Consider the following 56,756-nt stretch of genomic DNA (forward strand, 5'->3'; position numbering starts at 1 on the left):
ACCGAACTGTCCGTCCAGCCGCGCCAGGTCGCGGCCGCGGTGCAACTTCTCGACGAAGGCTCGACCGTTCCGTTCATTGCCCGGTATCGGAAGGAAGCGACCGGCAACCTGGACGACACGCAACTGCGCCAGCTCGAAGAGCGCCTCCTGTATCTGCGCGAACTCGAGGATCGCCGCGCGGCGATCCTGTCGAGCATCGAGGAACAGGGCAAGCTGACCGACGAACTGCGTGCGGCAATCGATGCGGCCGACAGCAAACAGGTGCTCGAAGACCTTTATCTGCCGTACAAGCCGAAGCGCCGCACGCGCGCCCAGATCGCGCGGGAAGCGGGTCTCGAGCCGCTCGCGCAGGCGCTGCTCGCCAATCCGATGCTCGATCCGCAAACCGAAGCGGCCGCGTACGTCGATGCCGACAAGGGCGTCGCCGACGTGAAGGCCGCGCTCGATGGCGCGCGCGACATCCTGTCGGAACAGTTCGGCGAGACGGCCGAGTTGCTCGGCAAGCTGCGCGACTATCTGCATGATCGCGGCGTCGTGTCGTCGGCGGTCGTCGAGGGCAAGGAAAACGAAGAAGGCGAGAAATTCCGCGACTATTACGACTACGCGGAGACGCTGAAGACCGTGCCGTCGCACCGCGCGCTCGCGCTGTTCCGCGGCCGCAACGCCGGCGTGCTGACGATCCGGCTGGGCCTCGGCGAGGAACTCGACGCGCAGGTGCCACATCCCGGCGAAGCGATGATCGCGCGCCATTTCGGCATCGCGAACCAGAATCGCCCGGCCGACAAATGGCTGAGCGACGTGTGCCGCTGGTGCTGGCGCGTGAAGGTTCAGCCGCACATCGAGAACGAGCTGCTGACGCAGCTGCGCGAAACGGCCGAAACCGAAGCGATCCGCGTCTTCGCGCGCAACCTGAAGGATCTGCTGCTCGCGGCGCCTGCCGGCCCGAAGGCCGTGATCGGTCTCGACCCCGGCCTGCGCACCGGCGTGAAGGTCGCCGTCGTCGACCGCACCGGCAAGCTGCTCGCGACGGACACGATCTATCCGCATGAACCGCGTCGCGACTGGGACGGCTCGATCGCGAAGCTCGCGCGCCTCGCCGCGCAGACGCAGGCCGAACTGATCAGCATCGGCAACGGCACCGCGTCGCGCGAAACCGACAAGCTCGCGAGCGAACTGATCGCGAAGCACCCCGAACTGCGGTTGCAGAAGATCGTCGTGTCGGAAGCCGGCGCGTCGGTCTACTCGGCGTCCGAACTCGCGGCCAAGGAATTCCCGGAACTCGACGTATCGCTGCGCGGCGCCGTGTCGATCGCGCGCCGGCTGCAGGATCCGCTCGCCGAGCTCGTGAAGATCGAGCCGAAGGCGATCGGCGTCGGCCAGTACCAGCACGACGTGAATCAGCGCGAGCTCGCGCGCTCGCTCGACGCGGTCGTCGAAGACTGCGTGAACGCGGTCGGCGTCGACGCCAACACCGCATCGGCGCCGCTGCTCGCGCGCGTGTCGGGGCTGAACGCGACGCTCGCACGCAACATCGTCGACTACCGCGACGCGAACGGCCCGTTCCCGTCGCGCGAGCACCTGCGCAAGGTGCCGCGCCTCGGCGACAAGACGTTCGAGCAGGCCGCCGGCTTCCTGCGGATCAACGGCGGCGAGAATCCGCTCGACCGCTCGTCGGTGCACCCGGAGGCGTATCCGGTCGTCGAACGGATCCTCGCGAAGATCAACAAGCGCATCGACGACGTGCTCGGCAATCGCGACGCGCTGTCGGGCCTGTCGCCCGCCGAATTCGTCGACGAACGTTTCGGCCTGCCGACGGTGCGCGACATCCTGTCCGAGCTCGAGAAGCCCGGCCGCGATCCGCGCCCCGAGTTCAAGACCGCGACGTTCCGCGAAGGCGTCGAGAAGGTGTCGGACCTCGTGCCGGGCATGACGCTCGAAGGCGTCGTGACGAACGTTGCCGCATTCGGCGCGTTCGTCGACATCGGCGTCCATCAGGACGGGCTCGTCCACGTATCCGCGATGTCGACGAAGTTCATCAAGGATCCGCACGAAGTCGTGAAGGCCGGCCAGGTCGTGAAGGTCAAGGTGCTCGACGTCGACGTGAAGCGCCAGCGCATCTCGCTGACGATGCGGCTCGACGACGAAGCGGCGCCCGGCCTGTCGTCGCGCGGCGCGCAGGAACGCGGCACCGCCGCGCGCGGCGGCGCCCGCCCGCCCCGCGCGCGCGAACCGGAACCGGCTGGCGCGATGGCCGCCGCGTTCGCGAAGCTCAAGCAACGCTGAGCGTGCGGACCGTGCCGCAATGAGAAAAGCCCGCCGTCAGGCGGGCTTTTTGTTGGCGCAGCGTCTCGGCGAGCGAGCCGTCAAGCGGCATGCGCGATCGCGCACGCCTCGTGGCGCTCAGATCTCGATCTTCGTGCCGAGCTCGACGACGCGGTTCGCCGGAATCGCGAAGAAGTCGGTCGGCTTCGCGGCGTTCTGGTGCATCCACGCGAACACGCGCTCGCGCCAGATCGACATGCCGGGCAGCTGCGTCGGCACGACCGTCTCGCGTGCGAGGAAGAACGATGTGTCCATCAGCTCGAACGTCATGTCGTGCGTGCGGCCGAACTCTTCGAGCACGGCCTTCACGTCCGGCGTCTCGTTGAACCCGTACTCGGCCTTCACGATGTACAGGCCGCCGCCGGCGTCGCGCGCGCTCAGCCGCTTGTCGTCGCGCACGTACGGGATGTCGCGCGTGACGAACGTCATGAACAGCGTGCGCTCGTGCAACACCTTGTTGTGCTTCAGGTTATGCAGCAGGCTCACGGGCACGAGCTTGTCGTTGCCCGTCAGATAGATCGCGGTGCCCGACACGCGGTGCGGCGGATGTGCGAGCAGCCCCTGCAGGAACGGCTCGAGCGGAATGCCGTCGGCGGCCGTGCGTTCCTTCACGATGTGGCGGCCCTTGTACCAGGTCATCAGCAGGAAGAACAGCAGCGCGCCGATGCCGAGCGGCAGCCAGCCGCCCTGCGCGACCTTCAGCAGGTTCGCGCCGAAAAAGCCGAGATCGATCGTCAGGAAGACGGCGATGATCGCGCCGACCAGCAGCCGGTTCCAGTTCCACACCTTCACCATCACGACGCATGCGAGCACGGTCGTGATCACCATCGTCGCGGTCACCGCGATCCCGTACGCGGCCGCGAGGTTGTCGGAGCTCTTGAAGCCGATCACGATGCAGAGAATCACGAACAGCAGCAGCCAGTTCACGAGCGGCACGTAGATCTGGCCGATCGCGAGTTCGGACGTGTGGAGCACCTTCATGCGCGGCACATAGCCGAGCTGGATCGCCTGCGACGTCAACGAATAGGCGCCGGAGATCACCGCCTGCGACGCGATCACGGTCGCGACGGTCGACAGCACGACGAGCGGCAGCAGCGCCCAGTCGGGCGCGAGCAGGAAGAACGGGTTTTCGATCGCGCGCGGATTCTGGATCAGCAACGCGCCCTGCCCGAAGTAGTTCAGCACCAGCGACGGCATCACGAGCCCGTATGCGGCGAGGCGGATCGGCTTCGCGCCGAAGTGGCCCATGTCCGCATAGAGCGCTTCCGCACCGGTCAGCACCAGCACGACGGAACCGAGCACGACATAGGCCTGCAGCAAATGCTCGGACATGAACGACGCTGCGTAGTACGGATTGATCGCCGCGACGATGCCGGGCGCACGCACGATGTGGTACACGCCGAGCGCCGCGATCGCGATGAACCACAGCACCATGATCGGGCCGAACAGCTTGCCGACCGTTGCCGTGCCGTGACGCTGGATCCAGAACAGCGCGATCAGAATCACGATCGTGATCGGCAGCACCAGATGCGACAGATGCGGCGTCGCGATCTCGAGACCTTCGACCGCCGACATCACCGAAATCGCCGGCGTGATGACCGCGTCGCCGTAGAACATGCACGCGCCGAAGATGCCGAGCGCCATCAGCGCGCCCGCGACACGCGTCTTCGGGTCGAGCGGCCGCAGCGACAGCGCCATCAGCGCGAGCACGCCGCCCTCGCCGTTGTTGTCGGCACGCATCACGAACAGCAGATATTTGACGCCGACCACGAGGATGATCGCCCAGAACAGCAGCGAGATCACGCCGAGGATCGAGCTTTCCGTGAGCGGAATCCCGTGCGCGGGGCTGAACGCCTCCTTCAGCGAATACAACGGGCTCGTGCCGATGTCGCCGAACACCACGCCGATGGCCGCTATCGCCAGCGCCCGCAGCGAGTGTTGGTGCATCGGGTGCGGCGCGTGAGCGGCGTCGGCCGCGTGGGTCGTATCGTTCATATGAAGCGTAATAATCGGGTCCGGATTCGGACAAAACGAGCGCTATTCTACCCGCGCGTCCCGCAAACACCGCGCCGCCGTGTTGCCCCGAAGCCACGTAACCGATCGCGCACATGCATTGCGGCGCGAGCTGTGGCAGGGCTGCCATCATAGCCGGGGTCGCACCGTCTGCCTATCGGGGTGCACGGCGGGGGCGCACGGCGCGACTGCACGGCGGGCGCCCGGCCCGCAAACGAAAACGGCGCCGCAAGCGGCGCCGTACGAGGCTTTCGTCGATAGACCGGCGCGCTTACGCGCCCGCGCCGTCGCGCTGCGCGCGACCGCGCTTGATCCACGCTTCGAGGTTGTGCGGACGCACGGTGTCCCACTCCTCGAACGGCTGATGGATCCACGGGTTCGTCGGCAGGAACTGCGTGTGGTAGTCGGGCTTGACCTTCGAGCAACCCTTGTACCAGAGCACCGCCGAGCGCACCGCCGTGACGGCCGGATAACGCTCCTTCAGGTGCTCCTGCACGCGCGCGAGCGTGACGCCCGAGTCGACCAGATCGTCGACGAGCAGCACGTTGCCCGCGAGGTTGCCGCGCGTCATCGTGATGTACTGCGCGATGTCGAGCTCGCCCTGCTCGCGGCCGGCCGCTTCGCGGTACGAACTCGTCGCGAGAATCGCGAGCGGCACGTCGTAGATGCGCGAAAGCTGATCGCCGACACGCAGGCCGCCGCGCGCGAGGCACAGGATCTGGTCGAACTTCCAGCCCGACTCGTGCACCTGCAGCGCGAGCAGTTCGATGAGCCGGTGATATTCGTCCCAGCCCACCCAGAGGTTCTTGTCGTCGTTACGCGGATCCGTCATCAGGTCGGCCGCCTTGATCGTGTTTTGCTGCGTCATCTGGAAATTACACCTTGAACGGATGGCGGAGCAGGATCGTTTCGTCGCGGTCCGGGCCGGTCGACACCATGTCGATCGGCACGCCGGCCACTTCCTGGACGCGCGTCAGGTAAGCCTGCGCGTTCGTCGGCAGCGCGTCCCACGTCTTGATGCCGACCGTGCTTTCCTTCCAGCCTTCGAACGTTTCGTACACCGGTTCGCAGCGTGCGACATCGGCGGCGCCGCGCGGCAGGATGTCGGCGTCCTTGCCGTCGATCTTGTAGCCGACGCACAGTCGGACTTCATCGAGACCGTCGAGCACGTCGAGCTTCGTCATGCAGAGGCCCGACACGCCGTTGATCTGGATCGAGCGGCGCAGCGCGGCCGCGTCGAGCCAGCCGGTGCGGCGCGGACGGCCGGTGACCGAGCCGAATTCCTTGCCGACGTTCGCGAGCGTGACGCCGACCTGATCCTGGCGCTTCGGATTGTCGGCATCGTACAGCTCGCTCGGGAACGGACCCGAGCCGACGCGCGTGCAGTATGCCTTCGTGATGCCGAGGATGTAGTTCAGCTTCTGCGGACCGACGCCCGCGCCCGCCGCGGCCGCACCGGCAACGCAGTTGCTCGACGTGACGAACGGATAGGTGCCGTGATCGATGTCGAGCAGCGTGCCCTGCGCGCCCTCGAACAGCAGGTTCTGGCCCGCGTTGTTCGCGTCGTACAGACGGCGCGACACGTCAGCCACCATCGGCTTCAGGCGGTCGGCATAGCCGAGCATCGTGTCGAGCGTCGCCTGGAAATCGACGGCTGCGCCGCCGAGGTACTGCGTCAGCACGAAGTTGTGGAAATCGAGGTTTTCGCGCAGGCGATCGGCGAAGGTCTTCGCGTCGAACAGGTCCTGCACGCGCAGCGCGCGGCGGCCGACCTTGTCTTCGTACGCGGGGCCGATGCCGCGGCCCGTCGTGCCGATCTTGCCCGCGCCCTTGCGCGCTTCGCGCGCCTGGTCGATCGCGATGTGATACGGCAGGATCAGCGTCGTGGCTTCGGAAATGAACAGACGGTCGCGCACGTTCACGCCGGCTTCTTCGAGCTCGCCGATTTCCTTGAACAGTGCTTCCGGGGACAGAACGACGCCGTTGCCGATGTAGCACGCGACGCCTTCGCGCATGATGCCCGACGGGATGAGGCGCAAGATCGTCTTCTTGCCGCCGATGATGAGGGTGTGGCCGGCGTTGTGACCGCCCTGGAAACGCACGACGCCCTGAGCGTGGTCCGTCAGCCAGTCGACGATCTTGCCCTTGCCTTCATCACCCCATTGAGTCCCCACGACGACGACGTTGCGCCCGGGAGTCACGTTCACTGCGCTGGCAGACATGTTGATTCGTTAGCTGGTTAAAAACGTATTTTACCTATGTTCGCGAGCGATTCCGAATTTTTCCGTTTCGCGTCAACGATATGCAGCCGACTGCCGCTCGCGAACGCCTTGTTAGCGGGGCTCGACCACCCACGCACCGTTGCGCTCGACGAGCGAACGGTCGCAGGCGAACTCGTCGAGCACGTGATCGTGGCCCGGCAGCGCCTGGATCACGACCTCGCCGGCGTCGCGCAGCGCGGCCACGGCCGCGCGCAGCGCATCGTCCTGCGCCCACGGCGCCAGAATCGCGGTGCCGCGCGCCTCGACCGGCGAAATCCGCGCGAGCTCGCGCAGGTCGAGCGAGAAGCCGGTCGCCGGACGCGCGCGGCCGTATGCCTGGCCGACGTGGTCGTAACGGCCGCCGCGCGCGATCGCATTCGGCACGCCGTCGATATACGCGGTAAACATCGCGCCGCTGTGGTACGCGTAACCGCGCAGATCGGCCAGGTCGATCGCGACTTCCGCACCCTTCGCCTGCGCCGCGAGCTGCGCGAGATCGTCGAGCGCGCGCGCGATCTCGGGCAGCGCCGGCAGGCGCTGGCGCGCTTCGTCGAGCACGCTCGCGTCGCCGTACAGGTGCGGCAGCGCGCGCAGCGCCGCGCGCGTGTCGGCGCCGAGATCGTCGGTCAGTTCGTTCAGCAACGGCACGTCCTTGCCCGATAGCGCGTCGTAGAGCGCTTCGCCGCGCGCGGCCGCCTGCGTATCGCGCGCGAGCAGCGCCGCGAGCACGCCCGCATGGCACAGATCGAGGCGGACCCGCGACAGGCCGGCAAGATGCAGCGCATCGAGCATCAACTGCTGGATCTCGAGATCGGCTTCCAGTCCCGCATGACCGTAGATTTCCGCGCCGATCTGGATCTGCTCGCGCGTCGCGTGCAGGCCGCGCGGGCGCGTATGCATGACGTGCCCCGCATAGCAGAGGCGCGTGACGCCCTGGCGGTTCAGCAGATGCGCGTCGATGCGCGCCACCTGCGGCGTGATGTCGGCGCGCAGGCCGAGCGTGCGGCCCGAAAGCTGGTCGACCAGCTTGAAGGTGCGCAGGCGCAGATCGGCGCCGCCGCTCGTCAGCAGCGACTCGAGATATTCGAGCAGCGGCGGCATCACCATCTCGTAGCCGTACGAACGGAAGCGATCGAGCAGCCTGCGGCGCAGCTCCTCGATCTTGCGCGCTTCCGACGGCAGTACGTCGGCGATATTCTCGGGAAGTAACCAGGTCGACATCGGTACGGTCCTACGACAGGAAACGGCGCGCGGCACGCGCGCCGACGGATGAATCGGTAATCGGAATCGGACGGGAACGAACGGCGGGTGCGCCGTCCGGGATCAGGTGGCGAGCAGCAGCAGCACGAGCCCGAGCGCCATCACGATCAGCCCGCCGATCCGGATATGATGCGGCGGCCGCTCCGCTATTCTACGAAACGTGTCGCGCCAGGCGACGGGAAACACGAAGGGGAACGCCCCTTCGATGATCAGCATCAGCGCGACGGCAAGCAACAACGAGGCAGCGAGATCCATGCGGGCGACGGTGCCGCACGACGCGGCACCCCAGATTCAGTGTTTGCGGGGAGCAGGCGCCGCCGGTGCGGCACCGCCCGTCGGGCTGCGCATGAAACGGAAGAACGCGCTGTCGGGATCGACGACGATGACGTCGTTGCGCTTGAACGTCTTCCGGTACGCCTGCAGGCTCGCGTAGAACTCGTAGAACTGCGGATCGCGGCCGAACGCGTCCGCGGCGATCGTCGCCGCCTTCGCATCGCCCTCGCCCTTGATCGTCTGCGCGGACTTGTACGCGTTCGCGAGCACCGCCTGCTGCTCGCGTTCGGCGTCCGCCTTGATCTGCTCGACCTCGGCTGCGCCGTCGGCACGCACCTGCGCGGCCTGGTCGTGCAGCGCGCCGATCATGCGCTGATAGACCGCATCGGTCTGCGCGGCCGGCAAGTCGACGCGCGTGAGCTGCACGTCGACCAGCTCGATGCCGAGCGCTGCCGCGCTGGCCTGTACCGCGTCGCGCGCAGCGTCGGCGATCGCGCGCTGCGCGCCGAGCGCGTCGTCGAGCGCATGCTTGCCGAATGCGTCGCCAAGCGCGCCCTTCAGCGCGCCGGCCAGCCGCTCGCCGGCCGCGGCCGGATCGCCGCCGGTTGCCGTGAAGTACTTCATCGGATCGCCGATCCGGTACTTCGCCGCATACGAAACCAGCAGATCGTGCTTGTCTTCGGTTGCCAGCTGCAGCGGATCGGGCGATTCCAGCGACTGCAGCCGCGTATCGACCAGCGTGGCCGTCTGCAGCGGCGGCGGCAGCTTGAAATGAACGCCGGGGCCGGCGAGCTCGGGCTCCGCGCCGCCGCGGCCGGACAGCACGGCGATATGGCGCGGATCGACGGTCAGCACGGTCGACGATGCGGCAAAAGCCAGGATCACGATTGCGACGACGAGCGCAACGATTCGATTCATGTTCTGCGCTCCCCGTTACTTCAGATCGTCTTCGCGCGACCGGCTGCGGAACGCTTCGCGCGATCGCAGCGCATCGCTGCCCGGTGCCGCTGCGGCCGCCGGCGTCGATGCCGCGGTCGCGGCGGCGGCGGCGGCGCCCGACGCGGCCGCCGGTGCCGAGGCCGCATCGGCCGCCGCCGCGCCGGCCGACGCCGCGGCGTTTTGCCGCTGCTGCTCGACGAGCTTGTCGAGCGGCAGATAGACGACGTTATTGCCGTTGTTGCCGACGAAAACCTTCGTCGCGTTCGAATAGATTTCCTGCATCGTGTCGACGTACATCCGTTCGCGAACGACCGCGGGCGCCTTCGAATACGCGGCGTAGACCTGCGTGAAACGCTCCGCGTCGCCTTGCGCTTCGGTGACGACGCGCTCCGCATAGGCCTTCGCATCGTCGATCAGCTTCGCGGCATCGCCCTGCGCCTTCGGCAGCAGCTCGCTCGCGTAGGCCTGCGCGGCGCGCTTCGCGGCCTCGCGCTCGTCGCGCGCCTTCGCGACGTCCGCATAGGCGGACTGCGTCTGCTCGGGCGCGGCGACGCGCTGCATGGTGACGGCCGTCACTTCGAGGCCCGTCCGATAACGGTCGAGATCGCGCTGAATCGCGGCCGACAGTTGCTCGCGCATCGCATCGCGATCCTGGCTCAGCAGGTCGGCCGCGCTGCGCGTGCCGACGATCGCGCGCACCGCCGCCTGCGCGGCCTGCGACACGCTGCGCTCGGGATCGACGCTGCGGAACAGATAGTCGGTGGCGGAGCGAACGCGGTACTGGACGATGAAGCGCACGTCGACGATGTCCGCATCGCGCGTGAGCATCGCGGCTTCCTTGACGTTGGCGAGCCGCACGACGTTGTTGCGGCCGATCTCGATCGAGCGCACCTGCGTCGTGTCGACGATCTCGTGCGACGCGAACGGATACGGCGCACGCCAGTGCACGCCCTGGCCGACCGTGCCGGCCAGCTTGCCGAGCTGCAGCACGACGCCGGTCTGACCTTCCTGGACGACGAACAGGCCGCTGCCGGCATAGACGGCGATCAGCACGCCGATCACGATGCCGACGCCGACGCGCGCCGCGCGCCCGTTATCGGGACGGAAACCGTTGCCGCCCTTGCCGCCGAACAGCCCGCTCAGGCGGCGGTTGAAATTGCGCCACATCTCGTCGAGATCGGGCGGACCGTCGCCGTCGCCGCCGGGCGGACGCTTCGATTCGTTCGCGCGCGGGCGGGAGCCGCCGTTGCCATTGCCTTCGCCGCGCCCCCAGCGGGGATCGTTGATCGACAGCAAGGCGCGCATCCGCCGCCAGGTACTCCGCTCGTTGTATTCGTTCACCAGAGTTTGTTCACCAGATTAGACGCCGGCGAACCGGCCGGGACCGGTTAGCGCCCGTGTTCGGAAATCGTGTGGTCTTCGTGCGGTTCAGCGGGCGCGCCGTCGAGCGCGTCGTTGGGCAACGTCGCGCCGGACAGGTGTTCCGCGGAGGCGATCTCGGCGATGGCGGCGCGCAACGTGTCGAGACCCTGACCGGTGCGCGCGCTCAAAAAGACGCGCGAAATATTACCATACTCGTCCCGCTCGACCGCGTCGCCGCGGGCCGCCAGCTCGGGCACGGCGTCGATCTTGTTGAACACCAGCACCTGCCGGATCGTGTCCGCGCCGATCTCGTGCAGCACGCCGTTGACCTGCTCGATCTGCTCGAGCCGCACCGCGCTCGACGCGTCGACCACGTGCAGCAGCAGATCGGCGTGGATCGTTTCTTCCAGCGTCGCGCGGAACGCGGCGACGAGCTGGTGAGGCAGCTCGCGGATGAAGCCGACCGTGTCGGACACGACGATCTGACCCACTTCGTCGCCGAGGTAGACGCGCCGCGACGTCGTGTCGAGCGTCGCGAACAGCTGATCGGCCGCGTAGGCCTGCGCTTTCGTCAGCGCATTGAACAGCGTCGACTTGCCGGCGTTCGTATAGCCGACGAGCGACACCGACATCGTGCCGCTGCGCGCGCGCTGGCGCCGCTGCGTGCTGTGCTGCCGGCGCAGCTTGTCGAGCCGCGACTTCAGCATCTTGATGCGCTCGCCGATCAGCCGGCGGTCGGTTTCGAGCTGCGTCTCGCCGGGGCCGCGCAGGCCAATACCGCCCTTTTGACGCTCGAGGTGGGTCCACGCGCGGATCAGCCGCGTCGACAGATATTGCAGCTGCGCGAGCTCGACCTGCAGCTTGCCTTCGTGGCTGCGCGCGCGTTGCGCGAAGATGTCGAGGATCAGGCTCGTGCGATCGACGACGCGCCGGTTGAGCGCGCGCTCGAGGTTGCGCTGCTGAGCCGGCGCGAGTGCGTGATTGAAGATGACGATGTCGACGTCGTGCGCTTCGCACGCGAGCCGCAATTCGTCTGCTTTGCCGCTGCCGATGAACATCGCGGCATCGGGACTGGACCGGCGGCCCGTGAGAGTGACGGCGGGATGCGCCCCGGCGCTGGAGGCGAGAAGACTGAGTTCTTCGAGACTGGCTTCGAAATCGGTCTTGCCGAAATCGATGCCGACGAGCGCTGCGTTGATCAAATTGTCAGGTGTCAAGATAAGGCGGCTGGCATCGGTCGCTCGCGGCGACCGGATGCCGGCCGCTGCAATGGGTTAGGACGAGGCTTCCGCGTCCGGGTGGAAGTTCACCGGGCGCGCCGGCACGACCGTCGAGATGGCGTGCTTGTAGACCATCTGGGTCACCGTATTACGGAGCAACACGACGTACTGGTCGAACGATTCGATGTTCCCTTGGAGCTTGATGCCGTTCACGAGATAGATCGAAACGGGCACGTGCTCCTTGCGCAGTGCGTTCAAAAACGGGTCTTGTAACAATTGCCCTTTGTTGCTCATGGCGTACTCCATCTTTTTTTTGCAGGTTGATCTGGATTGGCGACGAAGAAAAAGAGATCCGGCGCCAATCGCTACACTATAGCTGATTTTGCCTGCCGCGCCCGGCGTCGGCCATGCGGCCGATCCGTTGCCGGAAGCGGGTATCAGGCGTGCTTCAGCCCTTGTCCGCGTACGGGTTGGTCGACGAACGGAACTCTATGCGCAATGGAGTGCCGGTCAGGGAGAAAGTTTCGCGGAAACGGTTCTCCAGGTAACGCTTGTACGTTTCCGTCACGGCGTCGAGCGCGTTGCCGTGGATCACGATGATCGGCGGATTCTGGCCGCCCTGGTGCGCGTAGCGCAGCTTCGGTCGCACGGGGCCGCGGCGGCGCGGCTGCTGGAATTCCACGGCCTCGATCAGCGCGCGCGTGAGCTTCGGCGTCGGCAGCTTCGCCATGGCAGCCGCATACGCATCGTCGACCGAGCGCATCAGCGCGCCGATGCCCGTTTTCTTCGCGGCCGAAATGAAGTGCGACTTGGCGAAGTCGAGGAATTTCAGCTTGCGGGTCAAATCCGCCTTCGCGCGCTCGCGCGCGTGCTCGTCGAGCCCGTCCCATTTGTTCACACCGATCACGAGCGCGCGGCCCTGCTCGACGACGAAGCCGGCGATATGCGCGTCCTGATCGGAAATGTCCTGCTGCGCATCCAGCAGAAGAATGACGACGTTCGCATCGGAGATCGACTGCAGCGTCTTCACGACCGAGAACTTCTCGATCGCCTCGAACACCTTGCCGCGGCGGCGCAGGCCGGCCGTGTCGATCAGCGTGTATTTCTTGCCGTTACGCTCGAAGTCGACGTAGATCGAATCGCGCGTCGTGCCCGGCATGTCGAACGCGATCACGCGGTCCTCGCCGATCAGTGCGTTGACGAGCGTCGACTTGCCGACGTTCGGCCGGCCGACGATCGCGATCTTGATGCCGCGCGACGGATCGTTGTCGTCCTCTTCTTCCGGCTGGTCGGCGTACGCGACTTCCAGCGCCTCGTTGATCATGTCGGTCACGCCGTCGCCGTGCGCGGCCGAGATCGCGCGCGGATCGCCGAGCCCGAGTTCGTAGAAATCGGTCGCGACCGCCGTGTACTTCATCCCCTCGGCCTTGTTGACGACGAGGAAAATCGGCCGGCCCGTCTTGCGCAGATAGTCGGCGATCGACTTGTCCTGCGGCGCGAGGCCGTTGCGGCCATCGACGATGAACACGACGACGTCGGCTTCCTCGACGGCCTGCCGCGTCTGACGCGCCATCTCGTGCAGGATCCCGTCCTTCGCGACGGGCTCGAAGCCGCCCGTGTCGACGACGAGATACGGCCGCGCGCCGACGCGCCCTTCGCCGTAATGGCGATCGCGCGTGAGGCCCGGCAAGTCGGCCACCAGCGCATCGCGCGAGCGCGTGAGCCGGTTGAACAGCGTGGATTTCCCCACATTGGGGCGCCCAACGAGGGCAATGACCGGTTTCATCTGTGTTGTCTACGGTGAAGCGCAGCAGCGGGAGGCCCGCTGCTGCGGGCGGCTGCGCTGAATGAAAATATCACGAATTCGCGCCGCGCCGGATGCGCGCGCCGGGCACGCAGTGCGCGCCGTCCGTCTTTCGTTTCGAACTGCCTTTCAAATACCGAGCGGCCGGGAACACCGGCCGCCTTCATGTCGTACGCCGCAGCGCGCGGGCGGGCCCGCGCGGCGCGTACCTGCTGCGCGTCAGCGCGGACGGAAGCCGTACAGGCCGCCGTCCTTCGTCTGCACGACGAGCGTGTTGCCGGCCAGCACCGGCGCAGCCGTGATCGCGCTGCCGTCGGTCTTCATCCGCGCGATGAAGCTGCCGTCCTCGCGCGACAGGAAGTGCACGTAGCCCTGGTAGTCGCCCATCACGACCGCATGGCCGAGCAGATAGGGCACGCCGACGTCGCGGCTCTTCAGCTTGTCGTTATGCCACAGCGGATTGCCGGTCGCCGCGTCATACGCCGTGACGATCGACCAGTCGTCGCCGCCGGTGACGACCGAATCGTCCTGCGCGAGGCCGCTGCGGCTCGAGAACGGTTTTTCCCAGAGCGGTCGCCCCGAGTTCGCGTCGAAGCAGCCGAGCTGACCCTGGAACGTCACGGCGCAGGTTTCGGCGCCGACCAGCGTCGGCGGGCCGCTCACGTCGTTGATCCGCTCGACTTCGGTCACGCCCTTCGGGAACGACACCGGCGTCTGCCAGAACGGCTCGCCGGTCTGCAGGTTGATCGCGACGAGCCCGCCGCCCGGGAAACCTGCGAGCACGGCCGCGTCGCCCGCGAACGTCATCCCGGCCGACACGCGCAGATTGAGCGGCACCGCGCGGTTGCGGTAGTTCCACTTCTGCTCGCCCGTCTGCGCGTTGAACGCGATCACCTGGCCGTCGATCGTGCGCACGATCACGAGACCGTTGCCGACGAGCGGCGGCGAAATGATCTCGCCCTGCACCGTGGTCTTCCACAACTGCTTGCCGTCCGGGCCGAGCACGAACACGCCGCCCTTCAGCGCGCCGACCGCGGTCAGGTTGCCGTCGCTGCCGACGCCCGCCGACAGATCCGAGCCGAGCTTCGTGCGCCAGACGGTCTGGCCCGTCTTCGCGTCGATCTTCTCGACCGAGCCGTTCTCGCCCGCCGCGAATACGGCGTCGCCGACGGCCACCGGCGAGAACAGATAGCGTCCGCCCTTGCCGACGCTCGCCTTCCAGACCTGTTGCACGTCCATCACGGGCTTGAACTCGGTGAGCGGCGTCGGCACGCGGCGCGCGTCCTTCGACGACGAGCAGGCCGCCAATGTCATGACAGCCGCCGCGCAGGCAACGGGCACAGCGTAACGTTTCAGCAAATTCATCGGTTAGCGAAGCAGAGTTAAGAGGTTGAGGGGGCCGCGATTCAGCCGCCGAGCGCGTCCAGCTTGAACTGCACGAGCTGGCGCGCCGACTGGTCGTCCTTCGACAGGCTGTCGAGCGCGAGCTTGTAGGCAGTGCGCGCGTCGTCGGTCTTGCCTTGCGCGGCGAGCAGATCGCCGCGGCGATCGGCCACGAGGCCCTTGAATGCGTCCATCGGCGTGCCCGACAGCAGCGCGAGCCCTGCGTCGTACGCCTTTTCGTCGAGCAGCAGCGACGCAAGGCGCAACTTCGCGATCTGCTTGTACTCGTCGTCCTTCGCGTGATCGGCCGCCCACTGCAGCTGCGCCTTCGCGCCGGCCGTATCGCCCGCCGCGTACAGCACCTTCGCGGCCGACAGCGCCGTCATCTGTGCATACGCGGTGCGGCCGTACTTGTCTTCCATGTCGGCGGCCGCGCGTGCGATCGTCGTCTTGTCGTTCGCGGCAGCGGCCTTCTGGACCTGCTCGTACAGCCCCGACGCTTCGGCGGCCTGACGGCGCTGCCAGTAGTTCCAGCCGTTGAAACCGGCTGCGACGACGAGCGCCGCGAGGACGATCCACGTGGTGAGATTGCCCCAGCGGGCCCACCACGCTTTCAGACTTTCAATCGATTCTTGTTCGTCGTGATAACTCATCGGCGAGCGATTCCTTCCTGTTCAGGCCTTTTCTTGTCGAGCGAACGCCAGCGCGATCAGTCGTCGCCGTCTTCGGCGGATGCAACCATCGCATTGATTAGGAATTCGGTCAAGCTTTCGACCGGTACGGTCTGCTGAGCGTTCTTTTCCCCGTCGCCGCCCGTGCCGCGCAGCGCTTTCACGCCCACCGTGCCGTTCGCGACCTCTTCTTCGCCGAAGATCACCGCGAATGCGGCGCCGCTCGCATCGGCGCGCTTCATCTGCGACTTGAAGCTTGCCGGCGCGCCGTCGGCGCTGCAGTGGAAGATCACGTCGAGGCCCGTATCGCGCAGACGCTCGGCCGCGATGAAGGCCTGCTCGCGCGCCGCGTCGCCCTGGTGCACGACGTATACATCGACGCCTTCCTGCTCCGGCGCAAGGTTCTCTTCCTTCAGCAGCTCGAGAATGCGCTCGATGCCCATCGCCCAGCCGCACGCAGCCGTCGGCTTGCCGCCGAGCTGCTCGATCAGCGGATCGTAACGGCCGCCGGCCGCGACGGTGCCCTGCGCGCCGAGCTTGTCGGTCACCCACTCGAACACGGTCAGGTTGTAGTAGTCGAGGCCGCGCACGAGCCGCGGATTGATCTTGAACGGAATGTTGTTCGCGAGCAGCAGGCGCTGCAGTCCCTCGAAGTGCGCACGCGACGTGTCGCCGAGGAAGTCGATCAGCTTCGGCGCATTCTGCGCAATCTCCTGCAGCGCCGGATTCTTCGTGTCGAGCACGCGCAGCGGGTTCGTATACAGACGACGCTTCGCATCCTCGTCGAGCGCGTCGACGTGCTGCTCGAGATACTTGATCAGTTCGACGCGATGCGCCGCACGCTCTTCGGCGAGGCCCAGCGAATTGATCTCGAGCTTGATGCCGGTCAGGCCGAGGTCGTCCCACAGACGCTGACACATCATGATGATCTCGGCATCCGCATCGGGACCCGCGAAGCCGAGCGCCTCGACGCCGACCTGATGGAACTGGCGATAGCGACCGCGCTGCGGACGCTCGTGACGGAACATCGGGCCGATGTACCAGAGGCGCTTCGGACCGTCGTACAGCATGTTGTGCTCGATCGCCGCGCGCACGACGGCCGCGGTGTTCTCCGGACGCATCGTCAGGTGCTCGCCGTTCAGCGCGTCGGTGAAGCTGTACATCTCCTTCTCGACGATGTCGGTAACTTCGCCGATGCCGCGCGTGAAGAGCTGCGTATGCTCGACGATCGGCGTGCGGATGTTCTGATAGCCGTACGCGCGCAACAGCGATTTCACGGTGGACTCGAAGAACTCCCACAGGCCGGCATCCTGCGGCAGGATGTCGTTCATGCCCTTGACGCCCGTGAGCTTCTCGATCTTGCGTTTCTGTTCAGTCATCTGTGTGTGGACGAATTAGTTCGTGGCCGCCGCGCGGCCGTAATTGCGTGCGACGTAGTCGCTGACGATCTGCTGGAATTCCTCGGCGATCCGCTCGCCGCGCAGCGTCTTGACCTTCTCGCCGTCGATGAAGACGGGCGCGGCCGGGTTCTCGCCCGAGCCCGGCAGGCTGATGCCGATGTTCGCGTGCTTCGACTCGCCCGGGCCGTTGACGATACAGCCCATCACCGCGACGTTCATCTTCTCGACGCCCGGATATTCCTTGCGCCACACCGGCATCTGCTCGCGCAGATACGTCTGGATCTGCATCGCCAGTTCCTGGAACAGCGTGCTCGTCGTGCGGCCGCAGCCCGGGCACGCGATCACCATCGGCGCGAACGAGCGCAGGCCCATCGTCTGCAGGATTTCCTGGCCGACCACCACTTCGCCCGTGCGCGGCGCGCCCGGTTCCGGCGTCAGCGAAATGCGGATCGTGTCGCCGATCCCTTCCTGCAGCAGCACGCCGAGCGCCGCCGTCGAGGCGACGATGCCCTTCGAGCCCATGCCGGCTTCGGTCAGACCGAGGTGCAGCGCGAAGCCGCAGCGCCGCGCGAGCTCGCGGTACACCGCGATCAGGTCCTGCACGCCGCTGACCTTGCACGACAGCACGATGCGGTCGCGCCCGAGGCCCAGTTCGACCGCGCGCTCGGCCGAGCCGATCGCCGACTGGATCAGCGCCTCGTACATCACGCTCTGCGCATCCCAGGGCTGCGCGCGCGCGGCATTCTCGTCCATCATCCGCGCGAGCAGATCCTGATCGAGGCTGCCCCAGTTCACGCCGATCCGCACCGGCTTGTCGTACTTGATCGCCGCTTCGATCATCTGCGCGAACTGCGTGTCGCGCTTCGCGCCCTGACCGACGTTGCCCGGATTGATCCGGTACTTCGACAGCGCTTCCGCGCAGCCCGGATAGTCGCGCAGCAGCAGGTGGCCGTTGTAATGGAAGTCGCCGACGAGCGGCACCGTCACGCCCATCCGGTCGAGCTGCTCGCGGATCGCCGGCACGGCGGCCGCGGCCTCCGGCGTGTTGACGGTGATGCGCACCAGCTCGGAGCCCGCGTTCGCGAGTTCCTTGATCTGGATCGCGGTGCCGATCGCGTCGGCCGTGTCGGTGTTCGTCATCGACTGCACGCGCACCGGCGCGTCGCCGCCGATCGTCACGAGCTGCCCGCCCCAACGGACATCGACCGCATGCGATACGCGACGCGGCGCCGGCCCGCCGAATACCGGTTCGGTTGAACAAATCTGACTGCTGCGTGGGGATTGAGCTTCGGATTGCATCGATAGATCCATTTACGCGGAATGCGCCGCGAGGCGGCGCACGAATTGAAAAAGCGCCGTGCAGCCACGGCTGCCGACGCGGCGGCAGCCTTTGGCCACGGCGCTTGGCATCAGGGCAACGTGAACCGCGCCACGTTACCCCGCGCTGCCGAATATTTTGCCGGATCGACGGGTTTTCCGTCGAACGCGATCGCGTCGAGGCCCGCCTTGTTGCCGATCGTCACGCGGAACGGGCCGTCGCCGGCGACCTGCTTCGCCTCGCCGGCATGCACGAGCCCCGAGAACAGTTCCTTGCCGCGGTTGTCGCGCACGCTGAACCAGCTGTCCTGCTTCACCTTCAGTTCGATCGTCGACTGGCCGGGCGCCGCCGCCACGCTCGCCGCTTCGGCCGATGCGGCCGCGCCGGCGACTGCGACCGGCTGCGATGCCGCCGCGGTTGCGACCGGTGCGGCCGGTGCCGGCGCCGCCGATGCGGCGGCCTGCGGCGCCGCTTCCGATACGGCAGCCGGCACGGCGGCAACCGGCGCCGCGTTCGATGCGCCGGTCGCGGAAGCGTCCTCGACCGGCGAGGCCGTCGCCGCCGCTGCGGCCGAGGCATGCTGCTGCGCGTCGTTGCCCTTCAAGCGCGCGAGCCAGCCCGACGAATCGCCGCCAGTGTGCCACATGAGCACCGCGATCACCGCGACCACGACGAGCGCCGTTCCCCATAGCCACGGATGGTGGCGCGACGAGTGTCCGAGCGGAATCGACACGCGGCCGCGCGGCAGATCGGCGCCCGACGACGCGGGCATCGACAGATCGACCTCCGGCACGCCGCGCTCGCGGCGCAGCGCCTGCGCAAACGGTTCCGGATCGACGCCGAGCATCTTCGCGTAGCTGCGCACGACGCCCAGTGCGAACGTCACGCCGGGCAGATGGCTGATGTCGCCGGCCTCCAGCGCCCGCAGCTTCGGCGGAGCGACCTTGAGCCGCGCCGATACGTCCTCGACCGTCCACCCCTTCGCCTCCCGAAGCTGCGCCAGCCGGCTGCCGACCGCGACCAGCGATTCCAGTCCCGCCGGTGCCGGCTGTGCGGCATTCGTCTCTGCGCCGTTTGACGGCTGCGGCTCACTCATCCTTGTCCTCGCGTCGATTCTTCTTCACTGGCGGGTGCGCCGGCTCCACCGGCCGCCCCCCCGCAACTGTTCATGCCATGCGCGGCGCCCGTGCGCCGCGACGATCGCTATTCGCGTGTTGTACCGCCACTGGTTCGGGCATCCCCGGCCGGGTCACCCCGTCAAACCGCCCGAACCTCGATGATTTTTCCTGCGCCCGTTCGTTCCGCCAGGCGCGTGCGGTCCTTCACTGCACCGGCGAGCTGACCGCATGCGGCGTCGATGTCGTCGCCGCGCGTCTTGCGCACGGTCGTCACGACGCCCGCGTCGATCAGGATCTGCGCGAAACGCTTGATCTGCTCCGGCTTCGAGCGGATGAGGCCCGACTCCGGGAACGGGTTGAACGGGATCAGATTGAACTTGCACGGCACGTCGCGCGTGACGGCCAGCAGTTCGCGCGCATGCGCTTCGGTGTCGTTCACACCGTCGAGCATGCAGTATTCGAAAGTAATGAAGTCGCGCGGCGCGACCTTCAGATAACGCTGGCACGCAGCCATCAGCTCGCGCAGCGGATGCTTCTTGTTCAGCGGTACGAGTTCGTCGCGCAGCGCATCGTTCGGCGCATGCAGCGACACCGCGAGCGCGACCGGCAGCTCGGCGCCGAGACGGTCCATCATCGGCACCACGCCCGAGGTCGACAGCGTGACGCGACGGCGCGACAGCCCGTACGCGTTGTCGTCGAGCATCAAGCGCATCGCGGGAACGACCGCGTTGTAATTGAGGAGCGGCTCGCCCATGCCCATCATCACGACGTTCGTGACGACGCGCTCGGCCTTGCCGTTCGGCCCCGGCGCGCGCCCGAGCGACGCACGCAGCGCAAATTCGGCCATGCGCAGCTGGCCGATGATCTCGGCCGTCGACAGGTTGCGCGAGAACCCCTGCTTGCCCGTCGAACAGAAGCGGCAGTTGACGGCGCACCCGGCCTGCGACGACACGCAGAGCGTGCCGCGCGTTTCCTCGGGGATGAACACGGTTTCGACCGCGTTGCCGTTGCCGACGTCGACGAGCCACTTGCGCGTGCCGTCGGCGGAAACGTGATCGCTGACGATGTCGGGCATCGTGATCGACGCGCGCCCCTTCAGCTTTTCCCTGAGGGACTTCGCGAGATCGGTCATGCCGTCGAAATCGCCGGCGTTGTACTGGTGGATCCAGCGCTGCAACTGCTTGGCGCGGAACGGCTTCTCGCCGAGGCTGCCGCAGTACGCGACAAGACCCTCGGCGTCGAAGTCGAGAAGATTGACGGAAGTTTCGCTCGTCATGATGTGCTGCCTTGCCGCGTGCGCTGAATCCTGCCTACTTGCTGGAAGCCAGGGCTTAGCGCGAGTAAACGTTCATTTCCGGGAAGAAGAACGCGATTTCGACCGCTGCCGTTTCCGGTGCGTCCGAGCCGTGCACGGCGTTCGCGTCGATGCTGTCCGCGAAGTCGGCGCGGATCGTGCCCTTTTCAGCCTTCTTCGGATCGGTCGCGCCCATCAGGTCGCGGTTCTTCAGGATCGCGCCTTCGCCTTCCAGAACCTGGATCATCACCGGGCCCGAGATCATGAAGTCGACGAGGTCCTTGAAGAACGGACGCGCCGCGTGAACCGCATAGAACTTCTCAGCGTCTGCACGCGACAGATGCGCCATGCGCGCTGCGACGATCTTCAGGCCGGCGCCTTCGAAACGGCTGTAGATCTGGCCGATCACGTTCTTTGCCACCGCATCCGGCTTGATGATCGACAGGGTGCGCTCGATTGCCATAAAAACTCCAAGAAATTAAGAAGTTACAGGTTCAAATGAATCCGCTATTGTAGCACGATCCCGTGTATCATTGCGATTGAACCCTTACACGATCGAAAGGTTCCAAAACGATGTGTTCTGCGCGGCGCGGCCATTGAAACCTCGCGGCGCGGAACGTATCTTAGCCATAGCTGTTCCGGTTTGCTGCGCCGCACACCGCGTGTGCCGAACCGGCCCCGAACGCCCTGCGTTCAATGTTAGGAGAAACCATGAACGACTATCCGTACAATTTCGGCCGAGGCGGCTCCGTTACCACCGCCGAGGTTCGCAACCGCGTGCTGCGGAACACGTACTGGCTGCTCGCGCTGTCGATGGTGCCGACGGTGCTCGGTGCGTGGGTCGGCGTCGCGACGGGCTTCTCGCTGTTCGCGGCCACCAGCCCGATGATGAGCCTGCTGGCGTTCTTCGCGATCGCGTTCGGCTTCATGTTCGCGATCGAGCGCACGAAGAACAGCGCGGCCGGCGTGTTCGTGCTGCTCGGCTTCACGTTCTTCATGGGCCTGATGCTGTCGCGGCTGCTGAGCTTCATCCTCGGCTTCTCGAACGGGCCGTCGCTGATCATGCTCGCGTTCGGCGGCACCGGCATCATCTTCGCCGCGATGGCGACGATCGCCACCGTCAGCAAGCGCGATTTCTCGGGCCTCGGCAAGTGGCTGTTCATGGGCGTGATCGTGATCCTGCTCGCCTCGGTCGCGAACATCTTCCTGCAGCTGCCGGCGCTGATGCTGACCGTCTCCGTGCTCGCGATCGCGATCTTTTCCGCGTACATGCTGTTCGACGTGCAGCGCGTCGTGAACGGCGGCGAAACGAACTACATCACCGCCACGCTCGCGATCTATCTCGACCTCTACAACGTGTTCACGAACCTGCTTGCGCTGCTCGGCATCTTCGGCGGCAACCGCAACTGACGTTCGCGGCATCCGACGAAAAACCGGCCCGTCACGGGCCGGTTTTTTTTACGTCCGCTGCCGCCTGCGTCGCTCAGTCGCGCTCGAACAGCGCGATCGATTCGACGTGCGACGTATTCGGGAACATGTTCACGACGCCGGCGCCCTTGAGCCGGTATCCGGCTTCATGCACGAGCAGGCCGGCGTCGCGCGCAAGCGTCGACGGATTGCAGGACACGTAGACGATCCGCTTCGGTAGCGGGCCCTCGCCGCTCTGCGCGATGTCGGCCAGCGCCTTCGAGACCGCGAGCGCGCCTTCGCGCGGCGGATCGATCAGGAACTTGTCGAAGGCGCCGAGCGCACGGATGTCGTCGGCCGTCACCTCGAACAGGTTGCGGCACGCGAAGGTCGTATGACCGTCGACGCCGTTCTCGCGCGCGTTGGCGAGCGCGCGCGTGGTCAGCGTCTCGCTGCCCTCGATGCCCACCACCTCACGCGCGAGCCGCGCGAGCGGCAGCGTGAAGTTGCCGATCCCGCAGAATAGATCGAGCACGCGATCGTCGCGCGCCGGCGCGAGCAGACGCAGCGCGCGGCCGACCAGCACGCGGTTGATCTGATGGTTCACCTGCGTGAAGTCGGTCGGCTTGAACGGCATCCGGATGCCGAATTCCGGCAGCGTGTAGTCGAGCGACACGTCGAGCGGATAGAACGGCGTGACCGTGTCCGGTCCCTTCGGCTGCAGCCAGAACTGCACCTTGTGTTCGTCCGCAAACGCGCGCAGCAGCGCTTCGTCGTTCGCGTTGATCGGCTCCAGCACGCGCAGCACGAGCGCCGTCACCTGCGAGCCGACCGCGAGTTCGATCTGCGGCATCCGGTCGCGAATCGACAGCCTCTCGACGAGCCGGCGCAGCGGCACGAGCATCGCCGATACGTGCGGCGGCAGCACCTCGCAGCTCGTCATGTCGGCCACGTAGCTGCTCTTCTTCTCGTGGAAGCCGACCAGCACGCCGCCCTTCTTCGCGACATGGCGCACGGTCAGGCGCGCGCGATAACGATAGCCCCACGACGGGCCGTGGATCGGCGAGAAGATCGACTCCGCGCGGAGCTTCGCGAGATGCCACAGGTTGTCCTCGAGCACGCGCTGCTTGATCGCGACCTGCGCGCGCATGTCGAGATGCTGCATCGAGCAGCCGCCGCAGGTGCCGAAGAACGCGCACTTCGGCTGCGTGCGCATCACGCTCGGGCGCAGGATGTCGACGACCGTCGCCTGCTCGTAGCTCGGCTTGCGGCGGTAGCTCGAATAGGTCACGCGCTCGCCGGGCAGCGCGCCCTCGACGAAGATGACCTTGCCCGGCTCGCCGTCCTCGGTCGTCGCACGGCCGACACCGCGCGCTTCCATGTCGAGCGACTCGATCTCGAGAACCGGAGCGCTCCCGGGCGCGGCGGGCACGCTATTCAATTTGCGCGCAGAAGTGGGGACGGCTTCAGACACCAGCTTTTCCTGACAAACGTTGAAGAAGGCGAGATTGTAGACGAAGCTAGCAGCAGAAAGCGGCATCCGCCGCGGGGAGATTCCATCATGCGCGTGATCGACTGGAACATCCAATGGGGTCGGGACGCCGACGGCGTCGTCGACCTGCGCCGCACGATCGCCGTGGCGCGCCAACTCGCCGACTTCGATGTCCTGTGCGTGCAGGAAATCACGCGCGGCTTCGACGCCCTGCCGGGTCGCCCGGGCGTCGGTCAGTTCGCGGAACTGGCGGCGCTGCTGCCAGGCTATACGGTCGTCGAGGCAATCGGCGCCGATCTGCCGCCCGCGCAGCCAGGTACACCGCGCCGACAGTTCGGCAACGCGATCGCGACGCGGCTGCCGGTCGGCCGCGTGCTGCGCCAGTTGCTGCCGTGGCCGGCCGATGCCGACGCGCCGTCGATGCCGCGCGTCGCGCTCGACGTCGAACTGCTGACGGCGTCCGGCCCGCTGCGCGTCGTGACGACGCATCTCGAGTTCTATTCGGAGCGGCAGCGCCTCGCGCAGGTCGACGCAATACGTGCGCGGCATCGCGAAGCATGCGCACATGCGGACCGGCCGGCGCCGGCGGAAAACGACACGGGCCCGTTCGCCGCGACGGCGCAGTCGCGCGATGCGATCCTCTGCGGCGACTTCAACAGCGCGTTCGACAGCACCGCATACCGGCGCATGCTCGAGCCGATCGACGGCGCGCCGGCCTTCGTCGACGCGTGGATTGCGCAGCATCCCGGCCGCACGCCGCCGCCGACGGCCGGCGTCTACGACACCGCCCAATGGTCGGACGGCCCGCTCGCGTGCGACTTCGCATTCGTCACCGACACGCTGTTGCCGCGCCTCGCGCGCTGCGAGATCGATGGCGCCGTGCGCGCATCGGATCACCAGCCGATCGTGCTGGAGCTGCTCGACTGATCGGCTCCGGCAAGCGTTACGCGCCGAAGGCGGCCAGATACTCGGCCCAGTGCGGTGCCGACTCCTGGGCGAGCGCGTTCTTCACGAGCAGAATCTCATCGTCGTACTCGCTCGGTGTGAGGCCGCCGCGCATCAGTTGGAACCGGCAGTACAACAGATACGTATTGACGACGTCCGTTTCGCAATAGTTGCGAATCTCGTCGATGCGCCCTTCCTGGAAGGCCGTCCAGACCTGACTGCCGTCCATGCCGAGCTTGCCGGGAAACCCGCACAGTTTCGCGAGCGCGTCGAGCGGCGCGTTCGCGCGCGCCTGATACATCGCGAGCAGATCCATCAGGTCCGTATGCCGCGAGTGATAGCGCGAGATGTAGTTGTTCCATTTGAAGTCGCGGTCGTCCTCGCCGAGATCCCAGTAGCGGGTCGCGGCGATGCGGTGCACGAGCGCGCGGTAATGCAGCACCGGCAGATCGAAGCCGCCGCCGTTCCACGACACGAGCTGCGGCGTGTACTTCTCGATCACGCGGTAAAACGACTGGATCAGCGTCGCTTCGCTGTCCTGCGGCGTGCCGAGCGAGCGCACGCGAAAACCGTTGTTGTCGCGAAACACGCACGAGATCGCAGCGACGCGCTGCAGGTGATGCGGCAGGAAATCGCTGCCGGTCTTCTCGCGGCGCGCGGCGAACGCATGTTCGGCCACCGCGGCATCGTTGAGCGTGGCGGGCAAATCTTCGAGACGGCGAATGCCGTCGACATCGGGAATCGTCTCGATGTCAAAAACGAGAATCGGTGTCATCAGTTACAGAACGGCGTCCTTGCGCACGCCGTTGGACGCGAAGAACCGCTTGAGGCGCACCAGCGCTTCCTGCTGAATCTGCCGCACACGCTCGCGCGTCAGCCCCATCTCGTCGGCGAGCTCCTCGAGCGTCGCCGGTTCGATATGGTTCAGCCCGAAACGCCGCTCGATGACGTGCCGATGCTTATCGGACAGACGCGACAGCCACGCGCGCGTGAGCGTCTCGAGTTCGCGGTGCTGCACTTCGGCGTCGGGCGACTGGCTCTGGTCGTCCGGCAGCAGGTCGAGCAGGCTGCTCGCGGGATCGAGATCGAGCGGCGCGTCGAGCGACGCGGTGTGCTCGTTCAGCGCGAGGATATCGGTGACTTCCTCGGCGGTCTTGCCGGTGAGATAGGCGATGTCGTCGATGCTGGCTTCGCGGCGCTCGGCCGCTTCGCCCGTCGACATCGAGTTTTTTTCCAGGTGACGCTTCGCGCGCAGCACCTGGTTCAGTTCGCGGATCACGTGCACGGGCAGGCGCACGGTGCGCGCCTGGTTCATGATCGCGCGTTCGATGCTCTGGCGGATCCACCAGGTCGCATAGGTCGAGAAACGGAAGCCGCGCGTGGGATCGAATTTCTCGATCGCATGCATGAGCCCGAGATTGCCTTCCTCGATCAGATCGAGCAGCGGCACGCCGCGGTTCAGATAGCCCTTCGCGATGCTGACGACGAGACGCAGATTGCGCTCGATCATCACCTGCCGCGCTTCGAATTCGCCGGCTTTGGCCAGACGCGAATAGCGCTGCTCCTCCTCGACGGTGAGCAGCGGCTTCACGCTGATGCGGTTCAGGTAGTGCTGGATCGTGTCGGCCGTGAGCTCGGCCTGCAGCAGTGCGCGGAAATCGTCGACGTCGGGCGCCGCGTCCGGGCGGTCTTCGCGCTCGTCGCCGCCTTCGGAATCGGCGTCGCGCGCTTCGAAGTCCCGCTCGTTGTCCGCGACGTCGTCGTCTTCGTCCGTCGAAGCGCCAGCGCGATCCACCGATGCTTGCGTGGCACGACTGATCTTCTCAGACTCGGCTTGCGGCTCGTGGCGCTTCGATTTCGGCATGGTCGTCCCGTTATTGAGGCGGCAGATACTTCATCGGATCGACAGGCTTACCCTGTCGGCGAACCTCGAAATGCAGCATCACGCGGTCGGCATCGCTGTTACCCATCTCGGCGATTTTCTGCCCCTTCGTCACCGCGTCCCCCTCTTTTACCATCAAAGCGCGATTGTGTGCATACGCGGTGAGGTAAGTCGCGTCGTGCTTGATGATAATGAGGTTGCCGTAGCCGCGCAGCCCGTTGCCCGCGTAGACGACGCGGCCGTCCGCCGCCGCCTTCACGGCCTCGCCGGCCGTGCCGCCGATATTGACACCCTTGTTCTTCGTGTCGTCGAAACCGTTCAGCACGGGGCCGCGCACCGGCCAGGCGAACGCGATCGGGCCGCTCGGCGCGGCCGTCGTGTCGCTCGATGCGGCGGGCGGCGGCGTGACGGCCGACGGCGCACTTGCCGACGGCGTCGCCGGGCCGCTGCTCAACGGGGCCGTCGCGACCGCGCCGCCCGCGAGCGGTGCCGTGGCCGGCGCACCGGCCGCCGCGGCGCCGCCCGGCGGCACGACGCGCAGCAGCTGATCGACCTCGATCTGATTCGGGTTCGACAGATTGTTCCACGCGGCGATGTCGCGATAATTCTGTCCGTTCTCGAGTGCGATCCGGTACAGCGTGTCGCCCGGCTTCACGCGGTAGAAACCGGGCGGCGGCGGGCCGAGCGGCACCGCGGGCTGCGCGGCGGCCGTCGTGCCGAACGAACCGGAGCGGTCGACGACGGGCGCGTTGTCGAGCCGCGTCGCACAGGCGGCCAGTAACGTGGAGAACGCGGCCACGCAGATCGCGCGCTGGGCGAGCGTAAGCGGTTCCCTGGAACGGTTGTTTTGCATCGCGCGCAACATACTCATCGGTTTCAAATCACTCCGGATTTTAAAGGGACAAAGAAAACGCGATCAAGCCGAGACTCCCGCCACTGCGCGTGCGCGACGCGCTCGACGAGCGTGAGGACCTGCGGCTGCCCGCTCTGCGCACCGACCGGCGCGATGAGGCGCCCGCCGATCGCGAGCTGCTCGAGCAGCGCCTGCGGCACGTCGAGCCCCGCGGCTGCGATCACGATCGCATCGAACGGGGCGGCGGACGGCAGGCCGACACGCCCGTCGCCGTAGTGCAGACGGATGTTCGGCACGCGCAGCGGCCTCAGGTTCAGCTTCGCGCGCTCGTACAGCGGCTTGATGCGTTCAATCGAATACACGTCGCGCGCCACGTGGCTCAGCACCGCGGCCTGATAGCCGCAGCCGGTGCCGATTTCGAGGACGCGCTCGAGGGAGCGGCCGGCCATCGCGAGCTCGATCATGCGCGCGACGACCGACGGCTTCGAAATGGTCTGCTGGTGGCCGATCGGCAGCGCGGAATCCTCGTAGGCCTGCGTCGCGAGGCCGGGATCCACGAACAGGTGGCGCGGCACCGCCGCCATCGCCGCCAGCACGCGCGCGTCGGCGACGCCGTTCGCACGCAGCCGTTCGACCATGCGCTCGCGCACGCGTTCCGAGGTGAGCGCGAACGCGCCGGCCGGCGCCGCGCTCGGTGCGATCGGCCGCGGTGCGGCAGGCTTCGGCAGCGTCGGCTTCGGTGCGGTGGCCTTCGGCGCCGTCGCGGGCTTCGCGGCGGCGAGGCCGGCCGGCACGCCGCGCGCCGTGCCGGGCTTCGGCACGGCGACCGGACCGTCGGCGGACTTCGACGCGGCAAGCGCATGGCGTTCGCCGGGCCGCCCGTCGGATTTGCGTGGCGCTCGCTTGAGATCTTCGAGCGCGAGCGGGAACCGCTTCGCGCGCTCGCCGCTCATGAAGCCCGCCCTCCGGCGCGCGCCCATTCGCGCGTCGCGGGCAGCATCTGCGTGTGCGTGAGATCGAGCTGCAGCGGCGTGATCGACACGAAACCGTTGGCGATCGCGTGGAAATCGGTGCCTTCGCTCGCGTCCATCGCGTCGCCCGCCGCGCCGATCCAGTAAATCGGCTCGCCGCGCGGATCGGCCTGGCGGATCACCGGCTGCGACGGATGACGCTTGCCGAGGCGCGTCACCTTCCAGCCCTTCAGCTCGTCGTACGGCAGGTTCGGGATGTTGACGTTCAGCAGCGGGTGGCCCGGCAGCGGATGCGCGAGGTAGTGCGCGACGATCTCGGCCGCGACGCGCGCGGCGTCTGCGAGATGGGCCCAGCCCTTGTCGGCCAGTGAAAACGCGATCGCCGGCACGCCGAACATGATGCCCTCGGTGGCGGCAGCGACCGTGCCCGAGTAGAGCGTGTCTTCGCCCATGTTCTGGCCGTTGTTGATGCCCGACACGACGAGGTCGGGCCGCGCGTCTATCATTCCCGTCAGCGCGACGTGCACCGAGTCGGTCGGCGTGCCGTTCACGTAGAAGAAACCCGTACTCGCCGCGCGCTGCACGGACAGCGGCCGCGACAGCGTCAGCGAGTTCGATGCGCCGCTGCAGTTCTGCTCGGGCGCGATCACCGTGAGTTCGGCCAGCGGTTGCAGCGCGTCGTTGAGCGCGGCAAGACCCGGGGCGAGATAGCCGTCGTCGTTGCTGAGTAGGATTCGCATCCGGCGATTGTAACCGAGGAAAGATGGCGCGCGAGCGACAGTCCGACGGCAGCCGGGCACATGCGTGCGCGGTGCACGGCCGCATCGCGCGGCCGCATTTGCGCTCAGATGGCGCCGGCGTCGCGCAGCGCCGCGATGGCCTGCGCGTCGTAGCCGAGGCCGCGCAGCACCTCGTCCGTATGCTCGCCCAGCGCCGGGCCGGGCCAGCGCGTTTCGCCCGGCGTGTCGGACAGCTTCGGCGTCACGTTGGGCAGCGGGATGTCGGTACCGTCGGCGAGCTTGAAGTGCTGGATCATCTGGCGTGCGGCGAACTGCGGATCGGTGAACATGTCGGCGACGCTATAGATGCGCCCGGCCGGCACGTCGGCGGCGTGCAACACCTCGAGCGCCTCGTCGATCGTGCGCGGTGCGAGCCATGCGGCGATCGCGTCGTCGATTTCCTGCGTGCGCGGCACGCGCCCGTCGTTCTGCGCGAGCGCCGGATCGTCCGCGAGATCGTCGCGGTCGATCGCCTTCATCAGCCGCTTGAAGATCGGATCGCTGTTGCCGCCGATCACAATGCTGCCGTCGCGGCACGCGTACGTGTTCGACGGCACGATGCCCGGCAGCGACGCGCCGGTGCGCTCGCGCACCATCCCGTACACGCCGTACTCCGGCACGACGCTTTCCATCATGTTGAACACCGCTTCATATAGCGCGACGTCGACGACCTGCCCCGCGCCGCCGTTCACCTTGCGGTGATGCAGCGCCATCAGCGCGCCGATCACGCCGTGCAGCGCGGCGATCGAATCGCCGATCGAGATGCCGATGCGCGGCGGCGGCAGGTCGGGATAGCCGGTGATGTGGCGCAGCCCGCCCATCGATTCGGCGATCGCGCCGAAGCCCGGGCGGTCGCGATACGGGCCGGTCTGCCCGTAGCCGGACAGGCGCACCATCACGAGGCCCGGATTCTCGGCCGACAGCACGTCGTAGCCGAGGCCGAGCTTTTCGAGCAGGCCCGGACGGAAGTTCTCGATCACGATGTCGGCTTCGCGTGCGAGCTGGCGCGCGATCGTCTTGCCGGCGTCCGATTTCAAGTTCAGCGTGACCGATTTCTTGTTGCGCGCCTGCACGGCCCACCACAGCGACGTGCCGCCCTGCTCCGGATGGAGCTTGCGCCACTTGCGCAGCGGATCGCCGCCTTTCGGGTCTTCGATCTTGATGACTTCGGCGCCGAACTCGGCGAACAGCCGCGACGCGAACGGCCCGGCGATCAGCGTTCCGAATTCGAGCACTTTGACGCCCGCGAGCGGGCCCTGGCTGGCGCTCATGTGTCTCCCTGACATGAGGAACGGCGCCGCCGGCTGGCGGCGCCGAAAATTACATCGTGCGGCGGTCGAGCATCGCGCGGGCGATCGTGCCCGCGTCGACGTATTCGAGCTCGCCGCCGACCGGCACGCCGCGCGCGAGGCGCGTGACCGCGAGCCCGCGCGCCTTCAGCGTCTGGCCGAGGTAATGCGCGGTGGCTTCGCCTTCGTTCGTGAAGTTCGTCGCGAGCACGACTTCCTTGACGATGCCGTCGGATGCGCGGCGCACGAGCCGGTCGAAGTGGATTTCCTTCGGGCCGATGCCGTCGAGCGGGCTGAGCCGCCCCATCAGCACGAAGTACAGGCCGCGATAGGTCATCGTCTGCTCGAGCATGATTTGATCGGCAGGCGTTTCGACGACGCACAGCAGCGTCGGGTCGCGCTCCTCGTCGCTGCAGACCTCGCAGATCTGCGCTTCGGTGAACGTGTTGCATTTATCGCAGTGCCGCAGATGCTCGGTCGCGAACAGCAGCGACCGGCCGAGCCGCTCCGCGCCCTCCCGATCGTGCTGCATCAGGTGGTACGCCATGCGCTGCGCGGACTTCGGCCCGACGCCGGGCAGCGCACGCAGCGCTTCGACGAGCGCGGACAGGGCGGACGGTTGTTTCATACGGCGGCAGACGTCGAGACGAACGCGGCGTTCAGAACGGCAGCTTGAAGCCCGGCGGCAGCGGCAGGCCCGACGTCATCCCGCTCATCTTTTCCTGCGACGTCGCCTCGGCCTTGCGCACCGCATCGTTGAACGCGGCCGCGACGAGATCCTCGAGCATGTCCTTGTCGTCCGCGAGCAGGCTCGGATCGATCGACACGCGACGCACTTCGTTGCGGCACGTCATCGTCACCTTGACGAGGCCGGCGCCCGACTGCCCTTCGACTTCAATCTGCGCAAGCTGCTCCTGCATCTTCTTCATGTTCTCCTGCATTTGCTGCGCTTGCTTCATCAGTCCGGCGAGGTTGCCTTTCAACATGGGAATACTCCTTCTCGATCGTGTGAAAACCGGCACGCGGCGCGTGCCGGCCAATGTGCTGGGGCGGGATTGTGCCTGCCGCGGCGCAATCCGTTCAATGCAGCGTCGGCGCACCGCCGTCCGGCGCCGAATCGGCGAGCGGACGCACGGAGCCTTCGACGATGCGCGCGCCGAAGTCGCGCACGAGTTGCTGGACGAACGGATCGGCGTGAATCTCCTGTTCGGCCTCGCGCTGACGCGCCGCGCGTGCGGCCGCGTCGAGCGCCGCCGCCGTGCGGCGCGCGGGGCCGACCTCGACCGCCACCTCGACCGGCTTGCCGAGTGCATCGGCAAGCGCGGCCTTCAGCTTCGCGACCTGTGCGGCGTCCGCGTACTGCGGGACGGGCACCGACAGCTTCAGCGACGTCGCGTCGACAGCCGTCAGTTCGCTGTTGAACGCGAGCTGATATGCGACGCCCTTCAGCGGCAATCGTGCGGCGAGCGTCGGCCATTCGCCGTCGAAGCCGATCGCGTCGAGCGCGATCGCGGGCGGCAACGGACGCGTGTCGACCGGCGCCGACGGCCGGCTTTCGGCGAGCGACGGCGCGACGCGCACGTCGTCCGGGCCGCTGTCGAACACCGGCACGAAGCCGTCGTCCGGCGGGCCGCCGAACATTTCGTCCGCGCTGAGCGGCACATAGTCGTCCGGCGGAATGTCTTCCCACGGCGGCGGCGCATGGCGCGTGTCGGCGCTCGGCTGCGCGGCGCGCGCGGTCGCGCGCGGCGTCGGCACCTGCACGGCCGGACGCGCCGGCGCAGGCTTTGCGGCGGCGGGCTCGGCCGCGGGCTTGGCTGCGACGCCCGCGCGAGAACGATCGGACGACACGCGCATCCCGGCATTGCGCAACACGTCGAGCGCGGCGGCCGCGCCGCCCGAACGGGCGCCCGGGCGCGCGGCCGACCCTGCGGATGCCGCGCGCGGCGTCGGTTCGGCCGGCGGTGCGGGTTCGTCATTGCGCGGCGCGGCAGCGGATGCTTCGGGCTCGCGCGCTTGCTGCGCGGCGACGCGCGGTTTCGGCGCGCTGTTGCGCGGCTCGGCGGCCGACACTTCGGCTTCGGTGCTGCGCTGCGCGTCGGCAGACGGTGCGGGTTCGGCACGAACGGCCGCCGGCGTGTCGGTCGCTGCGGTCGCCGCGTCCGATCGAGCGCTCGCGTCGGGTTGTGGCGTCGCGCCGGCGTCCGCTACCTTCGCGACGGGCGAAACCGGCGTGGCTTGCGGCGCAGGCGCGGCTTGCGTGGCCGGCTGCGTGGCGGCATCGCCGGTCGGTGCCGGCGCAACCGCTGCCGGGCGCGCAGCAGGCGCAGCCGGAGCAGCCGTTTGCGGGCGCACAGCCGACACCGGCTTCGCCGCAGGCGCTGCCGCCGCGGCAGCCGCCCGCGGCGCCGGTACGGCGCGCGGCACGGACGGCTGACCGCCCGGCGCGCTGCCGGCACCGACGGCCGGCTCGAACGCGAGCATGCGCAGCAGCGTCATCGTGAAACCCGCGTATTCGTCGGGCGCGAGGCCGAGCTCCGCGCGGCCGACCGTCGCGATCTGATAGAACAGCTGCACCTGTTCGGGGCTCAGCAGCTCGGCGAAGCGACGCAGATCGGCCGCTTCCGGCCATTCGTCGAGCACCGAGCCCGGCGCGAACTGCGCCCACGCGATCCGGTGCAGCAGGCTCGCGAGATCCTGCAGCGCGGTCGAGAACGACAGGCTGCGCAGCGACATTTCGTCGGCGATCGCGAGAATCTCGGGGCCGCTGCCGGCCGCGAGCGCATCGAGCAGCCGCACCATGTAAGTCTGGTCGAGCGCGCCGAGCATGCCCGACACCGCCGCTTCGGTCACTTCGTTGGCCGAATAGGCGATCGCCTGGTCGGTCAGCGACAGCGCGTCGCGCATGCTGCCCTGCGCCGCACGCGCGAGCAGACGCAGCGCCTGCGGCTCGAACGCGATGCGCTCTTCGCCGAGAATGCGCTCGAGATGCGACACGATGTGCCCGGCCGGCATCTGCTTCAGATTGAACTGCAGGCAGCGCGACAACACCGTGACGGGAATCTTCTGCGGATCGGTGGTCGCGAGGATGAACTTCACATGCGGCGGCGGCTCCTCGAGCGTCTTCAGCATCGCGTTGAACGCGTGGTTCGTCAGCATGTGCACTTCGTCGATCATGTAGACCTTGAAGCGCGCATCGACCGGCGCGTACACCGCGCGCTCGAGCAGCGCGGCCATTTCGTCGACGCCGCGATTGCTCGCGGCATCCATTTCGACGTAGTCGACGAAGCGGCCTTCGTCGATCTCGCGGCACGCACGGCAGACGCCGCACGGCTGCGACGTCACGCCGGTTTCACAGTTGAGCGCCTTCGCGAAGATGCGCGACAGCGTCGTCTTGCCGACGCCGCGGGTGCCGGTGAACAGATACGCGTGATGAAGACGCCCGCCGTCGAGCGCGTGCGTGAGCGCCCTGACGACGTGCTCCTGGCCGACGAGCGAAGCGAAATCCTTCGGACGCCACTTGCGTGCGAGAACTTGATAGGTCATCGGGAAATTGTATCAGCAACGCTGCCGCGCGCCGACACGCGAAACGCCGCGCGCTGCGGCAATCGCGGTGCATGACGGCGCCTGACGACGCATGCGTCGCGACGGGCGAAATGCTCAGGACGAGCGTCGACCGGATGCACGGCCGCGACTGCGCCTGACGGAATCGAAACAGCGAAAACCGGGGAAACGAAAATCGATTGCAGAAACAAAAAACGCCCGACGAACGGGGCGAGGAGGAAGGTGACGAGCCCGACCCTCGGCACTGGCGGAAAACGGCTGTGGCTGCTTCGTTCCCGACCTGACCAGGTTCACCGGCCCACCATGCGAGGAGGCCCGTCACGGCGTATTCTATCACCGCTGCGCGCCGAATGCGACCGTTTATTCGGCTGCGCCGTAAATCGGCGGATAAATGGCGCGCCGGTCGTGCCGCGGCGGTGCGCTCTTGTATTTTGCGTGCACGCCTCCACCTGCCGATTGCAGCGGCCGAACGGCGCGTCGTACCCCTACTTGCAAAGCGGCTACTATCGCCGCCCGCAACGGATAGCAATTTAGGCTAATATGACGCCCGAACGACCCGCGAGCCGCGGTATGCAGCGCTTACGCCCTTCTTTCCCGGAGAGCGGAGCTACCTGCCGCAGCGGCCGGCTGCTTCGGCGGCCGGTGCGCCGCAACGCGCGAAGCAGGCAGTCCCCGAACCGAAAGAGGTATTGACCCAATGAGCGAACAGATCAAACACATCAGCGACGCATCGTTCGAACAGGACGTCGTCAAATCCGACAAGCCCGTCCTCGTCGACTTCTGGGCCGAATGGTGCGGTCCGTGCAAGATGATCGCCCCGATCCTCGACGAAGTCGCGAAGGACTACGGCGACAAGCTGCAGATCGCGAAGATCAACGTCGACGACAACCAGGCGACGCCCGCGAAGTTCGGCGTGCGCGGCATCCCGACGCTGATCCTGTTCAAGAACGGCGCGGCTGCCGCGCAGAAGGTCGGCGCGCTGTCGAAGTCGCAGCTCACCGCATTCCTGGACAGCCACCTGTAATACCGGCACGTCCCGCGGACGTGTTGTCAGCCGGCAACACGTCCGCCGCCGCACCGCCGATCGGCCGCTCAAGCGCGAATCGGCGTATGCTAGAATCAAAAAACGTCTACAAGACGCATTTAAGTCTCTGAGCGCTTCCGCTCGCCCTCCTCCCTTTATATCTTTCGTCGCATCTCCTCCCTGGCGGGTTCTCCGTATGCATTTATCCGAGCTCAAGTCTCTGCACGTCTCCGAACTGATCGAAATGGCCAACGGCCTCGAGATCGAAAACGCGAACCGCCTGCGCAAGCAGGAGCTGATGTTCGCCATTCTCAAAAAGCGCGCCAAGACGGGAGAGACGATCTTCGGCGACGGCACGCTCGAAGTGCTGCCGGACGGCTTCGGCTTCCTCCGCTCGCCGGAAATGTCGTACCTCGCGAGCACCGACGACATCTACATCAGCCCGTCGCAGATCCGCCGCTTCAACCTGCACACCGGCGACACGATCGAAGGCGAAGTCCGCACGCCGAAGGACGGCGAGCGCTACTTCGCGCTCGTGAAGGTCGACAAAGTCAACGGGCAGCCGCCCGAGGCCTCGAAACACAAGATCATGTTCGAGAACCTCACGCCGCTGCACCCGAACAAGCCGCTGTCGCTCGAGCGCGAAATGCGCGGCGAGGAAAACGTCACGGGCCGCATCATCGACATGATCGCGCCGATCGGCAAGGGCCAGCGCGGCCTGCTCGTCGCATCGCCGAAGTCGGGCAAGACCGTGATGCTTCAGCACATCGCGCATGCGATCAAGCAGAACCATCCCGACGTGATCCTGTTCGTGCTGCTGATCGACGAGCGTCCCGAAGAAGTGACCGAAATGCAGCGCTCGGTCGCGGGCGAAGTGATCGCGTCGACGTTCGACGAACCGGCCACGCGTCACGTGCAGGTCGCCGAAATGGTGATCGAGAAGGCCAAGCGTCTCGTCGAAATGAAGCATGACGTCGTGATCCTGCTCGACTCGATCACGCGTCTCGCACGCGCCTACAACACCGTGATCCCGGCGTCGGGCAAGGTGCTGACGGGCGGTGTCGACGCGAACGCGCTGCAGCGTCCGAAGCGCTTCTTCGGCGCGGCGCGCAACATCGAGGAAGGCGGCTCGCTGACGATCATCGGCACCGCGCTGATCGAAACCGGCAGCCGCATGGACGACGTCATCTACGAAGAGTTCAAGGGCACCGGCAACATGGAAGTGCACCTCGAGCGCCGTCTCGCGGAAAAGCGCGTCTATCCGTCGATCAACCTGAACAAGTCGGGCACGCGCCGCGAGGAAATGCTGATCAAGCCGGACATCCTTCAGAAGATCTGGGTGCTGCGCAAGTTCATCCACGACATGGACGAAGTCGAGGCGATGGAATTCCTGCTCGACAAGATCCGCCAGACGAAGAGCAACTCCGAGTTCTTCGATCTGATGCGCCGCGGCGGCTAAGCGCCCCGCTGCGCGCCCGACGGCCGCCCGCGCCCTGCGCCGGCGGCCGTTTTTTCGCGCCAACCTGAACGTGAACGTACAGGTTGATCTATAATGACGCGATCGTCACGATCCGCGTTTCGCTCATGTCCGATGCCGCCTCCACCCCGCTGCTGACCGTCGGCGACGCCGCCGCGCGGCTCGGCGTCACGCCGCGCACGCTGAAGTATTACGAGGAGCGCGGGCTCGTCACGCCGTCGCGCAGCGAGGGCCGCTACCGCCTGTACGACGAGGCCGACCTCGAGCGCTTCGCGCGCATCCTGCGATTGCGCGCGCTCGGCTTCTCGCTGCACGGCATCACCGAAATGCTCAAGCGTCCGCTCGAGGAAACCGGCGACGGCCGGCGCCGCTATTCGGACACCTCGCTGCGCGAGATCCGCGCAGGGCTCGCCGAGCAGATCGCGACGCTCGATCGCCGGATCGCGGCCGTCCAGCGCGAGCTGAAGGAAGCGGTCGCGCTGCGCAAGGAGTTGCAGCACGACATCGACTACGTCGAACGACGCCTCGCCGGCGAGAACGCCGATGCACTGATCGCGCAACGGCGCGCCGAAGCCGGCGCACGGCGCGGCAAGGGCCGCGCATGAACGTCACGTCCGGGCGCCCGCCGCTGTGGAGCCGCGCGAACCTGCGCGCGGACCTGTTCCCCTGGGCACTTGCGCTCGTCACCGGGCTCGACTACTTCGACAACGCGATCTTCTCGTTCTTCGCGAGCTATATCGCGGGCGGCATCAATGCGTCGCCGGACGAACTCGTATGGGCGTCGAGCGCGTATGCGGTCACGGCCGTGCTCGGCATCCTGCAGCAGCAATGGTGGGTCGACCGCCTCGGGCATCGCCGCTACGTCGCCGGCTGCATGCTGATGTTCTCGTTCGGCGCGATCGCGGCCGCGCTCGCCGATACGTCGCTCGAACTCGCCTTCGCGCGCGGCTTCCAGGGCTACTTCATCGGCCCGATGATGGGCGCGTGCCGGATCCTGATCCAGATCAGCTTCAAGCCGCAGACGCGGCCGCCCGCCACGCGCGCGTTCCTGATCATGATCCTGCTCGGCAGCGCGCTCGCGCCGATCGTCGGCGGGCTGTTCGTCGCGTATTCGACGTGGCGCGCGCTGTTCGCGTGCACGGCGCCGGCCGGCATCGCGTTCGCGATCCTCGCGCTGCTCACGCTGCCCGACTCGGGCCGCACGCCGGACGACGAACGCGGCTCCGGACACTTCTGGCCGTACGTCGTGTTCGCGCTCGCGCAAGGCGCGCTGCAGATCGTGATGCAGCAGGTGCACTACCAGCTGTACAGCGGCTCGCCGATGCTGATCGGTCTGACCGCCGCGGGGCTCGGCGCGCTCGCCTGGTTCGCGTATCACCAGTGGAATCACCCGACGCCGCTCGTGCGGCTGCACGCGCTGCGCGAACGCACGTTCCAGATCGGCCTGCTGCTCTACATGTTCTATTACTACGAGTCGACGGGCTTCAGCTATCTGACGTCGCGCTTTCTCGAATCGGGGCTCGGCTATCCGGTCGAAAACGCCGGGCGGCTCGTCGGCACGATGTCGCTGATTTCGGCCACCGCGCTGTTCGCGTACCTGCGCTATGCGAAGCACGTCGCGCACAAGAAATGGTTCGTCGTGCCGGGCTTCGCGATCGCGATCGTCGCGACGCTATGGATGACGCGGCTCACGCCGCAAGTCGGCGAGGCCGCGCTCGTCGTGCCGCTGCTGCTGCGCGGTCTGCTGCTGCTGTTCATCGTGCTGCCGGTCGCGAACCTCACGTTCCGGATCTTCGCGATCGACGAATATACGCACGGCTATCGGCTGAAGAACATCGTGCGGCAGCTGACGATCACGTTCGCGACGTCGTCGGTGATGATCGTCGAGCAGCATCGGCTCGCGGTGCACCAGACGCGGCTCGTCGAACGCGCGAACGTGTTCGACCCGCTGTTCCGGCAGACGCTCGACACGCTCGCGAACGGTTATGCGGCGGCCGGCCACGCGGCGACCGAAGCGCATGGGCTCGCCGTCGCGGCGATCGCGCGGATGGTCGCGCAGCAGGCGTCGTTTCTCGCCTCGCTCGACGGCTTCTACTTCCTCGCCGGCGTCGCGCTCGTCGGCGGCGTGTTCGCGGCATGGCAAAAAGAGATCGATTGAGTTAAAAGACAGGCTTTGGATTTCCGCGCGCTGCCTCCATGCTTTCGAAACTGACCCGCTGGCTCGACGATCGCCGCCGCGATCGCGCGCTGCGCAGCCATCCGATTCCGGACACGCTGTGGCACGACACCGTGGCACGCCTGCCGTTCCTCGACGCGTTGTCGCCCGACGATCTCGGCCGGCTGCGCGAACTGACGAGCCTGTTCATCGCGAAGAAATCGTTCTCCACGGCGCACGGGCTCGAGCTGACCGACGCGATGATCGTCGCGATCGCCGCGCAGGCGTGCCTGCCCGTGCTGAATCTCGACCTGTCGCTGTACGACGGCTGGGTCGGCGTCGTGGTGTATCCGGGCGAGTTCGTGATCCGCAAGACCGTGCAGGACGAGGACGGTGTCGTGCACGAGGTCGAGCAGGACGCGAGCGGCGAGGCGTGGGAAGGCGGCCCCGTGATTCTGTCGTGGGAAGACGCGCAGATGACCGACGGCCGCGACGCGTACAACGTCGTGATCCACGAATTCGCGCACAAGATCGACATGGTCAACGGCGCGGCCGACGGCTACCCGCCGCTGTTTCGCCGCTGGCATGCGCCGCACCTCGATGCGCAGACCTGGGCCGACGTGTTCGACAACGCATACGACCAGTTCTGCGCGCGCGTCGACGCCGTGCCGGACCGCGCCTGGGCGCGCTTCGAGCGCGACTCCCTGATCGATCCGTACGCGGCCGACCATCCGTCCGAGTTCTTTGCGGTTTGCAGCGAAGCGCTGTTCGTGCGGCCGCAAGCGTTCGAGTCCGAATTTCCGGAGCTGTACCGGCTGCTCGCCCGCTACTACCGGCAAGATCCGGCGCGCGCGGGCGCGCTCGACGCGGCGTGAAAATTATTCGTCAACCGTCTGATTTTCTGGCATAATCGCCGTTTTTCGACCTTAGGCAAGTGGCTCGCGCCGGGCTTGACGGTCGCCGATACGCGCACAGCGCGCCAATCGGCACGGCAAGCGGCGGGTTGGCTACCGCTCTCACCAAGGAAAATCATGAAACCTGGCATTCACCCGGATTACCGCGAAGTCGTCTTCCAAGACATGTCGAACGGCTTCAAGTTCATCACGCGTTCGACGATCCAGACGCGCGAAACCATCGAGCTCGAAGGCAAGACCTACCCGCTCGCGAAGATCGAAGTGTCGTCGGAATCGCACTCGTTCTACACGGGTCAGCAAAAGATCATGGACACGGCCGGCCGCGTCGAGAAGTTCAAGAACAAGTTCGGTTCGCGCGCAAGCGGCAAGGTCGCGAAGTAAGCTTCGCACCGCAGCCGGTGGCTGCAACGCACCGGTCTCCGCACAAAAGGGCAGCCTCGGCTGCCCTTTTTTGTCTCCGCGCGTCCGGCACACGGCCCGGCCCGCGAGCCCGCCATGATCTGCCGCGCGCGCGTGCGCGCGTCTACAATGCCGGATGCTCGAAACCGGCCCGGCCGCGCGGCCGCCCGCTCATCACACATCGTTCATCTGCATGAAGCCTGTCGTCCGTCTCACCGCCTCCGCCACGCGCGCGCTGCCGCGCTGGCTGCTGCTCACGCTTTGCTTCGTCTACGCGGCGTTCGGCCTGTTCGGCCGAGATCCGTGGAAGAACGAGGACGCGGCGGGCTTCGGCGTAATGTGGACGATGGCGACCGGCCACCACGACGACTGGCTGCTGCCGAACCTCGTCGGCAAGTTCATCACGAGCGACGGGCCGCTCGGCTACTGGCTCGGCGCGCTGTCGATCCGCGCGCTGGCGCCCTGGGTCGATGCGAGCAACGCGTCGCGCGTCGATACCGGCATCTGGTTCTGCGTCGCGTGCGCGTTCGTCTGGTATGCGGCCTACCTGCTCGGCCGACGCGCCGAAGTCCAGCCGTTCAAATACGCGTTCGGCGGCGAGCCCGAGCCGCGCGACTACGGCCGCACGCTCGCCGACGGCGCGCTGCTGATCCTCGTCGCGTGCTTCGGCCTCGCGGAGCGCGGACACGAAACGACGCCGCAGCTCGCGCAGTTCGCGTGGATCGCGATGCTCGTCTACGGCATCGTGCGCGGCATCGACAGGCCGCTGCAAGGCGCGCTGTGCTGGGGTGCGGCGATCGGCCTCGTCGGCTTGTCGGGCAACCCGGTGCTCGTCGTCGCGCTGCTCGCCGGCACCGCCGCGCTGTGGCTCGTCACGCCCGAGATGCGCAACCTGCGCCTGCCGCTCGTCGGCGTGCCGGTCGCGATCGCGATCTTCGCGCTGTGGCCGGTCGCCGCGTTCATCGCAGCGCCCGACGACGCCGCGTGGTTCTTCAACCAGTGGATCCACGGCAGCCTGATGCGCTTCTCGGGCCCGCCGACCGCGGTGCTCGGCTATGCGGCGAAGAACCTGCCGCTGTTTACGTGGCCCGCATGGCCGCTCGCGATCTGGGCGTGGTGGAGCTGGGCCGGCATGCGCCGGCGCGCGCACATCGCGATTCCGCTGTCGGTCGTCGTGCCGCTCGTCGCGCTCGTGATCCTGCAAAGCCAGCAGTCGAACCGCATGTACATGCTGCTGCTGCCGCCGCTCGCGGTGCTCGCGACGTTCGCGCTGCCGACGCTCAAGCGCGGCGCAATCAACGCGATCGACTGGTTCGCGGTGCTCAGCTTCACGATCCTCGGCACCTTCGTGTGGCTCGTGTGGCTCGCCTCGCTGACCGGTTTCCCGCATCCGCTCGCGCGCAACCTCGGGCGGCTGCTGCCGGGCTACGAGCCGCATTTCAACGCGCTGTCGTTCGCCTGTGCGGTCGTCGTCACGGTGTGCTGGTGCGTGCTCGCGCGCTGGCGCATCTCGCGGCAGCCGAAGGTGCTCTGGCGCAGCGTCGTGCTGTCGGGCGCGGGCACCACGCTGATGTGGGTGCTGCTGATGACGCTGTGGCTGCCGATCGTCAACTACGGCCGGACCTACCGCGACGTCGCGCAGCAGATCGCGACGCACCTGCCGGCCGACTACCAATGCATTTCGCCCGTGCGGCTCGGCGATGCGCAGATCGCGACGTTCGCCTATTTCGGCAACATGCACTTCGATTTCACCGAAGACTGCGACGTGATCCTGCGCCAGGACCGCGCGGACTTCGGCGAGCCGAGCGCAATGTCGCAATTCGTGTGGCGTCTCGTCTGGGAAGGCCGCCGCGTCGCCGACCGCGACGAGCGCTTCCGCCTGTATGAGCGCATCGAGCGGCCGAAGACGCCGGTCAAGCGGCGCGCGCCGCATCGCCGGGCGGCCGGTTGACGATGTTCGCGGACATCCGTCGCATCGTCGGTCTCGCGTGGCCGGTGCTCGTCGGCCAGCTCGCGATCATCGCGTTCGGCGTGATCGACACCGCGATGGTCGGCCGCTATTCGGCCGTCGACCTCGCAGCGCTCGGGCTCGGCTCGTCGATCTACGTGTCCGTCTATATCGGGCTGACCGGCATCCTGTCCGCGCTGCAGCCGATCGCGGGCCAGCTCTACGGCGCGCGGCGCTATGCCGAGATCGGCGAGGAAGTGCGCCAGGCGCTGTGGCTCGCCGTGCTGCTCGCGACACCCGGCTTCCTGTTGCTGCATTTTCCCGAACCGCTGCTGCGCGTCGCGCACGCGCCGCCGGCGCTTCACGACCGCACCGTCGACTATCTGCGCATCCTGTCGTACGGGCTGCCGGCGAGCCTCGTATTCCGCATTTACAACGCGTTGACCAACGCGGCCGGCAAGCCGCGGCTCGCGATGATCCTGCAGATCGGCGCACTGCTGCTGAAGTTTCCGCTCAACGTCTGGTTCATCTTCGGCGGCTTCGGCATACCGGCGCTCGGCGGCCCCGGCTGCGGGCTCGCCAGCACGCTGATCAACTGGACGCTCGCGCTGATCGGCTTCGCGCTGCTCGCGCGCCTCGACGTGTTCGCGCCGCTCGCGATCTTCTCGCGCTTCTGCTGGCCCGTCTGGACGCGCCAGAAAGCGCTGCTGAAACTCGGCGTGCCGATGGGGCTGTCCTATCTGATCGAAGTCACGTCGTACACCTGCATGGCGCTGTTCATCGCGCAGTTCGGCACGACGACGCTGGCCGGCCACCAGATCGCCGGCAACGTCGGCGCCGTGCTGTACATGACGCCGTTGTCGATCGGCGTCGCCGCCTCGACGCTCGTCGCGCGCGCGCTCGGTGCGGGCCGGCCCGACGAAGCGCGGCTGCTCGGCCGGCACGGCGTGATGCTCGCCTGCGCGATCGCCGCCGCGTACGGCGTGCTCGTGTTCGTGCTGCGGCCGTTGATCATCGGCGGCTACACGCCGAATCCGGCCGTCGCGTCCGCCGCGATGCCGCTCGTCGCGATCGTGACCTGCTACCACTTCTTCGACGCGCTGCAGATTACCTCCGCGTTCGTGCTGCGCGCGTACAAGGTCGCGGTCGTGCCGACCGTGATCTACGCGGTCGCGCTCTGGGGCGTCGGCCTCGGCGGCGGCTATCTGCTCGGCTTCGACGTCGGCGGCATCGCGCCCGCGTCGCTCGTCGGCGCGCGCGGCTTCTGGTTCGCGAACACGGTCAGCCTGATGCTCGCGGGCGTCGGGCTCGCGCTGTACCTGCGCCGCGTGAGCCGCCTGCACGTGTCCGCCGGCACCTGAGCCACGCCCGCTACGCGGGCAACAGCACGTCGGCCGCGTGATACGAGGAGCGCACGAGCGGGCCGGCGACCACTTCCGCGAAACCGAGCGCCAGCCCCTCGTCGCGCCATGCCGCGAACGCCTCCGGGCTCACGTAGCGCCGCACCGGCAGATGATGCGCGGACGGCGCGAGATACTGGCCGAGCGTCAGGACGTCGACACCGTGCGCGCGCAGGTCGCGCATCGTCGCGCGCACCTCGTCGTCGCCTTCGCCGAGCCCGAGCATCAATCCCGATTTCGTGACGAGCGCCGGCCGCGCGCCCTTCGCGCGCGCGAGCAGATCGAGCGAGCCGCGATAGTCGGCGCCGGGCCGCGCCGCGCGATACAGCGAGGGCACCGTCTCGATGTTGTGGTTGAACACGTCGGGCCATGCCTGCGACAGCGCGTCGAGCGCACGATCGATGCGGCCGCGGAAATCGGGCACCAGCACCTCGACGCCGATCCCCGGCACGCTCGCGCGCACCGCCGCGATGCAGGCGGCGAAATGCGCGGCGCCGCCGTCGCGCAGATCGTCGCGGTCGACCGACGTGATCACGACGTAGCGCAGCGCGAGCGCGGCGACGGCCTCCGCGAGCCGGGCGGGCTCGTCCGGATCGAGCGGCTCCGGACGGCCGTGCGCGACGTCGCAGAACGGGCAGCGGCGCGTACAGAGCCCGCCCATGATCATGAAGGTCGCCGTGCGCTGCGCAAAACATTCGCCGATGTTCGGACACATCGCTTCCTCGCATACGGAATGCAGCCGATGCGCGCGCAGCACGGCCGCCATGTCGGCGACGGCCGCGCTCATCATCGGCCGTGCGCGCAGCCACGGCGGCTTGGGCAGCGCCGCACCGTCGGCGGGCTCGACCCGCACGGGGATGCGCGCGAGCTTGTCGCGGCTGCGCGCGCCCGGCTGGCCGAGCGCGGTGAGGCTGGGTCGTTCGAGCGCGGCAGCCATCGTCAGTCTCCGAGAAACGCGACGATCAGCCGGTTCACGTCGGCCGCCGCTTCCATCTGCACCATGTGCCCGCTGCCGGCGATCAGCTCGGTGCGCACGCCGTCCGGCAAACCCTGCGCGTGCTGCGCCGGAATCACCTGGTCGCGCTCGCCCCAGATCACGAGCGTGCGCGGCGCGAGCGACGCAAGCCGGTCGCGGAACACGCGCCGCTGCATCGCGCCGTCGAACGCGGCGTTCGCGATCTTCTCGAGCGCGGCCTGCACGCCTTCGAGCCGCTTGTATTTGACGAGATCGTCGACGAGCTGTCGCGTGACGAGCGCGCTGTCCGCGAACAGCGCGCCGAGATGCGGCTTCAGCGTATTGCGGCTGTTGCCGGCGACGAAGCCGTCGATGTAGTCGCGGTTGATCTCGGCACCGAGGCCCGCGCTCGCGATCAGCGTCAGCGACGCGACGCGCGCCGGCGCACGCTCGGCGACCGTCATCGCGACCGCGCCGCCCATCGAATGGCCGATCAGGTGCGCACGCTCGATGTCCTTCGCGTCGAGCAGCGCCAGCACGGCGTCGGCGAGCTCGTCGAGGCTGCCGCTCTCGACCGCCTTGCCCGACTCGCCGTGACCGGGCAGATCGAGCGCCCACACCGGCCGGTGCGCCGCCAGTTCCGCATGGTTGAACAGCCAGTTGTTCAGGTCGCCGCCGAAGCCGTGAATCAGCACGGCCGGCGTCCCGGCGCCCTCGCCGAGCTTCAGGAAGCGTACCGTGCGGCCGCCGATCTGCGCCTTCTCAGGCTGCGGGCCGGCCGCTTCGTCGGCCGCCGCGCTCGGCGTGTAGTCGCGCTGGAACGCCGCGATCGCCGCGTCGATGTCGGCATCGCTCACGTCGGCCGCGGCGACCACGCCGAGCAGCGCGCCGACCGGCAGCGTTTCGCCCTCCTGAGCGACCTGCCGGCGCAGCGTGCCGTCGAATGCGCATTCGACGCCCGACGAAATCTTGTCGGTCTCGACGTCGAGCACCTCGTCGCCCTTCGACACGCGTTCGCCGACCGCCTTCAGCCAGCCGTTGACCTGCCCCTGCTCCATCGACAGCCCCCACTTGGGCATCGTGATCATGTGAATCGACATCGTCTCAGCTCCTCGTTTTCAGCACGGCCTGCGCGATTGCATCGGCAGACGGGATATACAGGTCCTCGAGCACGCCGGCGAACGGCGCGGGCGTGTGCGGCGCGGTCACGAGCTCGATCGGCGCCTGCAGCGAACGGAACGCGCGCTGCGCGACGAGCGCGGCGATGTCGGTCGCGATCGAGCAGCGCGGGTTCGCTTCGTCGACGACCACCACGCGCCCGGTGCGTGCCGCGCTTTCGAGAATCGTTTCCTCGTCGAGCGGCGACGTCGTGCGCAGGTCGATCACGTCGACCTGAATGCCGTCCTTCGCGAGCTTCGCGGCGGCGTCCATCGCGACATGCACCATCCGGCCGTAGGTGACGATCGTCGCGTCGTCGCCGTCGCGCACGACGTTCGCCTCGCCGAACGGAATGGCATAGGATTCCTCGGGCACGTCGCCTTCGCGCGTGTAGAGCAGCTTGTGCTCGAGGAAGATCACCGGATCGTTGTCGCGGATCGACTGGATCAGCAGCCCCTTCGCGTCGTACGGCGTCGACGGGCATACGACCTTCAGCCCCGGAATGTGCGTAAACAGCGACGTGAGCATCTGCGAGTGCTGCGCGGCCGCGCGCAGGCCCGCGCCGTACATCGCGCGGATCACGACCGGCGTGACGGCCTTGCCGCCGAACATGTAGCGGAATTTCGCGGCCTGGTTGAAGATCTGGTCGAAGCACACGCCCATGAAGTCGACGAACATCAGCTCGGCGACAGGTCGCATCCCGCACGCGGCGGCGCCGACCGCCGCGCCGATGTAGCCGCCTTCGGACAGCGGCGTGTCGAGCACGCGGCCCGGAAACTTGTGGAACAGCCCCTTCGTCACGCCGAGCACGCCGCCCCATGCGTCGTCCTCGCCGGGCGCGCCCGCGCCGCCCGCATTGTCCTCGCCCATCACGATCACGCTGTCGTCGCGCGCCATCTCCTGCGCGAGCGCCTCGTTGATCGCCTGCGAATAAGTGATCTTCCTTGCCATGTCTGTCTCCTGGAATGTTCGGTTCGCCGTGTCGGCCGTTGCATTGCGCGCGGTTCGGCCGCGCTCACGGATACGACACGTAGACGTCGGTCAGCAGGTCGGCCGCATCCGGCAGCGGCGCGGCCTTCGCTTCCGCCACCGCGTCGTCGATCAGCGCCTTCACCTGCGCGTCGACTGCACGCAGCTCGTCCGTCGTCAGCACTTCGGCGCGCACGACGCGCGATTCGAAATGCTTCAGGCAGTCCTTCTCGTCGCGCAGCTTCTGTACTTCGCCAGGCGCGCGATAGGTCTGTGCGTCGCCTTCGAAGTGGCCGAAGTAGCGCGAGAACTTCACCTCGACGAGCGTCGGGCCGCCGCCGTTGCGCGCGCGCTCGACGGCTTCGCCGAGCGCCTCGTGCACGGCAAAGAAGTCGAAGCCGTCGACGATCACGCCCGGCATGCCGAAGCCGTTCGCGCGATCGGCGATGTTGTCGGTCGCGACCGACCAGCTCGACGAGGTCGCTTCCGCGTAGCCGTTGTTCTCGGCGACGAAGATCGCGGGCAGCCGCCACACCGACGCGAGGTTCATCGATTCGAAGATCACGCCCTGGTTCGATGCGCCGTCGCCGAAGAAGCAGACGCCGACGCCGCCCGTCTTCTTCTGCTTGGCCGCGAGCGCCGCGCCGCAAACGAGCGGGCCGCCCGCCCCGACGATCCCGTTGGCGCCGAGCATCCCCATCGACAGGTCGGCGATGTGCATCGAGCCGCCCTTGCCGTGACAGACGCCGGTCTTCTTCCCGTAGATTTCGGCCATCATCCCGCGCACGTCGACGCCCTTCGCGATGCAGTGGCCGTGGCCGCGGTGCGTCGTCGCGACGTAGTCGGCGACGCCGAGGTGCAGCATCGTGCCGACCGCGGACGCCTCCTCGCCCGCATACAGGTGAACGAAGCCGGGAATCTCGCCGGTCGCGAACTCGACGTGCAGGCGCTCCTCGAATTCGCGAATCGTGCGCATCAGCCGGTATGCCTCCAGCAGCGTGTCTCTGCTGAGCTGTGTCGAAACGGACATGTGTGTCTCCTTGGGTTGGTCTGACTGCGAATGCCGCCGCGGCGCTGCCGCGGCAACGGATTGCGCGACTGCGGCCCGCGCGTGCCGGTTGCAGCCGTCAGTGAAACGTGAAGCCGCCGTCGACGTTCACGGCCTGCCCGGTCACGTTGTCCATCGTCGCGAAAAACAGCGCGAGGCGGCCCATGTCTTCGGGCGTCTGCGCGCGGCCTTGCGGAATCAGCGTGAGCTGATGCCGCTGCCACGATTCCTCGACCGACTCGCCGTCCGCCTTCCATTCGTCGGAAAGCCGGTCCCACATGTAGGTGCGCACGATGCCCGGGCAGATCGCGTTGACGGTGATGCCGTCGCGCGCGACTTCCTTCGCGAGCGCGTTCGTGAAGCCGACGACCGCGAACTTCGAGGCGCTGTAGTGCGCGAGATTCGGAAAGCCTTCCTTGCCGGCAATCGACGCGACGTTGACGATCCGGCCGCTGCGTTGCGTCTTCAGATGCGGCAGCGCCGCGCGGCAGCCGAGAAACGTGCCCTTCGCGTTCACGTCCATCACGAAATCCCAGTCGCGCTCGCTCAGCTGGTCGACCGGGTGGATGCTGATCACGCCCGCGCAGTTGACGAGGATGTCGAGCCGGCCGAGTTCGGCAAGCGCCTGCGCGACCATCGCGTCGACCTGCGCGGACTGCGTGACGTCGACCTTCGCGACCGCCGCACGGCGGCCGAGCGCACGCACTTCGCGCGCCGTGGAATCGAGCGCGTCGTCGAGCAGATCGGCGAGCAGAATGTCGGCGCCCGCGCCGGCGAGCGTCAGCGCGATCCCGCGGCCGATGCCGCGCGCGCCGCCGGTGACGATCGCGACCTGTCCTTCGAGAGCGGTTGTCATGGCACTGTCTCCTCGTGAATGGGAAAAGCGATACATGCGCGTCGGTGCGTTCAGTTGCGCCACGCGGAAACGTCGCGCAGCAACTGACGCGACGCCGCGTAGCGCAGCGTGCGGCCGACGTCGACGGTGAGCGGGCCGCGCCAGTCGAGCGCGATCTCGTAGCGGTCGCCGCGCGCGACTTCGATCTCGCGTTCGCCGTCGAACGCGAGCGTGCCGTGCTCGAATGGAATCGGCTGCCACGCGTCCGGCTCGAGCCGTTCGCAGCTGCGCATCACGACGCGGTCGACGCGGCCCGGCGCGATCGGTGCGACGAGCGGCGTGCCGGCCGTCTTTCCTTCGCCGGCGAAACGCATCGCGAGCCCGTGCGGCGCGCTGCGCTCGAGCGGCGCCCACGCGCCGCCGAGCGCCGACAGCCCGATGCCGTCGGGCTCCGCGAAGGTCAGATACAGCGTGTCGATGTCGTCGGGCCCCGAGATCGCGCGTGCGCCGACGAAGCGCTGCCGTGCGGCGCAGACGTCGACGAGCGCGATCTCCTCGCGCCCCGGCTGCGGGCCGGCCGCGCAGCGCACGACGAGCCGCTTGTTGCGCGCGAACACGACGTCGGGCGGCACCGCGCCAGTGGCGGCGAGACCGGCCGCGACGCCGGCGACGGTCGCCTCGCGCTGCTCGGGAAACGCGTTGTTGGTGCCGGTCGACAGCGCGACGAGCGGTGTCGTGCCGCAATGGGCCGCGACCGCACGATGCGTGCCGTCGCCGCCGAGCACGACGATCAGCGCAACTTCGTGGCGATGCAGATAGGCGGCGCCCGCATGCGTGTCGGCGACCGTATCGGTGATCGGCAGGTCGACGAATTGGACGTCCGGCCAGCGCGCGTCGCCGCCCACCGCACGATGCGTATCGAGTGCGCGCAGCAGCAGCGTCGCGATGCCGGTGCGGTCGCGCAGCGTCAGCACGCGCTCGACGCCCATCGCGCCGAGGCCGGCCAGCAGGCGCACGATCATGTTCGCCTTCTCGGCGGTCGGAAACACCGATGCATGCGTGGTGAGGCGGCGAATGTCGCGCCCCGAGGCGGGGTTCGCGATCACGCCGACGGTAACGGGCGTCGTCACGGGCTTTGTCTCCATCCAGTCGGCCGGCGCCGGCGCTGTCGCGCCCGCGGCGGCCCTGCGTTACGTCCGCGGCCTGCGAAGGGCCGCGGATCGTCGTCGCCGACGCCATCGCGCCGGTCTTGCCCGTGATCTCTGCAAGCGATGTGCCAGCATGCGCGCGATCGGCGCGGCACCCGCGCCGGCGCTGGCGCGGCGGCCGCGCGCGGCATGCGGATGCAACGCCGCGACCGCGCGTCGCGGCGCCGAGCGGCGCCGGCGTCTCACGCGCGCGCGACGCTGTGCGCCTCGTCAGCGCACGCGCCGCGACGCCGGGCATCGCGCGCAAACCCGCGTGCGGCGCGGCTGTGCGCCGCATTACGCCGGCGCGCCGCCGGCCGAACGACGCGGCGATGCGCGTCTCAATCGCGCGAGACGCGCGGCGGCGGCCGTGAGACGAATGTCTCACGCGGCTCGCGTGCTGCGGCGCAATGTGATCCGCCGAAACGGATGTGCTACAAGAGCATCGAATTCCCCGTCGTACGGAACCGGAGCCGACCATGCCTTACGTCGTTCCCCAGGCCCAGCATGCGGACCGCGTGCTCGGTGCGCTCGCCGGCCGTTTGCCGCCGCCGGCCGATTCGACGCGCCTCGTTTCGTCATGGCAGCGCTCGCTCGAGCGCTACCGGCTCGACCCCGCGTCGTCGATCGGCCCGCGCGTGCTGACCGCGGCCGAGCTGCGCGAGGTGCGCGACAAGGAAGAAGCGTTTTTGCGCGCGTCGGGCCAGTGCCTGACGCGGCTGCACGAGATGATCCGCGTCGCCGATTACTGCGTGATGCTGACCGACGCGCACGGCGTGACGATCGACTATCGGATCGATCGCGAGCGTCGCAACGACTTCCGCCATGCGGGGCTGCACATCGGCTCGTGCTGGTCGGAGAGCGAGGAAGGCACGTGCGGCGTCGCGAGCGTGCTGACCGATCTCGCGCCGATCACCGTGCACAAGACCGACCATTTTCGCGCCGCGTTCACGACGCTCACCTGCAGCGCGGCGCCGATCTTTTCGCCGGCCGGCGAGCTGATCGGCGTGCTCGACGCGTCGGCCGTGCAGTCGCCCGACAATCGCGACAGCCAGCGTCTCGTCTATCAGCTCGTGCGGCAGAGCGCGGCGCTGATCGAGGACGGCTATTTCGTGCACAGCACGGCGCAGCACTGGATCCTGTTCGGGCATCCTAATCGTCACTACGTCGAGGCGCAGCCCGAATGGCTGATCGCGTTCGACGAATGTGGCAACATCGTCGCCGCGAACCGGCGCGCGCGCGACGCGTTGCCGGAGCTGCGCGAGCCGCGCCACATCGACGAGATTTTCGACGTGACCGACATGCCGCTGCGCGACGCCGCGCGGCTCGACGCGATCGTCGCGCTGCGGCTGCGCGCGACCGGTGCGACGCTGCATGCGCGGCTGCGCGCGCCGTTGCGCCGCGCGGGACGCGATGCCGGCAGCGCATCGCGCCGGCCGGGCGCGACCGAGCGCCACGTAGGCGCGCTGACGCCGTTCCTGCACAGCAGCGACGCGCGCGTCGCGCAGCAGGCCGAACTCGCGCTGCGCGTCGCGAGCAAGCGGCTGCCGATTCTCGTGCTCGGCGAAACCGGCGCGGGCAAGGAAGTGTTCGCTCGGGCGATCCACGATGCCGGCGCGCGACGCACGCGGCCGTTCGTCGCCGTCAATTGCGGCGCGCTGCCCGAAGCGCTGATCGAGAGCGAACTGTTCGGCTACGCAGCGGGCGCGTTCACGGGCGCACGCAAGCACGGCGCGCGCGGCAAGATCGCCCAGGCCGACGGCGGCACGCTATTTCTCGACGAAATCGGCGACATGCCGCTCGCGCTGCAAACGCGCCTGCTGCGCGTGCTCGCCGACGGCGAAGTCGTGCCGCTGGGCAGCGACACGCCGGTGCGCGTCGATCTCGACGTGATCTGCGCGACGCACCGCGACCTCGCGCAGATGGTCGCGGCCGGCACGTTCCGCGAGGATCTGTATTACCGGCTCAGCGGCGTGACGTTCGAGCTGCCGCCGTTGCGCGAACGCGCGGACGTGCGCGACCTGATCGCAGCCGTGTTCGCCGAGGAAGCGCAGGCGACCGGCCACGTGCTGACGCTCGACACGACGCTCGCCGAGCAGCTCGCCGCCTATCCGTGGCCCGGCAACGTGCGTCAGTTGCGCAACGTGATGCGCTACGCCTGCGCGGTATGCGACGGCGCACGCGTGACGCGGCGCGATCTGCCGGCCGACGTCGCCGCGCAGCTCGGTGCGGATCCCGGAAGCGTGCTGCCCGACGACGAGCGCAGCCGCATCGTCGCGGCGCTGAGCGCGCACCGCTGGCGGCCCGATGCGGCCGCGCAGGCACTCGGCATGTCGCGCGCGACGCTGTACCGGCGCATCGCGAAATACCGGATCGTCGCGCCGCACCGCGTGTGACACGCGTTGCGGTCCGCGCGCGCATGCCGTGTCAGGCGGTTTCGGCGGCCGCCGCGGGCGCGCCGTCGCGGGCCGCGCCCGCTGCTTCGTCGCGCTGCCGGAACACCTCGTGCGCGGCGAACAGCGCATTGAGCGCGGCCGGGAAACCGGCATAGACCGCCATCTGCATGAAGACCTCGACGATCTCGTCGCGCGTGCAGCCAACGTTCAGCGCGGCTTCGATATGCACTTTCAGTTGCGGCTGCGCATTGCCGAGCGCGGCGAGCGCCGCGATCGTCGCGATCTCGCGCGATTTGAGGTCGAGCTGCGGGCGGCTGTAAATCTCGCCGAACGGAAATTCGATGACCATCCGCGCAAAGTCCGGCGCGATCGGCGCGAGCGCGGCGATCACGCGCTCGCCCGCGTCGCCGTCGATTTCCGTGAGCTTGTCCCAGCCGCGCGCGTAGCGATCTTCAACGACTCGTTCCATGGTGTTCGTCCTGTTCCTTGAGTGAATGAGAAGGGCTCGCCTGTCGTTCCGACTCGCGCTCCAGCGCCTCGTAGTGCGCGATCTTTTCGCCGATCGCGTCGAGGCTCGCCTGCAGCTCCGCGAGATGCGCACGCACGGCATCGCGATGCGCGACCAGCAGCCGGCGCCGTGCGCCAAGCGTCGGCTCGCCCTGCACGCGCAGCGCCGCGAACTGCTGCATCTGCGCGATCGGCATCCCGGTCGACTTCAGACGCATCACGAACGCGAGCCAGTCCAGATCGGCCGGCGCATAGAGCCGGTGCCCGGCCGCGTTGCGCGAAATCGCGTGCAGCAGCCCGGCCTGCTCGTAATAGCGCAGCGTGTGCGTCGACACGCGCATCAGCGCGGCGACTTCACCGATCGTCAGCGGACCGGCGGCGGAAGGTTTCGATTCGGTCATCGACATGGCACGCTCAAGCTTAGGAGTTAGAGTTCACTCTAAGTCAAGCGCCGTCGAACGGCCAGCATCGCTGCCCCCGACGCGGCAATACCGTAAAGAATCGTCAAAACGGCGCCGCCGCGGCGCATTCGCCCTTTACACGGGGCGCGCGCTTGAGCAAGATTCGTGCAGCCTGTCTTAAAAAGGGCACGCATTTGTCCTATGCTTAACGGCGACGCCCGGCCGTGTCGCCTCCGCCGTCCGTTGCAACAGCCATTCATCCGTCCGAACCAGGGAGCCCTTGCCATGCTGAAAAAGCTGCTGATGCTGTTCGTCGCGTTATCGCTGTCGCTTGCTGCGGGCCTTGCCGCCGCCGTCGACGTCAACACGGCCGATCAGGCCGCGCTCGAATCGGTGAAGGGCCTCGGGCCCGTGAAGTCGAAGGCGATCATCGACGAGCGCACGAAGAACGGCCCGTTCAAGGATGCCGACGATCTCGCGACCCGCGTCAAGGGGCTCGGCACGAAGTCGGTCGGGCATCTCGAGGAAAACGGGCTGACGATCGGCGGCTCGTCCGCCCCGCCGAAGGGCGTGAAGCTGTCGAAGCCGGCCGCGACGAGCTCGGCCACGACGTCGACGACGACGTCCGCCGGTACGGCATCGACATCGACCACCGCGACGGCCGGCACCACGGCCGCCGCCCCGGCACCGGCGCCGGCGGCGAGCACGCCGGCCGCCGCAACCAAGCCGGCCAAGAGCAAGCGCGCCTCCAAGAAGGACAAGGCGGCGGCGGCGGCAGCGGCGTCCGCGGACGCGGGCGCAAGCGCGAGCGCGCCGGCTGCCGCATCGTCGACGAAGGCGGCGAAGGGTTCGAAGAAGAAGAGCAAGAAGGACAAGGCAGCCTCCGCCGCCGCGGCGTCGGGCGCCTGATGTGCGCCGCGCGCGCGACGGGCGCGTGCGCGGCATCCGTGCAACGGGCGTCGCCTTGCGGCGCCCCTTTCAGTGAAGGTGAAGAACCATGGGTCTCCTCGACATCGTCGGCGGTCTGATCGGCGGCCAGGCCGGCGGCAACTCGCAAAGCGCGCTGATTACGACCGCGCTCGAATTCATCAACAACCAGCCGGGCGGCCTGAACGGCCTCATCGAGAAGTTCAAGGCTGGCGGCGCCGGCGAGATCATCGGCTCGTGGGTCGGCACCGGCGCGAATCAGCCGATCTCGCCCGACACGCTGCAGAACGTGCTGGGCTCCGACGTGGTCGGCTCGCTCGCGAGCAAGGTCGGCATCGACCCGGCACAGGCGTCGTCGATCCTCGCGCAGGTGCTGCCGCACGTCGTGAACCATGCGACGCCGAACGGCGAAGTGCCGAGCGACGGCCAGGTCGACACGTCGAACGTGCTCGGCGCGCTGTCGCAGCTGGCCGGTATGTTCGGCGGCAACAAGCAGGCCTGAGCGGTACGCGCGACGGCCCTGCGCCGTCGTGCGCGCCCCATAAGCAAACACCCCGCCGAGGCGGGGTGTTCGTTTTTTTGCGCGCCCGGCGCGGGGCCGGGCAACGCAGCCGATGACGGCGATCAGTGCACGACGCGGTCGAACACGAACTTGCCGTCGTTGACGTCGACCGGAATCACGTCCTTCGGGCCGAAGCGGCCGGCGAGGATCAGCTTCGCGACCGGGTTCTCGATCTCCTGCTGGATCGCGCGCTTCAGCGGCCGTGCACCGAACAGCGGATCGTAGCCGACCTTCGCGATCTGCTCGAGCGCCGCCGGCGACACGTCGAGCGCCATGTCGAGCTTCGCGAGCCGGTCGTGCAGGCGCGCGAGCTGGATCTTCGCGATCGACTCGATGTTGTGGCGGTCGAGGCCGTGGAACACGACGACGTCGTCGATCCGGTTCAGGAACTCGGGGCGGAAATGCTGCTTCACCTCGAGCCACACCGCATCCTTGATCTCGTCCTGCGGCGAACCCGTCATCGACTGGATCACCTGCGAGCCGAGGTTCGACGTCATGACGATCACCGTGTTCTTGAAGTCGACCGTGCGGCCCTGCCCGTCGGTCATGCGACCGTCGTCGAGCACCTGCAGCAGCACGTTGAACACGTCCGGATGCGCCTTCTCGATCTCGTCGAGCAGGATCACGCTGTACGGCTTGCGGCGCACGGCTTCCGTCAGGTAGCCGCCCTCCTCGTAGCCGACGTAGCCCGGCGGCGCGCCGATCAGCCGCGCGACGCTGTGCTTCTCCATGAACTCGCTCATGTCGATACGGATCAGATGCTCTTCCGAATCGAACAGGAACGACGCGAGCGCCTTGCACAACTCGGTCTTGCCGACGCCCGTCGGGCCGAGGAACAGGAACGAGCCGTACGGACGGTTCGGATCGGCGAGGCCCGCGCGCGAACGGCGGATCGCGTCGGCGACCGCGTTGATCGCCTCGTCCTGGCCGACCACGCGCTCGTGCAGCTTCTCCTCGATGTGCAGCAGCTTTTCGCGTTCGCCCTGCATCATCCGCGACACCGGAATCCCGGTCGCGCGCGACACGACTTCGGCAATCTCCTCGGCGCCGACCTGCGTGCGCAGCAGACGCGGCCGCGTCGGATTGTGCTGCTCCTGCTCTTCGGCCTGCGTGACCTGCTTCAGCTGCGCCTCGAGCTGCGGCAGCTTCCCGTACTGCAGTTCGGCGACCTTCTCGAGCTTGCCTTCACGCTGCAGCCGCGCGATGTCCGCGCGCACCTTCTCGATCTCTTCCTTCAGCTGCGCGCTGCCCTGCACCGCGGCCTTCTCGGCGGTCCAGATTTCCTCGAGGTCCGCATACTCGCGCCCGAGCCGCTCGATCTCTTCCTCGATCAGCTGCAGCCGCTTCTGCGACGCTTCGTCCTGCTCCTTCTTCACGGCCTCGCGCTCGATCTTCAGCTGGATCAGCCGGCGATCGAGCTTGTCCATCTCTTCGGGCTTCGAATCGATTTCCATCTTGATCTTCGAAGCGGCCTCGTCGATCAGGTCGATCGCCTTGTCCGGCAGGAAACGGTCCGTGATGTAGCGGTGCGATAGCTCGGCCGCGGCGACGATCGCCGGGTCCGTGATGTCGACGCCGTGGTGCAGTTCGTACTTCTCCTGCAGCCCGCGCAGAATCGCGATCGTCGCCTCGACGCTCGGCTCGTCGACGAGCACCTTCTGGAAACGGCGCTCGAGCGCGGCATCCTTCTCGATGTACTTGCGGTATTCGTCGAGCGTGGTCGCGCCGATGCAATGCAGCTCGCCGCGCGACAGCGCCGGCTTCAGCATGTTGCCCGCATCCATCGCGCCTTCGGCCTTGCCGGCGCCGACCATCGTGTGGATTTCGTCGATGAACACGATCGTCTGGCCTTCGTCCTTCGCGATGTCGTTGAGCACGGCCTTCAGGCGCTCCTCGAACTCGCCGCGATACTTCGCGCCGGCGAGCAGCGCGGCCATGTCGAGCGACAGCACGCGCTTGCCCTTCAGCGTCTCCGGCACCTCGCCGTTGACGATCCGCTGTGCGAGCCCTTCGACGATCGCCGTCTTGCCGACGCCCGGCTCGCCGATCAGCACGGGGTTGTTCTTGGTGCGGCGCTGCAGGATCTGGATCGAGCGGCGGATCTCGTCGTCGCGGCCGATCACGGGATCGAGCTTGCCGGCGCGCGCGCGCTCGGTCAGGTCGACCGTGTATTTCTTCAGCGCTTCGCGCTGGCTTTCCGCGTCCTGGCTATGCACCTGCGAGCCGCCGCGCACCGCGGCGATCGCGGCTTCGAGCGCCTTGCGCGTGAGGCCGTGCTGACGCGCGAGCTTGCCCGCTTCGCCCTTGTCGTCCGCGACCGCGAGCAGAAACATCTCGCTCGCGATGAAGGTGTCATTCAGCTTCTGCGCTTCCTTGTCGGCCTGGTTCAGCAGGCCGGCCAGCTCGCGGCCGATCTGGATGTCGCCGCCCGTGCCCGTGACCTGCGGCAGGCGTGCGATCGCGTCGTTCAGCGCGCCCTGCAGCGCCTGCACGTGGACGCCCGCCCGCGACATCAGCGAGCGTGCGGAACCGTCCTGCTGCGCGAGCAGCGCCGCCAGCACGTGAACCGGTTCGATGTATTGATTGTCGCGGCCGGCCGCGAGGCTTTGCGCATCCGCAAGCGCTTCCTGGAACTTGGTGGTGAGCTTGTCGATTCTCATTTAGGTGAGACCTC

At 67.6% G+C, this 56,756-nt stretch carries 50 protein-coding genes and 1 other RNA gene (1 of these 51 running past the window's edge); 14 read left to right on the top strand and 37 right to left on the bottom strand.

What is annotated here, in order from left to right:
- Positions 1-2,283, top strand: the 3' portion of a protein-coding gene (locus tag NP80_RS21650) for a Tex family protein (RefSeq protein WP_035488244.1). 42 nt of this gene lie to the left of the window's left edge; 2,283 of the gene's 2,325 nt are visible here — the last part of the coding sequence; its start codon lies beyond the left edge, outside the window; it ends in the stop codon at positions 2,281-2,283.
- A gap of 117 nt (positions 2,284-2,400) precedes the next feature.
- Here the strand turns inward: NP80_RS21650 and NP80_RS21655 are convergent, their stop codons facing one another.
- The 17 genes from NP80_RS21655 to ndk form a co-directional block, all read right to left on the bottom strand.
- Complete coding sequence (locus tag NP80_RS21655) at positions 2,401-4,317, bottom strand: potassium transporter Kup (protein WP_006399937.1); 1,917 nt, start codon at positions 4,315-4,317, stop codon at positions 2,401-2,403.
- A gap of 289 nt (positions 4,318-4,606) precedes the next feature.
- The gene (locus NP80_RS21660; RefSeq protein ID WP_006399935.1) at positions 4,607-5,203 is read right to left on the bottom strand and encodes a phosphoribosyltransferase; all 597 of its coding nucleotides are present in this window, start codon (positions 5,201-5,203) and stop codon (positions 4,607-4,609) included.
- Between the two features lie 7 nt (positions 5,204-5,210).
- On the bottom strand, positions 5,211-6,557 hold the full coding sequence (locus NP80_RS21665; protein ID WP_006399934.1) for an adenylosuccinate synthase: 1,347 nt from the start codon (positions 6,555-6,557) through the stop codon (positions 5,211-5,213).
- Positions 6,558-6,668: 111 nt separating this feature from the next.
- On the bottom strand, positions 6,669-7,817 hold the full coding sequence (locus NP80_RS21670) for an ATP phosphoribosyltransferase regulatory subunit (protein ID WP_006410308.1): 1,149 nt from the start codon (positions 7,815-7,817) through the stop codon (positions 6,669-6,671).
- 102 nt (positions 7,818-7,919) lie between these two features.
- Positions 7,920-8,111: a DUF2065 domain-containing protein gene (locus tag NP80_RS21675; protein WP_006399932.1), complete on the bottom strand. Its 192-nt coding sequence runs from the start codon at positions 8,109-8,111 to the stop codon at positions 7,920-7,922.
- Positions 8,112-8,147: 36 nt separating this feature from the next.
- Positions 8,148-9,047 (bottom strand): protease modulator HflC, encoded by a 900-nt coding sequence (gene hflC, locus NP80_RS21680; RefSeq protein WP_006404715.1) that lies wholly within the window; start codon positions 9,045-9,047, stop codon positions 8,148-8,150.
- Between the two features lie 15 nt (positions 9,048-9,062).
- Complete coding sequence (gene hflK, locus NP80_RS21685; protein WP_045594138.1) at positions 9,063-10,409, bottom strand: FtsH protease activity modulator HflK; 1,347 nt, start codon at positions 10,407-10,409, stop codon at positions 9,063-9,065.
- Positions 10,410-10,456: 47 nt separating this feature from the next.
- The gene (gene hflX / locus NP80_RS21690; protein ID WP_006410362.1) at positions 10,457-11,632 is read right to left on the bottom strand and encodes a GTPase HflX; all 1,176 of its coding nucleotides are present in this window, start codon (positions 11,630-11,632) and stop codon (positions 10,457-10,459) included.
- A gap of 72 nt (positions 11,633-11,704) precedes the next feature.
- Positions 11,705-11,944 carry an RNA chaperone Hfq gene (gene hfq / locus NP80_RS21695; RefSeq protein ID WP_006399927.1) on the bottom strand — a complete coding sequence of 80 codons (240 nt, stop codon included), beginning with the start codon at positions 11,942-11,944 and terminating at the stop codon, positions 11,705-11,707.
- Positions 11,945-12,098: 154 nt separating this feature from the next.
- The gene (gene der, locus NP80_RS21700) at positions 12,099-13,436 is read right to left on the bottom strand and encodes a ribosome biogenesis GTPase Der (RefSeq protein ID WP_006399916.1); all 1,338 of its coding nucleotides are present in this window, start codon (positions 13,434-13,436) and stop codon (positions 12,099-12,101) included.
- A 237-nt stretch (positions 13,437-13,673) separates the two neighbouring features.
- Positions 13,674-14,819 (bottom strand): outer membrane protein assembly factor BamB, encoded by a 1,146-nt coding sequence (gene bamB, locus NP80_RS21705; protein ID WP_006404711.1) that lies wholly within the window; start codon positions 14,817-14,819, stop codon positions 13,674-13,676.
- Between the two features lie 41 nt (positions 14,820-14,860).
- Entirely contained in the window at positions 14,861-15,490 is a 630-nt protein-coding gene (locus tag NP80_RS21710; RefSeq protein ID WP_006404710.1) for a tetratricopeptide repeat protein, read from the bottom strand.
- Positions 15,491-15,546: 56 nt separating this feature from the next.
- Positions 15,547-16,887: a histidine--tRNA ligase gene (hisS, locus tag NP80_RS21715; protein WP_006399908.1), complete on the bottom strand. Its 1,341-nt coding sequence runs from the start codon at positions 16,885-16,887 to the stop codon at positions 15,547-15,549.
- A 15-nt stretch (positions 16,888-16,902) separates the two neighbouring features.
- Positions 16,903-18,207, bottom strand: a complete 1,305-nt coding sequence (ispG, locus tag NP80_RS21720) for a flavodoxin-dependent (E)-4-hydroxy-3-methylbut-2-enyl-diphosphate synthase (RefSeq protein ID WP_006399905.1) — start codon at positions 18,205-18,207, stop codon at positions 16,903-16,905.
- A gap of 110 nt (positions 18,208-18,317) precedes the next feature.
- Positions 18,318-19,322, bottom strand: a complete 1,005-nt coding sequence (locus tag NP80_RS21725; RefSeq protein WP_006404708.1) for a helix-turn-helix domain-containing protein — start codon at positions 19,320-19,322, stop codon at positions 18,318-18,320.
- 161 nt (positions 19,323-19,483) lie between these two features.
- On the bottom strand, positions 19,484-20,620 hold the full coding sequence (gene rlmN, locus NP80_RS21730) for a dual-specificity RNA methyltransferase RlmN (RefSeq protein ID WP_006399903.1): 1,137 nt from the start codon (positions 20,618-20,620) through the stop codon (positions 19,484-19,486).
- A 55-nt stretch (positions 20,621-20,675) separates the two neighbouring features.
- A complete protein-coding gene (gene ndk, locus NP80_RS21735) occupies positions 20,676-21,101 on the bottom strand; it encodes a nucleoside-diphosphate kinase (protein ID WP_006399902.1) in 426 nt (141 codons plus the stop codon).
- A gap of 248 nt (positions 21,102-21,349) precedes the next feature.
- On the opposite strand from ndk, the gene NP80_RS21740 reads away from it, so the two are divergent.
- Complete coding sequence (locus NP80_RS21740; RefSeq protein ID WP_006399901.1) at positions 21,350-22,048, top strand: Bax inhibitor-1/YccA family protein; 699 nt, start codon at positions 21,350-21,352, stop codon at positions 22,046-22,048.
- 73 nt (positions 22,049-22,121) lie between these two features.
- Here NP80_RS21740 and rlmD read toward each other — a convergent pair whose 3' ends face one another.
- On the bottom strand, positions 22,122-23,519 hold the full coding sequence (gene rlmD, locus NP80_RS21745) for a 23S rRNA (uracil(1939)-C(5))-methyltransferase RlmD (RefSeq protein ID WP_080559064.1): 1,398 nt from the start codon (positions 23,517-23,519) through the stop codon (positions 22,122-22,124).
- Positions 23,520-23,606: 87 nt separating this feature from the next.
- Between rlmD and NP80_RS21750 the strand changes: the two genes are divergently transcribed.
- Complete coding sequence (locus tag NP80_RS21750) at positions 23,607-24,464, top strand: endonuclease/exonuclease/phosphatase family protein (protein ID WP_006404706.1); 858 nt, start codon at positions 23,607-23,609, stop codon at positions 24,462-24,464.
- Positions 24,465-24,480: 16 nt separating this feature from the next.
- Here NP80_RS21750 and NP80_RS21755 read toward each other — a convergent pair whose 3' ends face one another.
- From NP80_RS21755 to ffs, 10 genes are all read right to left on the bottom strand, one after another.
- On the bottom strand, positions 24,481-25,257 hold the full coding sequence (locus NP80_RS21755; RefSeq protein WP_006404705.1) for a 3'-5' exonuclease: 777 nt from the start codon (positions 25,255-25,257) through the stop codon (positions 24,481-24,483).
- 3 nt (positions 25,258-25,260) lie between these two features.
- On the bottom strand, positions 25,261-26,346 hold the full coding sequence (rpoS, locus tag NP80_RS21760; protein WP_006399897.1) for an RNA polymerase sigma factor RpoS: 1,086 nt from the start codon (positions 26,344-26,346) through the stop codon (positions 25,261-25,263).
- 10 nt (positions 26,347-26,356) lie between these two features.
- Positions 26,357-27,235 carry a peptidoglycan DD-metalloendopeptidase family protein gene (locus NP80_RS21765; protein ID WP_035488246.1) on the bottom strand — a complete coding sequence of 293 codons (879 nt, stop codon included), beginning with the start codon at positions 27,233-27,235 and terminating at the stop codon, positions 26,357-26,359.
- Positions 27,236-27,240: 5 nt separating this feature from the next.
- Positions 27,241-28,170, bottom strand: a complete 930-nt coding sequence (locus NP80_RS21770; RefSeq protein WP_045594354.1) for a protein-L-isoaspartate(D-aspartate) O-methyltransferase — start codon at positions 28,168-28,170, stop codon at positions 27,241-27,243.
- The gene (gene surE, locus NP80_RS21775; protein ID WP_006412019.1) at positions 28,167-28,928 is read right to left on the bottom strand and encodes a 5'/3'-nucleotidase SurE; all 762 of its coding nucleotides are present in this window, start codon (positions 28,926-28,928) and stop codon (positions 28,167-28,169) included. Before surE ends, NP80_RS21770 begins: the two co-directional genes overlap by 4 nt.
- 104 nt (positions 28,929-29,032) lie before the next feature.
- Positions 29,033-30,238 (bottom strand): CaiB/BaiF CoA transferase family protein, encoded by a 1,206-nt coding sequence (locus NP80_RS21780; protein WP_006412016.1) that lies wholly within the window; start codon positions 30,236-30,238, stop codon positions 29,033-29,035.
- Between the two features lie 49 nt (positions 30,239-30,287).
- Complete coding sequence (recR, locus tag NP80_RS21785; RefSeq protein WP_006399892.1) at positions 30,288-30,884, bottom strand: recombination mediator RecR; 597 nt, start codon at positions 30,882-30,884, stop codon at positions 30,288-30,290.
- A gap of 31 nt (positions 30,885-30,915) precedes the next feature.
- A complete protein-coding gene (locus NP80_RS21790; RefSeq protein WP_006399891.1) occupies positions 30,916-31,242 on the bottom strand; it encodes a YbaB/EbfC family nucleoid-associated protein in 327 nt (108 codons plus the stop codon).
- 94 nt (positions 31,243-31,336) lie between these two features.
- Positions 31,337-33,802, bottom strand: a complete 2,466-nt coding sequence (locus NP80_RS21795; protein WP_045594141.1) for a DNA polymerase III subunit gamma/tau — start codon at positions 33,800-33,802, stop codon at positions 31,337-31,339.
- 239 nt (positions 33,803-34,041) lie between these two features.
- Positions 34,042-34,140, bottom strand: an RNA gene (gene ffs, locus NP80_RS30155) — signal recognition particle sRNA small type.
- 377 nt (positions 34,141-34,517) lie between these two features.
- Here ffs and trxA point away from each other — a divergent pair.
- The 8 genes from trxA (at position 34,518) to NP80_RS21835 (ending at position 43,098) form a co-directional block, all read left to right on the top strand.
- Entirely contained in the window at positions 34,518-34,844 is a 327-nt protein-coding gene (gene trxA, locus NP80_RS21800) for a thioredoxin TrxA (protein ID WP_006402348.1), read from the top strand.
- 196 nt (positions 34,845-35,040) lie between these two features.
- On the top strand, positions 35,041-36,303 hold the full coding sequence (gene rho / locus NP80_RS21805) for a transcription termination factor Rho (protein ID WP_006402347.1): 1,263 nt from the start codon (positions 35,041-35,043) through the stop codon (positions 36,301-36,303).
- 125 nt (positions 36,304-36,428) lie between these two features.
- The gene (locus tag NP80_RS21810; RefSeq protein ID WP_035945932.1) at positions 36,429-36,926 is read left to right on the top strand and encodes a MerR family transcriptional regulator; all 498 of its coding nucleotides are present in this window, start codon (positions 36,429-36,431) and stop codon (positions 36,924-36,926) included.
- Positions 36,923-38,479 carry an MFS transporter gene (locus NP80_RS21815; protein ID WP_006409101.1) on the top strand — a complete coding sequence of 519 codons (1,557 nt, stop codon included), beginning with the start codon at positions 36,923-36,925 and terminating at the stop codon, positions 38,477-38,479. The genes NP80_RS21810 and NP80_RS21815 overlap by 4 nt, the downstream gene beginning before the upstream one ends.
- A 38-nt stretch (positions 38,480-38,517) precedes the next feature.
- The gene (locus NP80_RS21820) at positions 38,518-39,351 is read left to right on the top strand and encodes a M90 family metallopeptidase (RefSeq protein ID WP_006409107.1); all 834 of its coding nucleotides are present in this window, start codon (positions 38,518-38,520) and stop codon (positions 39,349-39,351) included.
- A gap of 156 nt (positions 39,352-39,507) precedes the next feature.
- Positions 39,508-39,771, top strand: coding sequence for a type B 50S ribosomal protein L31 (locus NP80_RS21825; protein WP_006402343.1), 264 nt, complete (start codon positions 39,508-39,510; stop codon positions 39,769-39,771).
- 211 nt (positions 39,772-39,982) lie between these two features.
- Complete coding sequence (locus tag NP80_RS21830) at positions 39,983-41,740, top strand: ArnT family glycosyltransferase (protein WP_172488740.1); 1,758 nt, start codon at positions 39,983-39,985, stop codon at positions 41,738-41,740.
- 2 nt (positions 41,741-41,742) lie between these two features.
- Positions 41,743-43,098, top strand: a complete 1,356-nt coding sequence (locus tag NP80_RS21835) for an MATE family efflux transporter (protein ID WP_006409106.1) — start codon at positions 41,743-41,745, stop codon at positions 43,096-43,098.
- Between the two features lie 10 nt (positions 43,099-43,108).
- Here the strand turns inward: NP80_RS21835 and lipA are convergent, their stop codons facing one another.
- From lipA to NP80_RS21865, 6 genes are all read right to left on the bottom strand, one after another.
- Entirely contained in the window at positions 43,109-44,074 is a 966-nt protein-coding gene (gene lipA / locus NP80_RS21840; protein WP_006409109.1) for a lipoyl synthase, read from the bottom strand.
- A 2-nt stretch (positions 44,075-44,076) separates the two neighbouring features.
- On the bottom strand, positions 44,077-45,192 hold the full coding sequence (locus NP80_RS21845) for an acetoin dehydrogenase dihydrolipoyllysine-residue acetyltransferase subunit (RefSeq protein WP_006409111.1): 1,116 nt from the start codon (positions 45,190-45,192) through the stop codon (positions 44,077-44,079).
- 4 nt (positions 45,193-45,196) lie between these two features.
- Complete coding sequence (locus NP80_RS21850; protein WP_006402333.1) at positions 45,197-46,201, bottom strand: alpha-ketoacid dehydrogenase subunit beta; 1,005 nt, start codon at positions 46,199-46,201, stop codon at positions 45,197-45,199.
- Between the two features lie 64 nt (positions 46,202-46,265).
- Positions 46,266-47,249 (bottom strand): thiamine pyrophosphate-dependent dehydrogenase E1 component subunit alpha, encoded by a 984-nt coding sequence (locus tag NP80_RS21855; protein WP_006407815.1) that lies wholly within the window; start codon positions 47,247-47,249, stop codon positions 46,266-46,268.
- A gap of 97 nt (positions 47,250-47,346) precedes the next feature.
- Positions 47,347-48,123, bottom strand: coding sequence for an SDR family NAD(P)-dependent oxidoreductase (locus NP80_RS21860; protein ID WP_006409105.1), 777 nt, complete (start codon positions 48,121-48,123; stop codon positions 47,347-47,349).
- 50 nt (positions 48,124-48,173) lie between these two features.
- Positions 48,174-49,232: an ATP-NAD kinase family protein gene (locus NP80_RS21865; protein ID WP_006409103.1), complete on the bottom strand. Its 1,059-nt coding sequence runs from the start codon at positions 49,230-49,232 to the stop codon at positions 48,174-48,176.
- Between the two features lie 536 nt (positions 49,233-49,768).
- Here NP80_RS21865 and NP80_RS21875 point away from each other — a divergent pair.
- Positions 49,769-51,685 carry a sigma-54-dependent Fis family transcriptional regulator gene (locus NP80_RS21875; protein ID WP_045594148.1) on the top strand — a complete coding sequence of 639 codons (1,917 nt, stop codon included), beginning with the start codon at positions 49,769-49,771 and terminating at the stop codon, positions 51,683-51,685.
- A 31-nt stretch (positions 51,686-51,716) separates the two neighbouring features.
- On the opposite strand, the gene NP80_RS21880 is transcribed toward NP80_RS21875, so the two are convergent.
- Positions 51,717-52,154 (bottom strand): carboxymuconolactone decarboxylase family protein, encoded by a 438-nt coding sequence (locus NP80_RS21880; RefSeq protein WP_006407811.1) that lies wholly within the window; start codon positions 52,152-52,154, stop codon positions 51,717-51,719.
- Positions 52,138-52,599 carry a MerR family transcriptional regulator gene (locus NP80_RS21885; protein WP_006407810.1) on the bottom strand — a complete coding sequence of 154 codons (462 nt, stop codon included), beginning with the start codon at positions 52,597-52,599 and terminating at the stop codon, positions 52,138-52,140. The genes NP80_RS21880 and NP80_RS21885 overlap by 17 nt, the downstream gene beginning before the upstream one ends.
- Positions 52,600-52,878: 279 nt before the next feature.
- Here NP80_RS21885 and NP80_RS21890 point away from each other — a divergent pair, with 279 nt between their 5' ends.
- Both NP80_RS21890 and NP80_RS21895 read left to right on the top strand, forming a co-directional pair.
- Positions 52,879-53,502 (top strand): ComEA family DNA-binding protein, encoded by a 624-nt coding sequence (locus NP80_RS21890; RefSeq protein ID WP_006407809.1) that lies wholly within the window; start codon positions 52,879-52,881, stop codon positions 53,500-53,502.
- An 88-nt stretch (positions 53,503-53,590) separates the two neighbouring features.
- Positions 53,591-54,022: a YidB family protein gene (locus NP80_RS21895; RefSeq protein ID WP_006407808.1), complete on the top strand. Its 432-nt coding sequence runs from the start codon at positions 53,591-53,593 to the stop codon at positions 54,020-54,022.
- A gap of 122 nt (positions 54,023-54,144) precedes the next feature.
- On the opposite strand, the gene clpB is transcribed toward NP80_RS21895, so the two are convergent.
- Positions 54,145-56,742, bottom strand: coding sequence for an ATP-dependent chaperone ClpB (gene clpB, locus NP80_RS21900; protein WP_006402324.1), 2,598 nt, complete (start codon positions 56,740-56,742; stop codon positions 54,145-54,147).
- Positions 56,743-56,756: the final 14 nt, after the last annotated feature.

The sequence above is a fragment of the Burkholderia multivorans ATCC BAA-247 genome, from assembly GCF_000959525.1.
GTDB classification, from domain to species: Bacteria; Pseudomonadota; Gammaproteobacteria; order Burkholderiales; family Burkholderiaceae; genus Burkholderia; species Burkholderia multivorans.

What these genes read in the sequence shown, in the direction of transcription:
- surE (WP_006412019.1), bottom strand. Translation starts at nt 28,928, where the DNA reads ATGCGAATCCTACTCAGCAACGACGACGGCTATCTCGCCCCGGGTCTT.
- ispG (WP_006399905.1), bottom strand. Translation starts at nt 18,207, where the DNA reads ATGCAATCCGAAGCTCAATCCCCACGCAGCAGTCAGATTTGTTCAACC.
- trxA (WP_006402348.1), top strand. Translation starts at nt 34,518, where the DNA reads ATGAGCGAACAGATCAAACACATCAGCGACGCATCGTTCGAACAGGAC.
- NP80_RS21830 (WP_172488740.1), top strand. Translation starts at nt 39,983, where the DNA reads ATGAAGCCTGTCGTCCGTCTCACCGCCTCCGCCACGCGCGCGCTGCCG.
- NP80_RS21755 (WP_006404705.1), bottom strand. Translation starts at nt 25,257, where the DNA reads ATGACACCGATTCTCGTTTTTGACATCGAGACGATTCCCGATGTCGAC.
- NP80_RS21655 (WP_006399937.1), bottom strand. Translation starts at nt 4,317, where the DNA reads ATGAACGATACGACCCACGCGGCCGACGCCGCTCACGCGCCGCACCCG.
- NP80_RS21670 (WP_006410308.1), bottom strand. Translation starts at nt 7,817, where the DNA reads ATGTCGACCTGGTTACTTCCCGAGAATATCGCCGACGTACTGCCGTCG.
- NP80_RS21675 (WP_006399932.1), bottom strand. Translation starts at nt 8,111, where the DNA reads ATGGATCTCGCTGCCTCGTTGTTGCTTGCCGTCGCGCTGATGCTGATC.
- NP80_RS21875 (WP_045594148.1), top strand. Translation starts at nt 49,769, where the DNA reads ATGCCTTACGTCGTTCCCCAGGCCCAGCATGCGGACCGCGTGCTCGGT.
- NP80_RS21850 (WP_006402333.1), bottom strand. Translation starts at nt 46,201, where the DNA reads ATGGCAAGGAAGATCACTTATTCGCAGGCGATCAACGAGGCGCTCGCG.
- NP80_RS21825 (WP_006402343.1), top strand. Translation starts at nt 39,508, where the DNA reads ATGAAACCTGGCATTCACCCGGATTACCGCGAAGTCGTCTTCCAAGAC.
- der (WP_006399916.1), bottom strand. Translation starts at nt 13,436, where the DNA reads ATGAAACCGGTCATTGCCCTCGTTGGGCGCCCCAATGTGGGGAAATCC.
- clpB (WP_006402324.1), bottom strand. Translation starts at nt 56,742, where the DNA reads ATGAGAATCGACAAGCTCACCACCAAGTTCCAGGAAGCGCTTGCGGAT.
- NP80_RS21665 (WP_006399934.1), bottom strand. Translation starts at nt 6,557, where the DNA reads ATGTCTGCCAGCGCAGTGAACGTGACTCCCGGGCGCAACGTCGTCGTC.
- recR (WP_006399892.1), bottom strand. Translation starts at nt 30,884, where the DNA reads ATGAAACAACCGTCCGCCCTGTCCGCGCTCGTCGAAGCGCTGCGTGCG.
- bamB (WP_006404711.1), bottom strand. Translation starts at nt 14,819, where the DNA reads ATGAATTTGCTGAAACGTTACGCTGTGCCCGTTGCCTGCGCGGCGGCT.
- NP80_RS21710 (WP_006404710.1), bottom strand. Translation starts at nt 15,490, where the DNA reads ATGAGTTATCACGACGAACAAGAATCGATTGAAAGTCTGAAAGCGTGG.
- NP80_RS21740 (WP_006399901.1), top strand. Translation starts at nt 21,350, where the DNA reads ATGAACGACTATCCGTACAATTTCGGCCGAGGCGGCTCCGTTACCACC.
- NP80_RS21780 (WP_006412016.1), bottom strand. Translation starts at nt 30,238, where the DNA reads ATGAGCGCCAGCCAGGGCCCGCTCGCGGGCGTCAAAGTGCTCGAATTC.
- NP80_RS21895 (WP_006407808.1), top strand. Translation starts at nt 53,591, where the DNA reads ATGGGTCTCCTCGACATCGTCGGCGGTCTGATCGGCGGCCAGGCCGGC.
- NP80_RS21820 (WP_006409107.1), top strand. Translation starts at nt 38,518, where the DNA reads ATGCTTTCGAAACTGACCCGCTGGCTCGACGATCGCCGCCGCGATCGC.
- NP80_RS21815 (WP_006409101.1), top strand. Translation starts at nt 36,923, where the DNA reads ATGAACGTCACGTCCGGGCGCCCGCCGCTGTGGAGCCGCGCGAACCTG.
- hfq (WP_006399927.1), bottom strand. Translation starts at nt 11,944, where the DNA reads ATGAGCAACAAAGGGCAATTGTTACAAGACCCGTTTTTGAACGCACTG.
- lipA (WP_006409109.1), bottom strand. Translation starts at nt 44,074, where the DNA reads ATGGCTGCCGCGCTCGAACGACCCAGCCTCACCGCGCTCGGCCAGCCG.
- hisS (WP_006399908.1), bottom strand. Translation starts at nt 16,887, where the DNA reads ATGACTGAACAGAAACGCAAGATCGAGAAGCTCACGGGCGTCAAGGGC.
- NP80_RS21765 (WP_035488246.1), bottom strand. Translation starts at nt 27,235, where the DNA reads ATGAGTATGTTGCGCGCGATGCAAAACAACCGTTCCAGGGAACCGCTT.
- NP80_RS21855 (WP_006407815.1), bottom strand. Translation starts at nt 47,249, where the DNA reads ATGTCCGTTTCGACACAGCTCAGCAGAGACACGCTGCTGGAGGCATAC.
- NP80_RS21860 (WP_006409105.1), bottom strand. Translation starts at nt 48,123, where the DNA reads ATGACAACCGCTCTCGAAGGACAGGTCGCGATCGTCACCGGCGGCGCG.
- NP80_RS21880 (WP_006407811.1), bottom strand. Translation starts at nt 52,154, where the DNA reads ATGGAACGAGTCGTTGAAGATCGCTACGCGCGCGGCTGGGACAAGCTC.
- hflC (WP_006404715.1), bottom strand. Translation starts at nt 9,047, where the DNA reads ATGAATCGAATCGTTGCGCTCGTCGTCGCAATCGTGATCCTGGCTTTT.
- NP80_RS21835 (WP_006409106.1), top strand. Translation starts at nt 41,743, where the DNA reads ATGTTCGCGGACATCCGTCGCATCGTCGGTCTCGCGTGGCCGGTGCTC.
- NP80_RS21790 (WP_006399891.1), bottom strand. Translation starts at nt 31,242, where the DNA reads ATGTTGAAAGGCAACCTCGCCGGACTGATGAAGCAAGCGCAGCAAATG.
- NP80_RS21845 (WP_006409111.1), bottom strand. Translation starts at nt 45,192, where the DNA reads ATGTCGATTCACATGATCACGATGCCCAAGTGGGGGCTGTCGATGGAG.
- NP80_RS21660 (WP_006399935.1), bottom strand. Translation starts at nt 5,203, where the DNA reads ATGACGCAGCAAAACACGATCAAGGCGGCCGACCTGATGACGGATCCG.
- NP80_RS21890 (WP_006407809.1), top strand. Translation starts at nt 52,879, where the DNA reads ATGCTGAAAAAGCTGCTGATGCTGTTCGTCGCGTTATCGCTGTCGCTT.
- ndk (WP_006399902.1), bottom strand. Translation starts at nt 21,101, where the DNA reads ATGGCAATCGAGCGCACCCTGTCGATCATCAAGCCGGATGCGGTGGCA.
- NP80_RS21750 (WP_006404706.1), top strand. Translation starts at nt 23,607, where the DNA reads ATGCGCGTGATCGACTGGAACATCCAATGGGGTCGGGACGCCGACGGC.
- rpoS (WP_006399897.1), bottom strand. Translation starts at nt 26,346, where the DNA reads ATGCCGAAATCGAAGCGCCACGAGCCGCAAGCCGAGTCTGAGAAGATC.
- rho (WP_006402347.1), top strand. Translation starts at nt 35,041, where the DNA reads ATGCATTTATCCGAGCTCAAGTCTCTGCACGTCTCCGAACTGATCGAA.
- NP80_RS21725 (WP_006404708.1), bottom strand. Translation starts at nt 19,322, where the DNA reads ATGAGTGAGCCGCAGCCGTCAAACGGCGCAGAGACGAATGCCGCACAG.
- NP80_RS21885 (WP_006407810.1), bottom strand. Translation starts at nt 52,599, where the DNA reads ATGTCGATGACCGAATCGAAACCTTCCGCCGCCGGTCCGCTGACGATC.
- NP80_RS21810 (WP_035945932.1), top strand. Translation starts at nt 36,429, where the DNA reads ATGTCCGATGCCGCCTCCACCCCGCTGCTGACCGTCGGCGACGCCGCC.
- rlmN (WP_006399903.1), bottom strand. Translation starts at nt 20,620, where the DNA reads ATGACGAGCGAAACTTCCGTCAATCTTCTCGACTTCGACGCCGAGGGT.
- NP80_RS21795 (WP_045594141.1), bottom strand. Translation starts at nt 33,802, where the DNA reads ATGACCTATCAAGTTCTCGCACGCAAGTGGCGTCCGAAGGATTTCGCT.
- NP80_RS21770 (WP_045594354.1), bottom strand. Translation starts at nt 28,170, where the DNA reads ATGAGCGGCGAGCGCGCGAAGCGGTTCCCGCTCGCGCTCGAAGATCTC.